Origin of the sequence: Streptomyces sp. NPDC050287 (assembly GCF_044459385.1) — a bacterium.
In the GTDB taxonomy this organism is placed as follows: domain Bacteria; phylum Actinomycetota; class Actinomycetes; order Streptomycetales; family Streptomycetaceae; genus Streptomyces.
Map to the genome: position 1 here is coordinate 1 of NZ_JBITIY010000026.1, position 56735 is coordinate 56735.

Below are 56735 nucleotides of genomic sequence, written 5' to 3' on the forward strand. Positions count from 1 at the left end.
CCCCCCAAAGCCACTCCCCCCAGCCTCTCAGCGAACCAACAACACACCAGGCCAGCCGCCGCCCCGTACACCAACAAGCCCCCCTCCGAGCGTCACATGAGGCTCGGTGGCGCGCATGCCGCAGTGCGGCGCATCTGGACAGTGGAGCTGCGTCCGCGGGCGGGCGGCCCCACCCTCGTCTGCCCCTCCTGCACCGCCCACACCTCCCCCCTTACGGCCTCCTCCGCGCGGTCCGCCGCCCTGGCACATCTGGCCTGCCACGCCCGCGCCGACGCGCTGCCGGCGTATCTGCGCAGCTGCCAGTGCCGGGTGCAGGGCTGTTTGTGGCATCCGCGTCGCCAGGGATGCGGCGGGCCGGTGCTACTGGCCCTCACCCGCGACCGCAGCGGCCGCACCTGGCGCCTGGCCGACACCTGCGCGGCCTGCGCGGCGGCGACCAGCCATACCGCCGTGGTGCCGGACATGCTGGTCAACTCTCCCCGGCCGCTTCCCTCTGCCTGCGCGCCGCCGCAGCCGCTGGTAGGGCTCCGGGCAGAGTCCGACGACCAGCGGCTGCGGGTGCGGGTGCGGGAGATGCTCACCTACCTCGGTGCCGCGCTGCCCCGGTTCACCTCCCCGCCGCCCGGCTGCTGGGCCTGCAATGCGCCCTGCGCACCAACAGCCGCGGGCATGTCCGGCTGCCGACGGGTCTGCTGCGCGGCATGCACCTGGGCGGGCACCGGGAGCTGTGGCAGGAGCTGGCCCACGCCGGCTGGCTGGAGCCGCCGGCCGTCAGGTCGGTGCCCGTGCAGGTGCGGCTGCTCGATGCCGCGGTCCTGGACCAGGTACCCGGTCGCCGTGCCCGCTGCCGCGCCGCCCACTGGGCGCTGCGCCCCGCCCCGTTGGCCCTGCCGGCCGCGCCGCCCGCCCTGCGGCTGACCGCCCTGGTGCTGGCCGCACACACGTCCGTCGATGCCGAACACAGCGCCGACATGGACGTCCTCGCCCGCCTGTGCGGGCACAACCCGCAGCAGACCGGAGAGCTTCTCGACCGGCTGGTGACCACCCGCACACTGGGAGCCTGGCACCACAACCGGGAGACCGACGAGGTGCTTTGGCACCTGCCTGGCTTCGAACGAGTCTGTCGGCCCCACGGGAACGAGTTTTTTGGCCCCAGATGGTGATCTTCGGGGCATGATTTGAACGAATTTTTTGGCCCCACTGGGCCCGTCGGTTCGTGGTGGCTGTCCTGCCGCCCCGGGCCAAGGGACTACCAGTGCGTGGGGCGGGTAAGAGCCGGCGGCAGTTTCGTGGCCATGTCGCCCTTGTCCGCGTTGAACTGGGACTGGGTGAGGAAGATGCTGTCGGTGAGGTCTGCGCCGCTCAGGTCGGCGTCTCGCAGGTCGGCACCGATCAGATCGGCCGCTCTCAGGTCGGCGTCCTTGAGGTCGGCGGCTATGAGGTAGGCCCCGCGGAGGTTGGCGCCCTGCAAATTGGCGGCTTTGAGGTTGGCACCGATGAGATCGGCTCCCCTCCGGTCCTTCTTGCGGCCCGCGACCTTGGCCCGCACGAGTTCGCTCGTGCGCAGCAACCGAGCATTGACGTCGCCCCGGTGTGCTGCAGCACGTCAATGAGCCCGGCACGCGCGGCGGCGAGTGCGCGTTGCAGCCCTGGACGGTCGGTGGTCGCGCCGGAGGCGTCATCAGAAAGCCGCTTGGACAGCCGCCAGTCCGGTTGTGAGTCCACATAGGACTCTAGGCGGTTGTCTTGGGCTTCGATGGAGTAGGGCTGGTGTTCGTCGTCGGTGGACCGCCGGACGTAGATCCCAACCCGTACCGTGTCGAGGTCATCGGCTGAGCGCGCGTCCCCCTGGCCTTATTCGGGTCTGGGGTGACCAGCGGCGCAGCAGGGCTATGGCTTCTGAGCTGCGGTCGACGTGTTCGTCAATGATCGTCGTCTGTCGTGCTTCGCCGGTGTCGTGTTGCACGAATGTGGTACAGGGAGTGGGTGCGCTCGATCGCTGGAAGCGTCCCCGGTTGGACTGGGTGATGAGATCGCGTCTGGGGTTATGCGCTGATGCCGCGGAGGAGTCGTTCCATGGCGGTGGCGGATTCTTCTTTGGCTGTGTCGGGGTCGGGGGCGTTGGCGATGTAGAGGGCCGCCTCGTCGAGTGCTGCGAGCAGGATGTGGGCGAGCGCGTCGAGGGGTTGTGGGGCGATGGTGCCTTCGGTGACGGCGCGTTCGAGGAGGGTGCGGATGGCGCCGAGTCCGTACTTTTCCTCCAGGGTGCGCCATTGTTGCCAGCCGAGGACGGCGGGTCCGTCGATGAGGAGGATCTGCTGCACGTCACGGTGGCTGGCGGCAGCGTCGAGGAATCCGAGCAGCCCGGATCTGAGTTGTTCGGCGGCGCTGCCGATCTGGTCTGCGCCTGAGGCGGCGGTCAAGAGCTCGGTCTCGACGGCTTCGAATACCGCGTGGAAGAGCGCCTTCTTGCCGTTGAAGTGGTGGTAGAGCGCACCCCTCGTCCCGACCCCCGCTTCGGCCACGATCTCCTCGGTCCCGGTGTTGAAGTAGCCCTTGGTCACGAACAGGCGCCTGGCCGCCTCGAGTAGGGCCGCGCGGGTGGCCTCTGACCGCTGCGCGATCGCGGAGGCCCGGGTGGGGGGTTGCTCGTTCGACATGCCCTCAGTATGGTCCACATACAGGTTGTATGTGGACTGATTCGGAGGACATGATGAGCACCAACACAGCGCTGGTGAGCGAGTTCTGCGACCTGATGGTCAAACGTGACGCGGAGGTCCTGCGCCGTTTCTTCACTGCCGACGCCGTGTACCACAACGTCGGTATGCCGCCGACGGTCGGTGTCGACGCCATCGTGGAGAACCTGGCTCAGCAGATGACGGCGTTCCCAGACAGCTATGAGTACCGGACGGTCAACCTGGCTGGGGACGGTGATGTCGTGCTCACCGAGCGGGTCGACATGATCCGTACACCGGACGGTATCAAGCACGGGGTTCCGGTGATGGGCACCTTCGTTATCACTGGCGGCAAGATCAGCCGGTGGACCGACTACTTCGACACTGCGCTCCTCGTCAAGATGAACACCGGCGAGGACTACAGCGCCCTGGTCCCGCAATCGTCCTGATCCAGGGGCCGCGCCGCCCTTCTTTGCGCCCGTCGAGGTTTGGTTGTCATCCCGTCGCCTGATGGCGCCTCGGTCACGCCGTGCTGGGACCGCAACCCATTTCCGATCCGCCGGCCGAATTCGCCAAGCTTGCGGTCCCAGGGCGGCGTGATAGCCATCAGATCGGGCGACGGGATGACAACCAAACCGGCCACCATGCCAGCGTGACCGTTCCGCTTCTGCGCGCGTCATCCTGGAGCCTGCCTGCCCGGCGAGGGCATGTTGTTCTTCTCCTGCAGGTGTACGCCGACACCTGCGGGCTCTCCACGTTGACCCGTCCTCCGGTCGGTGTGATCGGCGCCTGGGAAGGAAGGGCCCGGTGTCGTCAGGAGACGGCAGCGGCCTGCTGGCGGGCTTTGGTGTGGGCGAGTCGGTAGGAGTCGCTGCCGGTCTCGATGATGTTGCCGCCGAAGGTGAGGCGGTCCACGATGGCCGCGCAGAGCCTCGGGTCGGTGAACGTCTTGGTCCAGGAGGAGAACGACTCGTTGGAGGCGATCGCCACGCTGTTCTTTTCCTCGCGCTCGGTCAGAACCTGGAACAGCAGCTCGGCGCTGCGCCGGTCCAGCTCCATGTAGGCCCAGCTCGTCAATACAGAGAAGATCGACTCGTCCGTAGCGGGCGATCGTCTTGGTCAGCAGTTTCTCGTCGGCGGCCTCGACGAGCTCGTTGACGAGCTTGGTGGCCGGGACGTGCTTGACCCGGAAGCCGGCCATCGCGGCCTCGGTGCCCAGCGAGATCAGCAGGTGTGACTTGCCGGTGCCGCTGTCGCCGATCAGACACAGGGGCAGCCCTTTGCGGACCCAGTCGCACGAGGCCAGGGTGTGGATGCAGCTGGGTCGATGGCGTGGTTCGCGTCGAACTCGAAGGTGCGCAGTGCCTTCTCGCGGGGGAAGTCCGCGGCTTTGATCCGGCGCTCGCAACGGCGGCGGTTGCGGTCGTCGCACTCGGCCATCAGCAGCTCGGCCAGGAACTCGCGGTAGGTCATCTGATCGCGGACCGCGGCGTCGGCGAGCTCGGAGAACTGGCCGCGCATCGTGGGCAGCCGCAGGTTGCGGCAGGCGGCGTCGATGGCCGCGTCGGCAGCCTGTTCGGTCAGGCCGCGGTGACGGGTGACGCTCATGGCGGGGCTCCTTAACTGGTGGGACGCCCGGCTGACGGCCGGGTGTGACGCAGGAGTTGGTCGTAGGCGGCCACCGACGGCAGCGGACGTGAGTCGGGCGGCAGTGCGGCCAGGCGGCGTTCGGTCAGCGAGATCACCGGGGAACCGATCCGCCCGAGTGCCGTGTCCGGGCCGGCCTCACCGGGGCCCTCCCGTTCGGCGGCCCGGCGTGCTTCCAGGGCCACTGCATCCGAGGTCAGGGCACCGGCCCGCAGAGCGGCAGCGATCCCGGCGACGACATGGTCGTGGCTCATATGCCGGTGCAACAGCAGGACTTCGATCAACGCGCGGGTGCCGGCCGCGTCGCCGTGCGCACGGCTCGTGGCCTCCCACCAGGCGTCGTGTACCGGGGTGAACTTCCCCGCTGCCCGGGCCTGGTCCAGCGCAGTGGCCCCGGGCAGAGCGCCGGGCTTGCGCAGCAGTCCTTCCAGGTAGTGGTCCAGGTCCAGACGGCTCCCGCCCCGGGTGGCCAGACGCTCGTGCCGGGCGACTCGGCGCGGCCGTCGTAGACCACCACCTCCGAGGCGTGCAGCAGGACGCGGACCTGGCGGCCGATCAGCCGCACCGGTACCGAGTAGCGGTTCATCCGCGCGGTGATCTGCGCGTAGCGGTCCACCCGTGGGGTCAGCAGCCGCCCGGTCTCGAAGTGGTCCTCGGGCAGCGGCTGCAGCAGGGGCTTCTCGATGGCGAAGTACTCGCCGACGGTGCGCGGGCGCTCGCCGATCCGGCGCTGGTCGTCCTGCTGGTCCCATACGTCGATCCGGGCGTTGAGCTCGGCCAGGGTGGTGACGTCGGGGACGGGGACCAGATGGTTGCGGCGGAATCGGCCGACCTCGCCCTCGACGCCGCCCTTCTCGGGCGCCGTCAATGCCCGGCCGGCAGTAGAAGACCTCCAGGCCGGCCCAGGAGCGGAACGCGGTCCAGCGCTCGGTCTCCACGCGGGCCCGGGTGAAACCGAGGACCTGAGCAACCGCGGAGCTTAGGTTGTCGTAGCGGACTTTTCCTCGCGGCAGCCCTCCCAGCACCTGGAAAGCGTGGAGGTGGCCCTCGAAGAAGGCTTCCTGGGCTTGCGAGACGAAAACGCGGTGGACGGCCTTTCCGGAGAAGGAGAGTCGGAAAACGAACAGGTAGCACAGAGTGCGCACGCCGTTCAGGGTGACGTAGACGTCGCCGAAGTCGACCTCGGCCTCTTCACCGGGCCGGTGGGTCTGTGGATTGAACACGCTGGGTGGTCCGCGGCCCTCCTCGACCCAGATCTCGGGCTTGCGGCGCCTGATGTAGTCCCGGACCCGGCCGTAGGAGACGTTGTCCATACCGTGCTCGTCCACCAGCCGGTCGAAGACCCGCTTGGCTGTGTGGGCGTTGCTTGCGCGGAGCGTCCAGGTCGGCGCGCAGGATCGCATCAATCAGGTGCTTGTAGGGGTCGAGCACCGATGCCCGCTGCTGCATCGGCTTGCGCGGGGCGGGCCACGGCGAGGTCAGGGCTTCGCGGATCAGCTGTCGACGGTCATGCAATTCCCCACTTTGCGCCGCTTGGGCGTCACGTAATTCCCCACCCGGGCGATCGCGAAATTCGCCATGGGGACGGCGGCCGGGAGGACTTGCGCTCAGTTCGTGGCGGTAGGCAGTTGTTCGGGCAGCAACTCCACGCCGAAACGTCGGTGTAGGGCCGCCATGTCCTGCCGGTCCTCGTTGTCGAGCGGGTACCCGGTGTGGCATAGCACCTGCCCCTGCGCGGTCAGGCAGCGTACGGGCTGTCCCTCGATGACTCCGCTGCCGCCGAACCATGCGGCGGCATAGACCCACACCTCGCCGTTTTCCATGGTGTAGTTGCCGTTGCCGTCCCGGTCGAAGACGACAGGGTGGACATCCACGGTGCGTCCGTTCTGGTCACGGAGGACGAAACAGGAACTCAGGCGCCCCTCAGCCACGGCGAACCCGCGCGCCTGGAGGACTGCTACGAGGTCACGGGCTTGATCGACCCGGACGATCACGTCGACGTCCTTGTGGGGACGTGTCTGCTCTCCGAGGAGGGCGTCAACGCCCCAGCCTCCGTCTCCGAGCCACACGTCGATGCCCCCGGCCTCAAGAGCCCTGATCACAGCCAATGCATCCGCAGCACTCATCATCACGCCGCCAGTATCGAGCCCGAAGATCGCATGATGCACTGGCATTACCTGCTCAACACCGGGTGTCGACGATCAAGTGGCTCTGTCAACGACAGCGGGCAGCATTTGTTCACCGCTTCGGGCAGCAGACGGCGGTGGGTGCGAATCGAACATTCACCAGTTTCGACAGCACCTGCACCGACCCGCCGGGTACTCAACGGCGCCTGGGACAGGCCGCTGAGCGACGACCACCTGGCTGCCCCCGTCGCGCAAGCGCCACTGGACGCGGGCTCAGAGGCTCTTTCGCATGAGAACGCACATCGTCTCGTGGCGACGGATCGACCCGTCGGGCCCTTCCTCGTCCCAGGCTTCCGGTTTGCGGCCGTGTGCGACGTAGCCCAGGCGCTCGTACAGGGCGCGCGCCCGGGGGTTGTCCTCCTCCACCGCGAGTTCGGCCCTGCGCAGCCCGCGGTGCCTGATCCGCTGTTCGGCAGCGCGGACGAGCAGCGTTCCCAAGCCGCAGGACTGCAGCGCCGGCAGCACGGCGAGCTGCCACAGGGTTCCGGCTTCCTCGGTGACCTCGTAGTCGATGCCGCCGATCGCCACCGGCAGATCCAAGGGAGTGCATACAGCCAGGTAGTCCACCTTGCCCGACGCAGCTCGGGCCAGCTCTCGCTCTACGTGGCGTAGGTGGGTGGCCGAGCCGGACCAGGTGCACGCTGGCAAATCCTGGGGCAGCAGATCGCGCACGGTGACAGGCATGGTGACGGTGGCATCGGTGGAGTCGTCTTCAGTGGTCACGGTCTGAAGCATGCGACCGCGGCGATGGCACGACAACGGATTTCTACCGGCTTGGTGCCGTGCTTCGGCGCCGACCGGACTCGCTAGCGTCGCTGCCGCTTGTGGTGAACATCGAACATGACGTGGCTGGAGTACCTCCCGAAACGCTGAGCAAGTGCTGTCGAAGCTGGTGAACAAAGCCAATCAAGCTTTCCCCATCTTGGGCGGTTTGAGGTTCCGAAATCCTTTATCCAGATTCCTCCTGTTTGGCCATGGGTAGCGCGGAGTCCGGGATCGAGGGACCTGGTCGTCGCGGAGCTGCTCATGTTCCCCATCCCGTGGCTCGGATGGCCGATGGGCAGCCCGGATGGCGAGGAGAACGTTCGTCGTGGTCGACATCACCGAGATCTACGTCCACTGGTACGCAGGCCGCTCCAAGAGCGCGCTGGCCGCGTCGCTGGGGCTGGACCGCAAGACGGTTAGGAAGTACCTGGCCCCGGCGGAGGCATCCGGGATCACCCCGGGTGGCCCGCCGATGAGCGAGACCGACTGGGCCAAGCTGATCAAGGATTGGTTCCCGGAACTGGCCGACAGGCGACTGAGGCAGGTGACCTGGCCAGAGATCGACAAGCACCGCGACTACATCAAGAGCTTGCTGGGGACGGTGACCATCTCCACCATTCATCAGCGGCTGCGTGACGAGCGCAAGCTGATGGTGTCGATCTCATCCTTCCGCCGGTGGGTGCACGCCACCCTGCCGGACGAGGTGTCGAAGTCGCAGGTCACGGTTCTCCGTGAGGAGGTCGAGCCCGGCTCGGAAGCCCAGATCGACTACGGCTTCCTGGGCCAGTGGATCAACCCCCGCACCGGCAAGCGGCACCGCATCTGGGCCTTCGTGATGGTGCTGCCCTGTTCACGCCACATGTTCGTCCGCCCGGTCCTGCACTTGGACCAGCACGCCTGGACAGAAGCGCACGTCGCGGCCTTCCGCTACTTCGGCGGTGTCCCGCGCCGGCTGGTCCCGGACAACCTGAAGACCGGAGTCGACAAGCCGGACCTCTACGACCCGAAGATCAACAAGTCGTATGCCGAACTGGCCACCCACTACGGCTCGTTGGTGGACCCGGCTCGGGCCTCCAAGCCGAAGGACAAGCCGCGGGTCGAGCGGCCGATGCCCTATGTCCGCGACTCTTTCTGGCGGGGCCGGGAGTTCATCTCGATCGAGCACATGCAGGCCGAGGCGGTGACCTGGAGCCAGCAGGTCGCCGGCCGGCGTCAGTGCCGGCCGCTCGGCGGGGCCGCACCGATGACCGTGTTCGAAGCCCTGGAGGCCGCCGAACTGCTGCCCCTGCCGCCGAGGCCGTTCGTCCTGGCCCGCTGGTCGACCGCGACGGTCGGCCCGGACATCCACATCAAGGTCGGCCGCACCCTCTACTCGGTGCCATGGAAGCTGATCGGCCGGAAGGTCGACGTCAGGTCCACCGCCACGATGGTGCAGGTCTTCCACAACGGCCAGCTCGTGAAGACACATGCGGCTCTTGACCAGGGCAAACGCACGGACCGGAACGACTACCCACCGGAGAAGATCGCTTTCCAAATGCGGACCCCGGTCTGGTGCCGCAGCCAGGCATCCGAGATCGGTGACGCTTGCCGCGAGGTCATCGACCAAGTACTGGAGGTCAACGCGCTCTATCGGCTCCGCGCTGCCCAGGGCGTCCTCGGGCTGCGGAAGAAGTACGGCGAGACCAGGCTCGAGGCCGCTTGCGCCAGGGCCATCGCGGTCGGTGACCCGTCCTACCGCACCATCAAGGGCATCCTCATCGCTGGCACCGAGACCGACCCCGAGCCTGAGACCAGCGGCGATGCCGGAGCCGCGGCCTTCCTGCGCGGACCAGACCAGCTCTTCGCCACCACGACGACCACCGACACAGCGGATGCCGTCCGCGACGACCAGGTGCACGACGAAGCCGAGGTTGATGCCTGATGAGCGTGATGGACACCGCCCTGCGGGACTCACTGAAAGCCCTGCGACTGTCCGGCATGCTGGAGACCCTGGACGCCCGCCTGGCCCAGGCCCACGGCGGCGAGCTCGGCCACCTGGACTTCCTCCAGGTCCTCTGCCAGGACGAGATCACCCGCCGCGAGACCGTCGCCTTCCAACGGCGCCTGCAGCGAGCGAAGTTCGAGCAGCAGGTCACCCTGGAAGAGTTCGACTTCACCGCCTCCTCGAAGCTGCCCGCCGCCCAGATCCGTGATCTGGGAGCCCTGCGCTGGTTGCACGCCGGTGAGTCGGTCATCCTGTTCGGCCCGGTCGGAGTCGGCAAGACGCACATCGCGCAGGCCCTCGGACACCTCGCCGTCCGCCAGGGCGCCCACGTCCGCTTCGCGAAGACCAGCCGTGTCCTTGCCGAGCTCGCCGGCGGACACGCCGACCGCACCTGGGACAAGCGGCTCCGGGAACTGGTACGTCCGGACGTGCTCATCCTGGACGACTTCGCGATGCGCCAGATGGACGCGTCCCAGGCCGACGACCTCTACGAGCTGGTCTCCGAGCGGCAGGGCCGGTCCCTGATCATCACCAGCAACAGGGCGCCCAGCGATTGGTATCCCCTCTTCCCCAACCCCGTCGTCGCCGAATCGCTCCTCGACCGACTGATCAACACCAGCCACCAGGTCATCATGAACGGCCCCAGCTACCGTCCGAACAAGCGACCCAAGAACTCCACCAGCAAACCGACCGACCCCACGATCAAGTAGTCGCCGCCACCCCAGGGGCTGGGGAATTACGTGAACTCAGCCCCGGGGAATTACGCGAACGTCCACATCAGCCGCCGGTGACCCCATAGCGGCGGGAGAGTTCATGGATTGACAGCTTCTCCGTACGCGAGTCCCCGGCGGATCGCCGCGAAAAGCTCGACCTTGGATCTCGGGCCGTCCATCCGGGCCCCCTGCCTATCGGAAGCACACCAATGCTCCCACCGCAAGGCCGCCCCTGGGGCCACTTCTGACGAACACTCATTTCCCGATCAAGTCGCAGGGGCCAAAAAACTCGTTCCCGTGGGGCCAGAGAAGTCGTTCACAGCCACAGGGCCAACGCACTCCGCGCGCTGCTCGCCCGGTACGGGGAGGAACTCCCCTGAACCGGTAGCGGGGCGTACCGGCCAATTATCACGCCCAGTTGCTCGAGCACTCAGGCGCAGATGTGTGCCGAGGCTCGGTGGTTGTCACCGACGGCACCGGATAGCCTGCGAAGGAACCAGGCCGAAGCAGTCGGAATGTCACCAGAGAGGCGCTGGAGTTGTCTCACATAGCCGATCACTGGTCTTCCTGTCGGCGGGTCGCAGTGTGACTCGCGACGACCTCATCGCCATGCTCCGCGAACAGACTCCGGCATGCGGGCCTGCACGCGACGCTTTGATCGCCGGGGCTGACTTCGTCGTCTGGGACGGCCTTGTCCCGGCCAACCGGCACGCGGGCGTCTTCCGGGCGCGAATGCACCACTCCTTGAAGCGTGGCCACACGATCGATGGCCTGGCCGACAGTGTCGACATCCTTCTGCGAGCCGGGGAAGAGCCGCTTCGTACCGGATCCATCGACGCGATGGACAGATCATCCTGGTTCACGATCTTCCTGAACTCCACGGCGACAGTAGTGGTGGCCTGCTGCGGCGGACGCCGACCCGCCACCATGGAGCCGGCCGACACACCCGACTCCGGCGCCCGACCTCGAAGGTGACAACAAGCCTGCCTAGGTGACATCTATCGGGCTTTGGCTCAAGATGCCGGAGCGCGCGGAAGGAGCACCGCCCCGGTCAGTAGTCGACGTCGAGGTAGTCGATGTCGGTGAAGTCCACCAGCAGGCCGTGTGCGCGCCGTCCGCGGTCCTTGAAGTAGATCTCCTGAAGTCCTTCGGCCACGATGTCCTGGAGCTGCTGTTCGGCGGCTCCGGCGGCGTGGGCGTCGAAGAGCCGTGCGGCGTAGGCAGGCGGCAGGCCCTGGGTGATGGGCCGCAGTCGCGGGTCGTCGGTGGTGCCCGGGGCTGCGGTGAATCCGAAGCGTGCTCGGGTGTCGATGACGATGCCGCCGGTCGTGGCGGCCTGCTTTTTTGCCCTCTCGCGCACCCGGGGCTGCCACCGTTTGCGGACCTCGTCGGCGAGCCGTTCCGCGAGGTCGCGGCGGGGCTGCTTGAACTGTCCGGTGAGGTAGCGCTCGACGGTGCGCTGGGTGACGCCGAGCAGGTCGGCTGCGGCCTGGGTGCCCTTGGTCTGCTTGACCAGGTACTGCATCTGCTTCTGGGCCGACTTCGGCAGGGGGCGGGTGAAGTGTGCGGCGTCGGCCTTGTCGAGGCTGTCGGCGAGGATGCCCATCGGTGCCTACTCCCCTTCGTCCTGGCCGGAGACGATGCCGGTCTTGATGTGCCGGGCGATGTTTACGTCCGGGCCGTATTTTTCGAGCAGGCCCTCGGCCCACAGCACGCTCTGGGTGCCCTCGTGTTTGACCATCCCGGGTGAGACGCCGAGCCGGAAGCCTCCGGGCAGCGGCTTGCCGTCCTGGTAGGGCAGGAAGTCGAGGGGGCTGGGGCCGTCGGAGGCGTAGACGGCACAGTCGGAGAGGATCGCGACCGGGTACAGGCCGGCGTGGGTGGCGAGCTTGAGCATCTTGCGGTGCATGTTGGTGCGGGCGCCGGCGATGACAGCGGCGCGGATGTCGGGGCGCCAGGTCGGGCGGGCGAGGGCGGGCCACGCCTCGCCCGGTCGCCAGCCGCCGCTGCGGGCCCGCTCGCGCAGTTTGCCGATACCGCCCTTGACGGTGGCCTTGACGGCGCTGAGCACCGCGGCAAGGACGGGATCGGTCTGCTGGTAGCCGGCCATCGCGGCCAGGAACTGTTCCTCGGGCATGCCCGGGGTGACGCCGAGGTCGGCCATGGTGGCGAGGTAGGCGTCGCGTAGCCGGGTGTACCAGGCGTCCAGGTAGGGGCCGTGTTCGTAGCGCAGGTAGGCCTCGATGGGGGTGACGGGGTAGCCGAGCTCGACGGCGTAGGCGACGGTGGGCGTCGCGTACCAGGCCGGGCCCTGGGGCGGCTCGCCGTGGGGGGTGAACGGGCTGGGCAGGCGCTCGTCGAGGCGGATGTGGGAGAGGTCGACCAGCCAGGAGCCGGGCAGTTTCGCGTCGAAGACCGGGCGGTGGACGTGGACGGGGGCGGACAGGCCGACGGTCAGCCGGTTGGCGGCCGCGGCGAAGGCCATGTTGACGTCGATGCCGACGACGTAGGGCTTCATGCATTCCTCGTCCGTCAGCGGCCTCGCCCACTGGTAGGCCTCTTCGTCCAGCCCCTGGTCGGGGGTGCGCTGGTGGAAGCGGGGATACAGGGCGGCGACGGCCGGATGTCCGTCGGGAGCCTCGGGCGGGGCGCACTCCACCGCCTCGCTCAGCGAGCCGGCCACCGGGCCGGAGACCCAGTTCCCGGTGGCGGGGTCCTTGACCGCGCGGGTGGGCGGGCGCAGCGCGGTCATCAGTTCCAGGCCGGTGACGGCGGTAGAGCCGCAGGGGGTGAGCACGCGGGTGGCGTAGGTGAACAGCAGGCGGGCGAGTTCGGCCGGCTCCAGCTGGCCGGCTGTCCCCCAGGAACGGGTGTCGAGGGCGCCCCAGGGCAGGATGGCGAGCTGCACGCACTGGCGGCGCCCGTCCTGGGCCGGCCGGTAGATACGCGGCCAGGGGCCGAACCCACGGCGCGTCAGCTTCCAATCCGCACCGTCGAGTTGACGCACCACTGGATGATCGTCGGGCAGGCGCAGGCTCCGGCGGTCCTCCAGCTGGGCGGGCAGGCCGAAGCGGGCAGTTGCCTGAGCGGTGAGGACGATCAGCGGGTCAAAGTCCTTGCCGTGCCGGTGCAGCCTCTCCGCACCCAGCCCGGACTGACGCAGCACCCAGTCAGCCAGCTGCGGGATCGTGGCCGCGGGGCACTCCAGCAGCACCCCGCCCAGGCAGTAGGCGGTGCCGTCCCCGTCCAGCACCGCCAGCGGCCCGTTGGGAAACCGTGCGTCGGCAGCACGCGTTGGCCCCTCGATCGAGCAGGACGTGCCGTCGGCGCCGGCGTGTTCTGAGTCGAGGACTCAGAAGGCGGTTTCGGTTGAGCCGCGGGCCGGCTGGAGGGCGGGGAGGGGGCGGGATGGCGCTGAGCGAGCCCCTCGAGCAGACGGCGGTATGCCTCGCGGCGCTCCCCCTTCGGCTCGGCCCGGCCGTCCTCCCACGCCTCGATGCTCGGCACGCGCGTACCGAGGGCCTGAGCGATGGCGGCCCGGGTCAGCCCGGCCGCCTCACGCAGTCTTACCCGCTCGGCCGGCAAAGGCAGCACGGTACCGTCATCGACGGCGGCAAGCAGCGAGTCGACAGCGGCGAACAGTTCCTGCGGCTGGTCCGTCATCTGAGCTTCCCCCTTCTTACCTGACGCCCTGGCGGATCTCTTCGAGGCGGGTCATCAGCCGCTGATAGCGCTGGGAGGCAGCCTGCTGCGAGTTCAGCCCCTGATGCTGCGCGATCTGGCGCCAGTCCATGTCACGGCGCCTGGCCTCGATGACCACTTGGGACTCCAACCGGTCCAGCTGATGCCGCATGTCTTCGAACAGGCTGAGCGCCGCACCGAGATCATCCGAGGTCACGTCCGCCGCACGGCCGCCGGTTTGCTGGTGGTTGGCGGCAGCCGTCAGTAGCCGCCCCAGCAGGGCGGCATCACGTTCCAGGCTGCGCGCCGGAGCCCACTGAGCGGTGGGGTCCGGCGCGAGGGCGGACAAACGCCGCCGGGCCTCGTCACGAGCATCACGTGCCATGTGGCCCAGCTTACCTCATCACTCAATGAAACAACGTATTGTTGTTTCATTGAGTATGGGCGGTGTTCAGGGGCATGCACCGAGCTGCGGGACGCAGTGAAGCATCCTCATGCCCTCGATCGTGTCGGTCACTTGGTGGTCGCAGTGCTGCAGCAGATGCCTGAGGTCCTCCGGGAGATCGGCGTGGTGGATCAGGATGAGTGCTACCCGGGTGGTGCGGTGCAGATGGACCAGGTCGGCCCACATGCCCATGTGCATGAGATGGGTGCGCAGCAACGTCACCGTGCGGGCGGCCCGCGTCCGGGCTACGGCGTAGGCAGCCTGGTGCTCACGCTTCCCATGAACCAGTGAGGACCCCTCGGGAAGCGGTGGCCCCTCCCCCAAGGCCTGGCTCAGGTCGTCCCACACCTGTCGCTCGCGGCCTCCGTGGCCAGGCCCTGCCCCCAGTGGGCACGCCCCAGCCGCCAGCCGACCTCAACCGCAGGCAGGAGCTCCGGCATGAAGTCGGGGACCGAAAGACCGGTGAATCCGGCCAGTTCGCCAGTCGAGCGAATCTCCACGGCGAACAGGCCGAATCCCTGGGTGTCCCACTCGCGCTCCAATGCCTCGATGGCACGGCGCGTCTGCTGTTCGTCACGGACACTGCCGTCACCGATCCACCGCATCACCTCGGGATCGGCATTGACCGCAGCCATGGGCACAACGTCATCCGCGCGCCAACGACGCAGGACTAACCGGGGAGTCTCAAGCATGACCATCCGAGCATTCTGGCTCACAGAGGAACCCCGCCCCTCCTATCTGGGACTTCCGATACACGGCCTTAAGCCGCCTCCGCCCCTGGGCAGAGCCGGACCGGCAACTGCGGCACGGCCTACGTTCACCCAGACGAGTGCACGGGGCGGCGCGGTAATCAAAAGGGTGACTCACCCGCAGGAAGGACTGGCGGCAATCACGGCCCTTCGGCCAGCCGCTGGACTGTCCGCCAGCGCGGGGCGTCGTCATCTGGGACGTCCGGGGAAGCGAAGTGGAACGCAACGCCAAGGTGGGCAGCCAGCGCCCGGCCGGGCTCGGCGGCGGCAACGCCAGGAGGAGAACCGCCAGGGCGGTGGCAAACGGTCGCCAGGTGGCCCTCCCCATCGGGAGAGTCCAAGACCGCAACCAGGAGCACGAACCAGTCATGCACGGTATCGCCGTCCCACAATGCCTCCACCGCAGCCACACGGCCTGGGAGAGCCGCGGCACGCGCTGAGAGTGAGGGGATGTCGAGCGGATCGGGCGGCGTGCGCTGCACTCGGTCACCGAGAGCCTCGTATCGCGCGTGAACCACCCGCTCGGCCTCGTTGAGGCCCACCCCCAACGGACGCAGCGCCTCCCAGACGGACCTGACCGCCGACAGCCGACAATCCCTCAGCACGGCCGCGTCGACCTCTCGACAGGTCTGTTCCTCCAGATAGGCCCACCAGCCCCTCACTGAGCCACCAGCCGGAATTTCAGGGCGTGCGTCATAGGTCCGAACGTACGTCAGGGCGCGGCGCGCGCCCCAGCCACCCCTTGGTGGCGCTGTCAGATCTCGTGAACATCGCGCCGCGGCCGCGTGGGCCTGCTGCCTACCCGAATCGGGTCGATGTGCTGTCCGACCTCGTGGACGAAGCCACGGCGTCCATGATCTCCACATCCAGGCCGTGGGCGCGGCGGCGGCCGTCAAGGAGTAGGCCTTGCCGAGGCCTTCGGCGGTGAGGTCGCGGAGCTGCCGCTCGCTCGTGTCGGCCTCCTGGACGTCGAAGAGGCGGGCCGCGTACTGCGAGGGCAGGGCGATGGTCAGGTGCCGGATGCGGGCGTCATCGGTGGGGCCGGGAGTTGGCGGTGAAGCCGAACCGGGCGCGGGTGTCGACGACCAGGCCGGTGCTGGTGCGGCCTGCTTCCTGGCCTGGGCACGAACTCGGGGACTGCCAACTGTTGGCGGCGAGGACGTCGACCAGGCGACGCGCCGCGGCGATCGCGGGATCCGCCGACGGATCGGCGGGCGGCAGGGGCGGGGCGGTCCGGATGTCACGGAGGGCCTGGCGGACCACCGCGCGCACGGTGGGCTTATCGAGGGCCTGGAGGCCGCTGTGGGCGAGCGTGGCGAGTCGGCGGGTGATCAGCTCCGCGACGTCGTCCGTGCGGCCGGAGACGCCGATCAGGGCGCGCTGGGCAAGCCGTAGACGGCTCGATCACTCCCCACTCTCCGTCTGTGAGATCACCCCGAGCCATCCCGCCTGTCTACCGCCCCGGACCCAGCCGGGACAGCAGAACGACCAAACTCGTGATCTGAACTCGGCACACGTCCTACGGCGACCCGCTGATCGTTTCCCCAGAGGGATCGGGCAGGGCTTCGCCGGGTGAGGCTGGTCGGCACGGTCGTCCGGCCAGCCCCGGGTGAACGCGACGGACGTGTGGGTCAGGGGCAGAAGGTCTCACCGTTGGAGTACCTGCGGCCGTCGTGTTCCACCCACCCGGAGATGTAGGCGCAGCGTCCCTCCATGCCGCCGACGTAGATAGCGCCGGCGTACCTGTCGTAGAACCCGTTGTCGTACCAGGAGGTCTGCCAGTCCGTGCGGCGGATGCGGACCTCCATGTTGTGCCGTCCCTCTGCCACGTCGTAGGTCATCGCGCACAGTTGGCCGCTGCCTGCGGAGGTCCAGTAGACGTCGATGTAGGCATGACCGTCTCCCAGGTGGACGGCGTCGTATCGGCTGCCCTGGCAGTAAGAGAACGGACCCGCGTAACCGGGGGGCGCATCGGCGGGGTCGGTCGCCGACGCCACACCCGCCCCGCCCGTGATGATGCCGGCCGTCGCCACGACAACCGTTACCGCAGACATGATCCGTCTCGCCCCGGTGCCGAATCTGCTCATTGTTCCCCCTTGGATCGACCAGATTCTCGGACGGGTCAGGATAGCGTCGGCCGCATCCCCGCGAGATGCTTTCTCCGCAAGTGCTTAGATAAGGACCCTTATTTGGCCATCGCCCCGTTTCAACTGCCCAAGACAGGCCCGGGCGCCTGTCGGAGGCACAGCCACTTGTCTTAGTCAAGAAGCGCGGCTCGCGTGGTGGACGCCCCGTCAGTCACGATGCGGCCCTGTACATGGAGCGCAACACGGCCGAACGCTGCATCAACAAGATCAAGAAATGGCGCGGGCTCGCCACCCGCTACGACAAGACCCCGGCCAGCTACCTTGCCGGACTCCACTTACGCGGCGCCATCATCTGGCTCCGCAGTCTCCAGCCCGCCTGAAGATCCGAACTCGGCACACACCCTAGTGCCGCATCAAGCAACGTTCGCCCTGCCTGTACGGTCAAGGTATGGATGCCAGCGGCCACCCAACTCTCGATGAGATCCAAGGTCGCTTCACTGAGCTTGCCGTGGGTCGGCTGTCCCGGGACGAGGCCGACCGCTGGGCGGTGAGGTGGGTGATGGAGGACGGCATCGTCTGGGACGACCTCTCCTGGTGGGCGCTGAACCGCCTCTACGGAATCGATCTCCCCGCGGGCGAGGGCGGCGGCTACCTGCACAACGACGAACAGGTACGGGCATGGCTCGCTGAGCTGAGGAAACGCCGAGCGATGTGAAACGCCCGCAGCACCGTCCCGAAGTCCCGGTCGCTGCCAGGATGTGCGCATGGCCGAAGGGGTGCGCGCCACCCCACCTCCGACGCGCCGACCGCCTCACGGCAAGGGCATTTCCTGCTCAATCCAGTTCGTGATCGATGGGCGCGAGGGCGCCAGCCAAGGTCGTGAGCCCGGGTGGCACGGACGCGGCTGTTGGCGCCGAGGGCGTACCGGGAGAAGCCCTCCCCCCATGCGGCCGCAGCGGAACCCAGATCTCACGGCTCCACCGGCCCCAGACCCAGCCGACGGGCGATCGCCTCACCGATCTCGGCGAACGAGGCGTCCTCGCCGCCCTCCACGAAGTAGAAGCCCGTGGCCGCGGGGTCGGTGAGCGCTAGGTGATACAGGTCGGCCATGTCATCGAGATGCACCGTCGACCAGCGGTTCAGGCCGCGGCCGACGACGCGGACGGTCTTGCTGGCCTGGGCCTGTGTGACCAGCGGCGGGATCAGCACGGTCTGCGGGCGCAGTCCCGTGCCGTTGCCGTAGATCAGTGAGTTGCACAGCACCACCGAACGCACTCCCGCTGCACTGGCATCGACGAGGGAGCGGTCGATGGCATACCGAGCCCGCCGGATCTCGTGGTCCCCCGGGCTGAAAGGCTTCGCGTCGTCGAAGACCACCTCGGATTCGTACTGGCCCTGGGCGTCATCACCGATGACGCTGGTCCCGCTGGTGTGGATCAACACCTTGCCCGAACCCCGCAGAGCGTCAACAAAGGCGGCCACAGCGCCGCGGTGGTCGCTGTGAGCGGCATTGATGACCGCGTCGGCGCGGCTGGCCTCTCGCTTGAGCAGCGCCGCGTCGTCAAGGTCCCCGACGACCGGTTTGATGCCGGCGGCGGTGAGATCGCATCCGGGTCCCTGCCGAACTGCCACCCGGACGTGAGGCAGGCGGCGGGAGTCCAGCCTTCTGCTGCGAAACCCGCAGTCCTCGTCGGCCACCTGGACGCGCCGGGACGCCGCCGCCTTCCTCACGCTCAGGGTCCTTCAAGCACCTGAGCCGAAGCACGGTAGTTGTCACCATCAGCGCCCACTGGTGACCACCAGCCTCTCCACGACAGCCGACTCCCTGAACGTCGACTCAGCGGGGCTCGCCGAACCAACGGTCGAGCGCCGGTTCCAGGTCATCCGCGCCGGCCCAGCACACGTAGCCATCCGGCCGGATGAGCATCGACTCGGTGTCGGCGCCCTGGCCCACCCGGTCCACGCGGTCCGACCAGGGGCCGGCGACCTTGGCGAACGTGTCGGCCGGGTCCAGCAGGATGCCGTGCCCGGATCGCAGCAGCTCGTGCACCCGGGCCGGACCGAGGTCCAGGTCCGGCGCGGGTCGGCCGACGAGCGGATGGGTTTCGGCGCCCGGCATCGGGTAGCGGACGGCCATCCCGGACGTCAGGTCGGCAAGATAGTCCTGGACGCCCGGCAGTTGGGCCATGGCCGTGAAGATCTCCCGGGCGGCCAGCACGTCCGGATCGCGAGTGCCGGCCCAGTCCATCAGCAGGCTCTGTGCCCGAACGTTGCGCAATACGGCGGCCCCGGCCGGATGCCGTTCCGCGTGATACGTGTCGAGCAGGTTCTTCGGTGCCCAGCCGTGCACGGCGGCGCCGAGCTTCCAGCCGAGGTTGAGCGCGTCCTGCATCCCGGTGTTCATGCCCTGCGCGCCGAGCGGGAGGTGAACATGGGCGGCATCACCCGCCAGGAACACCCGCCCGTGCCGGTACTGCTCGACCTGTCGTGACGCGTTGGTGATGCGGCGGGCGTAGCGCAGTTCGTGCAACTGCGCCCGTGTGCCGAACACGGTGCGCAGGCCGTCGCGGATTTCGTCCTCGGTGACCGGGACCTCCCTCGGCAGTGACCGGCCCGGCCCGCCGAGGACCAGTCGGCGCAGCCGCCTGCCCTGCGGATCGGTGCCGAGCGGGAACAGTGCCGCCCAGTGTCCGTCCTCGTTCCAGGTGTGCGACGCGGACGAATCGACACCGCTCAACCGCACGTCGGCGGCGGTGATCGTCAACGTACCGGGCTGACCGGGGAACCCGGCCCGCAGCAGCGACCGGACGGTGCTGTGGGCTCCGTCGGCGGCGACGAGGTAACCGGAGCGGAGGGTGGCGCCGTTGGCGAAGGCCGCGGTGACCCCCTTCTCGTCCTGGGTGAGGCCGACCAGTTCGTGGTCCCTCCGGGCCTGGAGGCCATGCGCGGCGAGGTGCTGCTCGAAGAACCCCTCGATCACCACCTGCGGCACGGACCGCCACGGCAGACGGTGACGGGCGGAACGGGGCGGGAGCTGGATACCGGCGAAGTGGCCGGTGGTGACGGGATGATCTCCGGTGGCCAGCAAGGGCTCCAGCAGCCCTCGTTGGTCGAGCATCTCCATGGTGCGCGGCTGCACGCCGCCTGCCTTGGACAGGTCGCTGCGCTGCGGCAGCTTGTCGACCAGCACGGTCGACACCCCCGCCATCAGCAGCTCGTTGGCCAAAGTCATTCCGGTCGGGCCGGCGCCGACGATGAGCACATCGGTGTCCATGAACTCTCCTCTGCCTGTTTCGATCAAGACAGAAGCAACGCTCCGTCGGCCGAGCCGCCCGAGCCAGAAACCGGCTCCATTGCGTTGATATCTGACGCTGTCTAACCTCAGCTCGGTGGAATCCGACTACGACGAGCTGGATCGTCGGCTCGTGCACGCCCTGCAGATCGACGGCCGCGCCCCGTTCAGCACCATTGCCGAGGTTCTCGGCGTGTCGGATCGCACCATCGCCCGCCGGTACGCCCGGTTGCGGTCGGCCGGGGCGGTACGGGTGCTGGGCGGGGTCGACCCCACCGCGCCGGGTGCCATCCTGTGGTTCCTGCGGGTGCGATGTGCGCCTGCCGCGTCGCTCCCGGTCGCCGAGGCGCTGGCAAGACGCCCCGACACGTCCTGGGTGAGCCTCAGCTCCGGCGGCACCGAGATCACCTGCGTGGTCCGTACCGAGAGCGAGGCGGACAGCGAGGCACTGCTGCTGGCCAAACTCCCCCGCACCCCGCGCGTGGAGGGCGTGACCGCGCACTCCGTACTGCACGCCTTCTACGGCGGCCCGGACAACCTGGTCGGAAAACTCGGGTCGCTGGACGTGGAGGCGATCGAGCGACTGCGCCCGCCTCAGGTGCCGCATCGACGGGGACCGGTACGGCTCGGCGACGGTGACCGCAAACTCCTCGCCCTGCTCGCCGCCGACGGCCGGGCCGGATTCGAGCAGTTGGCCGCGGCGACCGGCTGGTCGCCGACGACGGTCCGGCGCCGGATGACGGAGCTGCGCGAACACGGCCTGCTCTATCTCGACATCGACGTCGACTGGCGCATGTTCGGCGTGAACGCCCGAACCCTGCTCTGGCTCTCGGTCGCCCCCACACACCTGGAGGAGGCCGGTCAGGCGCTGGCCGGGCATCCGGAGATCGCGTTCGCCGCCGCTACGACCGGCCCGACCAACCTATACGCGAGCGTGGTGTGCACGAACCAACGGGAGCTGTACAGGTACCTGACCACCCGGATCGCCGCACTCCCAGCCATCACACACATCGAAACAGCACCAGTGATCAGGACCGTCAAACAGGCAGCGAACCAGACATAGCAACCGACCAGCCCCCTGCTGTCTCGATCGCACACAGCACACTGCTTGTCACCAGGTCGGCGCGCTACCTGTCACCAGCAGCGCGCGAAGCACGGTGAGTGTCACCGGCTCCGGCGCTGTACCGGCCGCCTGGCTGCACAACGGCCCCCGACAGTCAGCCCGGCGTGCTCCGTCCGACCGCCCTTTGTGACAACACGCTGCCGTGGTGACAAAGCCGGATGACGTGGCGCATGAGACCGACCGAAGCAGCGTGGTTGTCACCGACGAAGCAAGCGGCTTGTCACAACTGCTCATTGAGCAGCCTTTCTGGCACCAGTTCCGCGACCAGCGGCTGGAGGGGTGCGCAGCCGTAGGCGTTCTCCTTGAGGCCCGAACATGATCAGATACTCGACCGGTCCGGTGGATCCGGCGTTTGCGACTCCGTGGGGGATGCGGGTGTCGAACTCGACGACGTCCCCGGCAGTCAGGACGAGGTCCTGGTTGCCGAGTGCGAGCCACAACCGCCCGTACAGGACGCACAGCCACTCGTAGCCCTCGTGGGACACCTGGCGGGGCCGCCCAGGCGGCTCCGCGACGGCAGGCAGGACGTGCTTGTGGGCGTGCAGGCCGCCGACGTACTGGGTCAGCGGCAACACCGCCTTGTCGTCGCCGAAGCTGTGCGGCGCCGCGCTGCGGGGCTCGGCCGCAGGGGCGGGTGTGGTGCCGGCCAGCTCGTCCAGGGAGATTCCGTATTCCTTCGCCAGTTGCAGCACCACCTCCAGGGTGGGCTTGCGCCGGCCGGTCTCGATCCGCGACAGCGTACTGGGCGAGATGCCGGTCGCGCAGCTGACAGCGGCGAGTGTTACGCCACGGCGCTCGCGCACACCCCGCAGCCGCGGCCCCATCGCCGCCAGCGTCTGCGTCACGTCGTCACCTGCCACCGTCCCCGTTCCTTCCACCGTGCCGCATCACCGCCCTGTCCTGCAACCTTGCCACGATGGCAACGCTCATCGCGCCGAGTAACCGCCGCGTCGCATGATCGACGGGTTCCCGCCAGCCGCCAGCGAACTGAGGAGAAGTCCCCCATGCGATCCGAGCCGTCCGCCGCACTCCGCCACCGCACCGTCGAGGCCCCTGCCGGGCGCCTGCACCTGGTCGAGCAGGGCACCGGCCCGTTGATCCTGCTCGTGCACGGCTTCCCCGAGGCCTGGTACTCCTGGCGCCACCAACTCCCTGCCATCGCCGCGGCCGGGTACCGGGCAGTGGCGATCGACGTGCGCGGCTACGGCCGCTCCTCCAAGCCCGCAGCGATCGACGCCTACCGAATGCTCGACCTGGTGGAGGACACCGTCGCCGTCGTGCGCGCCCTCGGCGAGGAGAGCGCGGTGATCGTCGGCCACGACTGGGGCTCCAACATCGCCGCCGCCTCCGCCCTGCTCCACCCCGGAGTCTTCCGCGCGGTCGGCTTGCTGAGCGTCCCCTACGCGCCGCCCGGCGGTCCCCGTCCCACCGATGTCTTCGGCCAGATCGGCGGCCCCGAGCAGGAGTTCTACGTCTCCTACTTCCAGGAGCCCGGCCGTGCCGAGGCGGAGATCGAGCCTGACGTCCGGAGCTGGCTCGCAGGCTTCTACGCGGCCCTGTCCGCCGACACGATGCCTGCCGAGGGCGAGCCCGACCCGCACTTCGTCGGCCTGGGCCGTCAGCTGTGCGACCGTTTCCCTGCCGGCCCGCTCCCGGCCTGGTTGAGCGAGGATGACATCGACGTCTACGCCGGGGAGTTCGAGCGCACCGGCCTGACCGGCGCCCTCAACCGCTACCGCAACATGGACCGCGACTGGGAAGACCTCGCCCCGCACCGCGGAGCTCCGATCAAGCAGCCATCCCTGTTTATCGGCGGCGCCCTGGGCGCCTCCACCACCTGGATGGCCGACGCCATCGACGCCTACCCCACCACCCTCCCCCGCCTGTCGGCCTCCCACCTCCTGGACGGCTGCGGCCACTGGATCCAGCAGGAACGCCCCGACGAGGTCAACAGCCTGCTGACCGACTGGCTCGCCACGCTTCAGAGCTGAACCAGACGGGCTACCTGGGCAGCCTGGCGGTGCATTTCAGGAGGTCCGCGCCGAGGTAGCGCATGGCGTCTGTTCGGTGGTGCCGAACAGTCTCATCGCTACGCCGGTGACAACAACAACCCCGGCTCCCTCGGCACGGAGCCGATGGACCCCGCGCCGCCGGAAGCCACCCCCGAGCACCCCGCCGTCGTAGACAGCGGCTGGCGCGGCGGCTTCCTGAACGAGGAGGCCTACCAGTGGGTGCGCTACGTCGACCTGCTGAGCGATGAGGAGTGCACGCTGCCCTACGCGGTAGGCCTGGACCTCAACACCGCCTTTCTCGCCGCCGCTGCCCGCCTGGTCGTCGGCCTCAGCGCTCCCGACCACTTCCGCGCCCCGGCCTTCAACCCGAAGATCCCCGGCTCCTGGCTGGTCGACCTGTCTCACGTCGAGGTGGACCCGCGCCTGCCGTCGCCGTTCACTCCGGACGGTACGCGGCCGACGGGTGCGGCCTGGTACCAGACGCACACCGTCGCCTACGCCCAGTAGCTCGGCTGCAACGTCCAGCCCCTCGAGGGGTACCTGCGCCGCGAGACCGGCGCCTACCTGGGCCCGTGGCACGACCGGTTGCAGACCGCCTACGTCGACACCCTCGCCGACCTCGGCGTCACCAAGGAACTCACGGACGTGGCGTTTCTGGCGGCGATGGAGCGGCACAATGACGTCGACCCGGCCATGGAGGCGGTGCTGGCCGCGATCAAGGCCACCGTCAAGGGCGGCATCGGCAAGCTCCGCGAACGCCCGCAGGGCAAGCGCTACAAGGAGGGCGAGCGGTGGCCGGCCCTTCAGCGGCCGACCTGGCGCCCCGACATCCGCGCCGCCGTCATCAGCAAGGCCCGCATCAACATGCACCGCCAACTGCGAAATATGGCGGCGATGACGGGCCTGTACCCGCTCGCCGTACTCTCCGACTGCGTCGTCTACCCCTCACCGGGCGACTCGTCGCTGGACTTCCTGCCCTACGCCGCCTCCGGCAAGCACCAGCCCGGCGGCTTCCGCCTCGGACCCACCCCCAGCCTGGCCAAACTCGCAGGCGTCCAGTCCATGCTCTGGGCCGTCGACCTCATGGAACAGGGCTACAACCCCGCCCGCCACATCAAGGGCGGCGACGCCGTCCTCGACGCAGGAGAGTAGGCCAGTGCCCGACATCGTCCCGACGCACAACACCCGGTTCCCGCCGCTGGCCGGCACCGGCGGCCAGGACCCCACCGCCGAGAAGGGCTGAGCCGTGGCAGCAATCGAGGACGCCATCGAGCGGGCCGACCGGGAAGCGTTCACCCGCCAGCCGCCCAAGACCCTCAAGGGCCAGATCGGTTACCTGATCAAGCAGCTCAAGACGACCCGGGCTGTCGCCGAGGAGATCGGGGTCAGCCAGCGGTCGGTGGAGCGCTACCGCACGGGCGAACGCAAGCACCCGCCCCAGGCCATCGCCGAACGGATCGACGCCGCCGTGCGGCAGCGATGGCAGCCCCAGGTCCGCAAACGCCGACAGAAACAGGCGGCCACCGCGACCGGGATCACTGTGGAGACCAGGGCCCGCTTCGGGTACACGGCACCCATCGGCACGACCGACGACGGGCGCGTCCGGCGCCTGACCGTGCATCTCCCCCCGGCGTACGCGCAGCGCCTGTTCGACGCCCGCAACACAGGCGCCAGCGATCAAGAGATGCGCCAGATCATCGCCGAAGGATTCAAAGAGATCTACTTCCAGGACGGCGGAGCCCGCGCCATGGGACTCTCCGACGTCACCCTCAACGACATCGACCTCGACTACTGACCTGACGTCGGCATCCGGGCCCGCACCTGCTCGTTGAGCCGAAGCACGATAGTTGTCACAGAGGCAGGCTTGTTGTTACCAAGATCGCAGGGGCCCCGCGCAGGGCTGCTGACGAAGTGAGACCACTTCGGCTGGCTTAGCTGGCGCTCGGAACGCCAGAGTGGTCGCGAAGGGCCCCCTGTACATTCTCCGGGCCCTGCGGTAATCCGCTTGAACCGCAGTCGGCTGGACAGGCAGGCTTGCGTGGTGATTGTCGAGCTGGCCCCCCGCTTCCTGACCTGGGACGATGTGAATCCCGCCCAGCATTTCTTCGATAGCGCGTCAGCACCGCAGGTAGTGCGGTCGCTTGGGCCCGCCCGGAGGGTGCCCAGCCGCGCCGACGTCCCCTTCGGTGACCCAGCTATGAGTGACTGGAGCTGGAACGAGGGACAGCCCTGGGCTGACGCTATGTCACACGCCCTCGCCGAACACTACGGCCGCTGGACCGTGGGCTGGCGCTGGTCGCACGACGAAGGCGACTTCGACGGAGGACCCGTCGGAAACTGGTGCTGCCCCCGGGACTCGATCACCACACCGCAGGAGACGCTCGCCCGTGTCGTCGCGGCGCTGCGCGAATGGCGCGAGTGGCTGGAGAGTCTCGCCGGGTGGTTCGACGCGTACCCGCTGGACCTGGCCGGCATCGAGGACCAGCGGATCCTCTGGGAGCGTGCCGCCCGGAACCTGATCCTGCAGGTGACCGACCGCACAGGCTGCGGCAGCGGTTGGCACGGACACTGCCGTCAAGTGCTCACCTGGTTCCTCAGCCGCTGGGGCGTCGCTCCCGGCCTCGCGCAAGAGCTGGTCGACGAGGCGATCGGCGGGCGGTTCGCGAGCTGGACCGGCCCCGACATCGTGCTGGTCGAGGACGTCGCGGAGCGGCTCGCGCTGTCGCTGCGGCCGGACGACGGCGCACAATCCGTCGGACCCGCGCCGGACCACCTCGAGCGCTGGCTCGCGGTGCGCGAGACAGTGCCATGGCAGGACGTTCCTGACGGCGCTGGGGACGAACCGGTGGCCCCGTCGCGCGACGGCGCGGCGGACGACATACGCGCCTTCGACGGCGCCTTGGATCCCGCCCGTGCACGGGGCCTGCTCGCCGCACTGGAGCTGCTGCGGACCCATGCGGCGCACGGCGCCTTGCTCGACTTCGAGCTGCTCCAGCGATGGCAGCAGCATGTCCTGGGCACACCGCAGCCGCCGCCGTTCCGCGACCTGCCGGCCTTCGCCAAGGGGGGCAGGGAACGCTACGGCATCGGCCCGGACACACGAGCCCGCCTCGACGCCTGCCTGGCCGAGAGCGCGCGCCACGCCGAGCGGCCCGTTCCCCTCAGCGCCCGGGCCGCACGTGCCTATCTCGACGTGTGCTTCTTCCATCCCTTCGACGACGGCAACGCCCGGTCCGCTTTCCTTGTCCTCGTTTTCGTCCTCGCCCGCGAGGGCGTCGCGCTCGATGGGGTCAGCCTGTTGCGTCGCGTCACCTTCCAGGCCGACGATCCGCAGGACGCGCTGATCCTCACTCGGTACGTCGACATCCACCTCGCGGAGACCCGACGCAACAGCGCCTCTCTCGACTCCTAGCGGTGGGCATAACAGCTCCGATGAGACGTCTGGTTGCTCGGACACACGGAATCGCCGTGCAGGTCAGGTGGCGGCGAATCATTACACGCAGTGACAACTGCCCTGCCTTGCCGCTGCTGGTGACAAGTAGCGTGCCGACCTGGTGATAACTACTGTGCCTTGCCGCGCTGAAGCCACAGGTCAGTGGCCGCCGATGGTGACAACTATCGTGCCTGGCACACGACCGAGAGGAAGATCGAGCCTGGCAAACGCCGACAGTGAGCTGCTGCGCAACTCAGCCAGAGGGAGACATGGCTGTGCGGTGAGCGGGTGTGGTGGTGATGTGGCGGCGGCGGTCGCCGCGGCTGGGGTTCAGCCGGTCCCCAGCTTGCGGTGGCCGTACGGGGTCCCGGACCCGTCGGCTTGCCGTTGTGCTACTGCCTACCGCTTGGATGAGTCCGACGGCGGTAGGCGTTTGAGCCACCACCTGGCGAGCGGATAGGCAGCCGCTGCGGCAAGGACTCCCGTCAGGGCGGTGACTGTGTGCTCGTACTCGGGAAGCATCTGGCTGACGGGCTCGAAGACCAGCATCTGGGCGCCCCAGAAGGCCGCAAAGCCCGCGAACGCGCCTCCGGCCGACTCCTTGGTCCACCGCCTCCTGCCCGCCGGGGCGGGCGTGGCCGGCCGGGTGAGTTGGCCGTCCGGAGGTGGCGCGAAAGGGTCGGTCACGGCCCTGTTCTACCGGTCATCGACCAGCGTGACAAGGGTCGCTCCCGGCCTGTGGAAAGGCCCTCGACCAACCTCCCTCCCCGGCAGCGTTCGCCGGTCAAGGAGCAAGTGACGGCGTCCTGTGTGGTCTCGGCGTCGGTGCGACTTCCGCGTGGATGGCATCGGGTCGATCGAACCGACACCGGCCTGCGCCTGCCGAAGGCGTCTGTGCCCCTTACCCGAACCCGTTGCGGGCACGGCCGTGCCCGACCCGGCCGCCCAGCACCCGGTTATGGAGACCGGCCTGTACTACGCCCGCATCTGGGCAGCCGAGCACGGAAGCCTCGACCTTCCCCGCACCGCTCAGCACGGCGGCTTCCCCCTCGGCCGCTGGCTGGCCCAACAACGCCACCAGGCCAACCTCCACCGCGACCTCTTCGACACCCCCTGGCCGCACGAGGAACACCTCGTCCGCATCGACCCGTACTGGAACCCGCCCTGGGGCATGAAATGGCAACGCCGCTACCAGGCCGCCCGCACACAACTCACCCCCGGCCGCTCCCTGGCCACCACGGCCGACCTCGACGCGCTCCCATCAGCGACAGCGAAATGGCTGTTCACCCAGTGCTCCAGTTACGACAGCCTCCACCCCGAGCAGCAACAGCTGCTCGCCGAGATCGGCCTCACCAGCAAACGTGCCCGCGCTCTGGCACCACCACAGAAACCTCCCCAACCAGCCCGCCCAACCCGCCCGCGGCTGAAGAACCCGCCCTCCGCTTTCGCAGCCGGCCTGCCCTACGCCCAAGCCTGGACCGCCCAGCACGGCAACCTCACCTCAGCCGACTACCGCACCGAACACGACTGCTTCCCCCTGGGATGGTGGCTGTACAAACAACGCCGCGCCGCCCACGCGCACGTGAAACGCACCGGCCGGCCCTGGCCCCCACGACCCGCAACTCGCCGCCCTCGACACGTGGTGGAACCCGGCCCGGCGCGCCACCTGGAACCACAGCTGGCACCAAGCCCACACGTCCTACAGCACCGGCATGCCCTTCCCCAACCAGACCACCAAATGGATCCGCACCCAGCAACGAACCTGGACTCAGCTCCACCCCCACCAACAAATCCTGATGGGCGCCCTCGGCATCTACGGGCCCGCACCCCTATGCCGCTACAACAGCCGCCCAGCGAACCTGACCGACCAGCCAACAGAACTGATCAACACCCACGAGACCAACCCAGAGCAGAAACTCCGCAGTTCACAGGCCGGCCCAGCCGGGGCCCGTAAGCAACGCCAAGCGCCTCGCCGGCACACACCACACCGCCGGACCCAACCGGCCAACTGATCAGTCCAGTTCAACGCCCCGGACGCCGATCAGAACGAACGAACCGCGACACTGAGCAACAGCAAGAGCCGCCGGGCCAAGCTCACCGCCGACAAGCTCGCCGCCCTCGCCGCTCTCGGTCTCGACTGGGCAGGTTGACGTTGACTGCCGGGCTCCACACAGGTCGGTGATCTGCCAGTCTCGCGGGCCCACGTCGTCAGCGGGGCTGGCCAGCCGTATTCGGCCGGTTTTCAGTTCCTGGTGCTGTCGCTGGGTGTCCGACCCAAGCCTGATGGCGGGACGCGACATGCAGTCCCTCGCGCAGGCGACCTCGTAGGACGCCTACGCGTGTTCTGCCCTCCAGCACCTGCAGACCTGTGTCCGACGGGTCCAAGAGCCGTCGGGCTATCAGGATCGGTGGGCGCAGCCACGTCCCGTGCTCTTCCCAGTGCTGCCCTACCTTGTGAGGGCGAAGTTCGACCCAATACACCGGGTTCTTTGCGTAGCTCTCGATACAGCCGGCATCGGACGCTCCGGTCGGCATCTCATTGAAGTCCGCGGCCGGGATCGTCTCAAGCCGCCACCTGACCTCGCGCAGGTCGATGCCGCCGTAGTCATGCACGAAGGCGCCGTTGTCCCCGTGATCGAAGAGAAACTGCTCGAGGACGTCGTCCGGCCAGCGCAGCGATGCCAGCGCAGGGTCTGCTCGGAAACGGTCATAGCTGAAGCCGCTGCCTTCGCGGCGGCGGAACATCAGTGGGCTGAGGTCGCCTAGCTTCACGCCGCCATGTGTACCGGAGATTCCGGGCAGTGTTCCCCCTCCGGCTCAACCCCCACTCGCTCGTGAGCGCGGGCCGCTATGCCGGAAGATGCTCCACCGCACAAGGGAGGGGTCTGGCTGACGAGCGGCTTCGATGCACGGCTGGCCCCGGAGGGCTTCAACCGGCACGCCACCCACTGACACGGGTGGTGTGCGCATTCCGCAGCGGACCGGCGCGCGGGGATGGCGCGCCCGCCCGCCGGGCTGAGCGGCCGACGGGCTGAGCGGCCGACGAACTCGGCCGTCGAGCGGTTGAGGAAGGATTCGATGTCGACGCGGGCGTCCTCTGTGGCGAACAACTTGAGGACGGTCGGCTCCAGCTCTGCCCTCCCTGTGCCGAAGCGGGCGTTGGCCAGGGTGGCTCGCACGCCCGGGGGCGCCTGGCGGCGATCAACTGGGCGATCACGATGGCCTGTTCCACGTGGGTACCGTCCGGCACGACCTCCTGCACGATACCGATGCGCAGTGCCTGAGCGGTGTCGAACTGCTCCGCCGTGAGCATCCACCGCATCGCGTTGTCCCAGCCCGCGGCCTTCGGGAAGCGCAGGGTGGCGGCGCCGGAGGGTACGGTCTTCAACCGCGTCGAGCTGCGCGAAGTCCAGGTCCGCATTGGAGGTGGCGAGCCGTGCTGGATGGGCAGCATCTGGGCCGGCATCCTGCGCTCCCAGGCTGACGCCCTGACAGTCTGCGGACGGGTGTCCGGATGGGTTCACCGGTGGCTTTGAGCGGCCGGCTGAGTGATCAGACGGAGCACTGCCGGAGAGCCCTGGACGGCGGCGGCGAACGTCCGTCAGGGGCGTGGTGCCGGTTCGGGGCGGGCAGCGGCGTCGGTGAGGCAGGAGCGGACGATTTTCAGTACCGCGCCGTCGGTGTCGGCGAGTTCGGTCACGCCGACCGGGCGGGTGAGGAGACCGCCGAGCGCCATGTCGACGAGGCTCGCACCGACATCCTCGGCGGTGTGGGGTCCGGCCGGGTCGAACCAGGTCCAGGCCCACTGGGCGGAGCCCATCAACAGCAGGCTCTGTAGCTGAGGATCGCCCTCGCGGAACTGACCGTTTTCCATTCCCTTGCGCAGGACGCCTCGCACGAGCTCCAGGTACTCCCCGCGCAGCCGTAGGCCCTCGCTCAGCGCAGCGTGGTCCGACAGCCGGGCGATCTCCCTCTGGAAGGCGACCGTGGCGTCCCGGTCGTGCACCTGGTAGAGCATGAAGGCGAACAGAAGCCCGGCGAGCTGCTCCGGCGGCGAGGACAGCCGGTTCATGATCAGGTATGCCTCGGCGAGCCTGCGCCGCATGTACGACTCGTGCAGGGCGGCGAGGAGGCGGTCCTTGGTGCCGTAGTGGTGCACGATGGTGCCTTTGGAAATGCCGAGTTCCGCCGCGATGTCGCTGAAGTTGGTGCCGTCGTAACCGGCCTGGGCGACGCGGCGGGTGAACGATTCCAGGATGTGTCCCGACCTGCCCGGGGCCCCTGCCCCGGCGCGCCTGGCAGCCATTTCGGGTTCCTCCTGTACGCGACGACGAGCGAACACCCAGCCTATCCGTCGGCTGACCGTACGAGCGACCAGTCTGCGAGAGGTGAACACTGGCGCACCGTGTTCAACCGCGTACGGTGAACGCCGGGATCGGCTCGCCCTCGTCCGGGCGCAGGATCGTCAGGGTCAGTGCCGTCCCAGGCGGCGGAGGTGAGGTCGCGCCGAGGATGGCAGCCTGCATCCAGGGACCCTCGCCGAGTTCGACCAGGGCCTGGACCGTGGTGACCCCCGTCTTCCCCGGTGTCGCCACCGAGGCCACGACCTCCGCCGTGCCGTCGGCCTCGACCCACCGCAGGTCCCGTGCCTCGCAGGCCGTGCACCCTGCGGCGTCGGGGCGGCAATGGTGGCCGCACTTGGTGCAGCGGCGGATGAGCAGGACGCCCCTCACGAGGCCGTCGAACCACGGCGCGGACGCCGCGTCGCGTCGGGCGGGCCGGGCGGGGATCTGCGTGGTCACGATGGAACCTCTATCCGATGTCAGGATGTGGGGAGGGCGCCGAGGACCAGGGTCGCGTGGTGGTCGAGTATGCCGCCGTTGCCGCTGACCAGCGCGACCTCGTGCTGGGGGACCTGGCGCGCCTCCCCCGCCCGGCCGCGTACCTGCTGCACGGCTTCGACCAGTGGTGTCATGCCCCAGAGGTAGAAGCCAGACAGCTGGCCGCCGCCGGTGTTGGTGGGCAGTGCGCCGCCCGGGGCGAGGGCACCGGAGGCCGCCAGATGCCCGGCTTCGCCCCTGTCGCAGAACCCGTAGTCCTCCAGCGTGACCAGCACGGTGTAGGTGTAGCAGTCGTAGATCTCCCGGACGTCCACGTCGGAGGGGGTGATGCCGGCCATCTTCATTGCGGCGGCTCCCGAGGCGGCCGCTCCGGTGACGAGACCGAACGTGCTGCCCCGCTCCATCACGTAGCCCGGGTGTGCCTGGCCCCAGCCCCATACGTACACCGGCGGCTTGGGCAGGGTGGCGGCCCGCTCGGGGGTGGTGACAACCACGGCGGCTCCTCCGTTGGACACCAGGCAGCAGTCGAACAGGTGCAACGGCTGCACCACCCAGCGCGATCGGTGGTAGTCCTCGAGCGTCAGCGGTGTGCGGAACTGTGCCGCGGGGTTGTGCGCGGCCCACTTCCGCTGGCTGACGGCGACGGCGCCCAGGTGGTCGCTGGTGACCCCGTAGTGCGCCATGTAGCGGGCGGCGGCCAGGGCATAGCGGTGGTTGACGCTGGTGAACCCGCCGGCGGTCTCCGCGCTGCGGAAGCCGGTGGCGGTCAGCGAACTGGACAGGTACGCCTCTCCGGTACGGGCGTTCTCCCGCAGCGGCGCGTCGGCGAAGACGCAGACGACGGAGATGGCCTGCCCGCAGCGCACGGCCGCGGCGGCCTGGGCGATCATGATGCCCGCCGACGCGCCGAAGGACTGCACCTGGGAGAGCAGGCTGAGGTCGCGCAGGCCCAGACGTTTGGCGAGGCTCAGGTCGATGCCGCGGCTCTGGCCCGCGTTGACCAGCAGTCCATCGATGTCCCGCAGCTTCAGGCCCGCGTCCGCCACAGCGAGCCGGACCGCTTCGTCGGCGAAGTCCGCCGCCGTACGCCCGTACACCTTGCCGACCTCGGTCAGGCCCAGGCCCGCGATCGCCGCGTTGCGGCCGCTCATCGGCTCCCCTCTCTTCCTCGTCCGCTTCGGTGGGCACGCGTTCGGCGGGCTCACGCCACGGAGGCGGACTGCCGCGCTCGCTGGTTGCGTTCACGGGCGAAGTCCAAGGCATCGCTCCAGGTGCCGCGTCGGTTGATCATCGCGCGGTACTTCATGATGTGGGTGGGGTGGTCGACCGCCAGCGCGCCGGTGAGGCTCTGGCCGGTGCGATAGAGCGCCACCCAGCGTCCGTCTCGCGGGTCGCCGCTGACCACCCGTACCTCGTCCGCCTGCGAGATCCCGACGAACTGGATGCGCGTCCCGTACCAGTCCGACCAGAAGTACGGGACGGTGGAGTACGGCCGGGACTCCCCCGGGCGCAGGGCGTTGACCGCGGCGGCCGCGCCCTGCTCGGCGGCGCTGGTCCAGTGCTCCAGCCGCATCGGCTGCCCGAACAGCGGGTTGTGCCAGCGCGCGACGTCACCGGCGGCGTACACCCCCGGCGCCGAGGTGGCCAGCGTCTCGTCGCAGCACACGCCGTCGGCGAGTGCGATGCCGGAGCCGTCCAGCCAGGAGGTGGCCGGGTCTGCACCGATGCCGGCCACGACGAGGCCCGCGTGCAGAGTGCTGCCGTCCGCGAGATCGACGCGGACTCCCTCGCCGCCGCGCCGTATCGCCTCCACGGTCACCCCGAGGCGCAGGTCGGTGCCGGCCCGGTCGTGCAGCGCGGCGCAGGCCAGGCCCATCTCCCCGCCCAGCGCCCGCCGCAGTGGGACGTCGGCGGCCTCGACGACGGTGACCGGCAGGCCCCGTTTACGGGCGGCCGAGGCCACCTCCGAGCCGATGAACCCGGCGCCCACCACGACGAGTCGTGCCTGGTCGTCGAGTGCGCGGCGCACCGCCGCGGCGTCGTCGGCGGTACGCAGGGAATGAACGCCCGTGATGCCCTCCGTCCCCGGCACCGTACGCGCGGCTGCTCCGGTGGCGATGACCAGCGCGTCGTACGGGACCGGGGCGCCGTCCACAAGGACCGCGCGGGCTTCGGTGTCCAGACCGGACGCGGAGGCGCCGAGTCGCAGCTCGACGCCGAGTTCGGTGCGCAGGGTGTGCTCGGTGCGGAAGGTGGTGTCGGGGGGTTCTCCGGGGCCCGCTTCCAGGTACGCCTTCGACAGCGGCGGACGGTCGTAGGGCAGGTGTTCCTCCGCGCCGATGAGCGTGACCGTACCCGCGAAACCGCTCCTGCGGGCCCCTTCGACCGCGCGCAGACCGGCCAGGGAGGCGCCGACGACGACCAGACGCCGGGGTGTCATCGGCTCAGCCCTCGATCAGCCGGAGGGCCTCGGTGGGGCAGCCCGTCACCGCGGCCTGGACCTCGGCCAGCTTCCCGTCGGGCACGACCTCGGCCCTGAGCACGAGAGCGCCGTCGTCGTCCACCTCGAAGACCTCGGGAGAGAAGGACTCGCAGATACCGAGCCCGGTGCATTTCCCGCGGTCGAGCAGGATCTTCATCTGGATCGCCTCCTGGGCAGTACGAGTGACTAGCGGGCCGGGCCGAGGAGGACCGGGAGCCGGCGGATGCCGTTGATGAAGTTGGAGCGGAACCGCTCGGGTTCGCCGGCGAGCCGCATCTGCGGGAACCGGGCGAAAAGCCTGCCGAGCAGTGACCGGGCCTCCATGCGGGCCAGGCTGTTGCCGAGGCAGAAGTGGGTGCCGGTGCCGAAGGCGAGGTGGTTGACCGGGTTGCGCCTGATGTCGAAGCTGTCCGGATCGGGGAAGACGGACTCGTCGCGGTTGGCGGACCCGTAGAACATCACGACCTTCTGGCCTTCCTTGATCCGCTGTCCGCCGAGGACGGTGTCCTGTGTCGCGGTACGACGGAACTGGATCACCGGCGAGTGGAAGCGCAGCACCTCCTCGATCGCGGAGGGCAGCAGCGCGGGGTCGGCGCGCAGGGCGTCCCACTGGTAGGGGTGCCGGCCGAGGGTGAGTACGGCTCCGGTCAGCAGGTTGCGGGTCGTCTCATTGCCCGCGATCACCAGGAGCTGGAAGAAGCGGTTCAGCTCCCCGGCCGACAGCCGCTCGCCGTCGACCTCGGCGTTGACGACGGTGCTCCACACGTCGTCGGCGGGCCGCTCGCGCTTGGCACGGGTCTGCTCGGCGGCGTACGCGAACATCTCGGTGAAGGCGGAGACGAAGGCCGGCAGGCCGCCGTACGACGGGTCGTCGAGCCCGACCATCCGGTTGGTCCAGTCGTACAGCAGACCGCGGTCCGAGGGCGGCACTCCGAGAACGTCGGCGAGGACGCGCAGCGGCATCTCGGACGAGACCTTCTCCACCAGGTCGATTTCGGTGTCCGGCGTGAGGTCCGCCACGATGGCTTCCGCATGGGCGTCGACCGAGTCGAACATGCCCTTCACCATGCGCGGGGTGAACGCCTTGCTGACGATGGACCGAAGCCGGCCGTGGTCCGGGGGGTCGATGTTCAGCATCATCTGCTGGAGCGCTGCCAGGTCTTTCGGCCGCTGGTCCCTCAGGAACGTGGCTCCCGTGTGGGAGGAGAAGACGGCCGGGTTGCGTGAGACGGTGACGACGTCCGCGTAGGTGGTCGCCGCCCAGTAGCCCGGGCCGCCGGCGAAGTCGCCCGAGGACGGTTCCTCCATCCACGCGACGGGCGCCTCGCGGCGCAGTCCGGCGAAGATGTGATGCGGCACACCGTCGCGATAGGCGTCGGGGTGACCGAGGTCGACCCCTGCCGTCGAAAGAGCCATCTGCCGCTCCTCATCCGCTTCTCAGTCCCTACCCTTCGAGGAGACTGACCGTACGTACGGTTTACCTTAGGCATGCAATGTTGCCGGGTCAAGGCGGACCCGAGGCCCGCGAATCTCATCGCTCGAGCCTTGTCAGGAAGTGCAGGGGCGGTAACACTGACCGTACTGACTGACCGTACGAGCGGTTTATTACCGAAGCTATGTCTGAGCGACGCCGCGGCGCCATGCCCGCCGCGTCGTGATCCCCGAACCACACCGAGGGCGGGCTGATGGACAGCACGATGCAGGACACCGAGCTTCTGGTGAGCGAGATCTTCCAGCACGGGGCCCGGGTGCACCCGGACAGCGAGGTGCTCCACTACCGGGGCGGCTCCATCGCTTCGCAGACCTTCGCGGAGCTGGCGCGGGACGCGGAACGGCTGGCCGACGCGCTCACCGGACTCGGCATCCGGGCCGGGGACGTGGTGGCAACCCTCGCCTGGAACACGCCCGCCCATCTGGCGGCGTACTTCGCCGTGCCCGGGATGGGTGCCGTACTCCACACACTGAATCTGCGCCTGCACCCGGACCAGATCCGCTACATCGCCGACCACGCCGGGGACAAGGTGGTCATCGTCGACGACGATCTGGTACCGATCCTCGAACCGCTGATCGACCGGTTGCCCGCGGTCGAGCATGTGGTGGTCGTCGGTGACGCGCCGTTCAGGGCTCCGGAACGGGTACGGGTACACCGCTTCGCCGAGCTGATCGAGAATGGCAAGCCCGGCTTCAGCTGGCCCGCCGTGCCCGAACGCAGCGCGGCCATGCTCTGCTACACCACCGGCACGACCGGCGCCCCCAAGGGCGTGGCCTACAGCCACCGGTCGATACACCTCCATACCCTGGCCATCTCCAGCGGCAGCGCCTACGCGATGAGCGACGCCGACCGGGTGCTGCCCGTCGTGCCCATGTTCCACGCCAACGCCTGGGGCTGGCCGTACGCAGCCTGGCTGGGCGGCTCCGACCTCGTTATGAACGACCGCTTCCTGCAGCCCGAGCACCTCGCGCGGATCGTCACCGAGCTGCGCCCGACAGCCATGGCCGCCGTACCCACCCTCTGGAGTGCGCTGGACACCTACGGACGCGAGGGCCGAGCGGACTACAGCAGCCTCCGGCTCGCCGTGGCCGGCGGATCACCGCTGTCCGCGGCACTGGCGAACAGCATGTTCGAGCACCACGGCGTGCGGCTGACCCAGGGCTGGGGCATGACCGAGACCAGCCCGCTGCTCACCTTCTCCCGCCCGCCGTACGGCTCGAACCCGGAGCACGCCACGCGGTGGACCACCCTCAGCGGCCGCGTCGTCCCCGGCGTGCGGGTGCGTGTGGTGGACGAATCCGGGGCGGAGCTGCCGTGGGACGGCGTAGCAACCGGAGAGATCGAGCTGCGGGGGCCCACCATCACCGGTTCGTACTTCCGCACCGAGCAGCCGGACAAGTTCCATGACGGCTGGCTGCGCAGCGGCGACCTCGGTGTCGTCCACCCGGGCGGCTGGGTCCAGCTCAAGGACCGCCTCAAGGACGGAATCAAGAGCGGTGGCGAGTGGATCTCGACCGTCGAGCTGGAGAACGCGCTCGCCGAACACCCGGCGGTCGCGCAGGTCGCCGTCGTGGGTGTCCCCGATCCCCGCTGGGAGGAACGGCCACTGGTCTGCCTCACCCTGCGCGAGGGTACGACGGCGACGCCCGAGGAGCTGCGGTCCTTCCTGGAGGGCAAGGTGGCCCGCTGGTGGCTGCCGGAACGGTGGACGTTCCTCCCCGACATCCCGAAGACCAGCGTCGGCAAACTCGACAAGAAGCAACTGCGGCAGAACTACCAGGACCGGGACTTCGCCGTGGTCGAAATCGGGGCAGCCCGATCCGGAGCCTCCGCACCTGCGGCAGGCGCACATGACCACCACTGAGGAGATCCCCCTCAGTGGCCTCAGCCGTCGGGGGGAGCGGGCCGCGGTGCTGTGCTCTCCGGCCGTGTACGCAATGCCGGTGACGGACAGTGCCGCCTGCTGGCAGAGGCGTGATGGCAGTCCTCGACGACCTGCGCACACCTCGCCTGGACCGATACCTGGGCCCGGTCGGCGGCCACCGACCCCGAGCGATTCCAGAGGTCGGCCGGTGATGCTCTGCGCGCCAACGCCGACCTGGTCGACAAGGGGGTGGCCGAGGGAGCCGGGCGGGAGCCGGCCGCGCTGCTGGTTCACTGGCGTGAGGAACGGGAGGGGGTGCTCGAGGGCCTGGCAGCCGCACCCGAGAGCGCCCGGCTGCCCTGGTTCGGGCCGCCCATGAAGCCCGCCTCGCCGACCGTGGCCCGGATCATGGAGACCTGGCCTGCGGACAGAACGTGGCCGATTCGTTCGGGGTGCGGCGTGAGCTGCACGTGGCTACGCCATGTCGCCCACGTGGGCGTGCCGACGATGGGATTCGCGTTCACCGCGCACGGGCTGCCCTGGCCCTCGGCCCCGGTGCGGGTGGAACTGACTGGACCGGGTGGCGAGCCGTGGACCTGGGGACCTGCGAATTCTTCGGACCGGGTCAGGGGTCCTGCCCTGGACTGCTGCCTGCTGGTCACCCAGCGGCGGCGCCGGAACGACCCCGCGCTCACAGCCGTCGGCGACACCGAGCTGGGCCGGCTTCCCATCGCCAAGGCATTCGCCGGCCCGCCAGGGCGGGTCAGCGCCGAAGGTAGACCGACTTGAGGTCAACGTAGGAGGCGAGCCCTTCCGGGCCCAGTTCGCGGCCCAGACCGCTGGCCTTGACCCCACCGAAGGGCGCGCCGAGGTCGATGTTGTAGAAGTTCACACCCACGGTGCCGGTGCGCATCCTGCGTGCGATCTCCAGACCCTTGTCCTCGTCGGAGGTCCAGACAGTGCCGGCCAGCCCGTACGGGGAGTCGTTGGCGATCTCCACGGCCTGGCCGATGCCGTCGTAGGGGATCACCACCAGGACCGGGCCGAAGATCTCCTCGCGGGCGATGGCGGCGGAGTTGTCCACACCGGCGAAGACGGTGGGCTCGACGAACCAGCCGCGCTCGAAACCGGAGGGCCGGGCACCGCCGGTGACCACTCTGGCTCCCGCTGCCTGTCCGGCCGCGATGTAGGACTCCACGCGGTCGCGCTGCCGCGCGGACGCCAGGGGTCCGACGCGGGTGGCGGGGTCGGCGGGATCACCGACTCGCATGGACGCGGCGAGGTCCGCGACGGCATCGACGACCTCGGCGTAGCGGTGGCGCGGGGCCAGGATGCGGGAGCTGGTGTAGCAGGTCTGGCCGCTGTTGAGCAGACAGGCCCAGGCGAGTCCGCGCACCGCGCGGGCGAGGTCGGCGTCGTCCAGCACGATGGCCGCGCTCTTGCCGCCGAGTTCGAGGGTGGCGGGCCGCAACAGCCGGCCGCACACCTCGCCGATGGCCCGTCCGGCCTCGGTGGAGCCGGTGAAGGCGACCTTGTCCACGCCGGGGTGTCCGACCAGGTACGCACCGGTCTCGCGACCGCCGGTGACGATGTTGACGACCCCGTCCGGGAGTCCGGCCTCCTGCGCGGCGTCGGCGAGCTGGAAGGCGTCCAGAACGGTCTCGGGCGCTGGTTTGACGACGACGGTGCAGCCGGCGGCGAGTGCGGGCGCGGCCTTGAACATGGTCAGCGACTGGGGGAAGTTCCACGGCACGACGACAGCCACCACACCGACGGGCTCGCGGCGCACCACGGTGGTTCCGGAGCCGTGGGCGGCGGGTCGGCGTTCCTCCTGCGGGGTCGTGCGGGCGAGCTGGGCGAAGTAGCGCAGTGTCTGAGCCGGGCCGGGTCCCTCGACCGCGCCGGACACAGAGATGGGCATGCCCATCTCGGCGGTGACCAGGAGAGCGGTCTGTTCGGCCCGCCGTTCCAGGGCGTCGGCGAAGCGGTCGATGGCCGCCGCTCGGGTTTCGGCGTCCCAGGCCGCCCACGGCGATGCGGTCAGTGCGTGCCGGGCCGCGTCCACAGCGGCGTCCACGTCACACTCGGCGGTATCGGGAGCTTCGCCGACCGGTGTCTCCGTGAAGGGCGAGATCACGCGGATGGCACCCGGTGCGCTGCTTTTCTGCCAGTCACCGCCGATGAAGAGGTGTTCTCGTCGGTACGGCATCTCGTCGCCTCGCGACATGGTGTCAGCTCCCGGGCAGAAGGACGGGCTTGATGGTCACGCCGCCGGCGGCATCGCGCTCGGCGGCGTTGATCTCGCTGAGCGGGTACGTCCGCACGAGGCGGTCGAAAGGGAAACGTCCCTGCCGCCACAGCTGGATCAGTTGCGGCAGGAACCGGCGGGGCACCGCGTCCCCCTCCAGGATTCCCATGACGTTCTTGCCGGCGGCGAGCGCGGTGGGGCCGAGTACGAGGTCCCGTGTCTGTGCCCCGACCAGGCCGATGGTCCCGGTGGTCCGCAAACTCTCGACTCCGCCGCTGATCACCTCGGGGGCTCCTGTGGTGTCCAGGGCGTAGTGCGCGCCGCCGCCGGTGATCTTCCGCAGCTGCCGGGGAATGTGGTCGTCACTGCCCAGCAGGACGTGGGTGGCGCCGAGTTCGCGGGCCAGGCCGAGCCGGTTTTCGTGCAGGTCGACGGCCACGATGGTCGCGGCGCCGGCGACCCTGGCCGCCATCACGGCCGCGAGTCCCACGCCGCCCGCCCCGAACACCACGACGCTCGATCCGGCGCGGACTCCGAGGGCCAGCAGGATCGATCCCGCGCCGGTCTGGATGCCGCAGCCCAGCGGGGCGAGCAGTTCCAGGGGCAGGTCCTGGTCGACGACCACCGTGTTGGTCACGTCCACCACCGCATGGGTGGCGAACGACGACTGGCCGAACCACCGGGAGGCGACCGGCTCTCCGCCGGCGTCGGTCACCGGCTGGCCGGCCGCGAGGCCGGTTCCCGTGAGGTTGCGCTGGAAGAAGGTCCGGCAGTAGGCGGGATGCCCGTCGAGGCAGTTCTCGCAGGCGGCACAGTGGGCGAAGGACAGCAGGACGTGGGCGCCGACTTCCGGCTCCGTCACACCGGGGCCGAGAGACTCGACCACTCCCGCGCCTTCGTGGCCGGCGACGATGGGTGGCTGGGCGAGGAAGCTCTTATCGCGCGGCAGCACGTCCGTGTGGCAGAAACCGACACCGGTGATGCGTACGCGTATCTGGCCCGCCCCGGGCTCGGCGATCTCGACCGGTTCGATGACGAAAGGCCCGTCGCTCGTCCTCAGTACGGCTGCCTCGATACGCATATCCGCTCCGCTCCCTGTCCCTTCCGGGCTGGTCCGCTGCACGGAGACTACTGTTGACCGTACGAGCGGTCAACAGTACTTTGAGCCGCATGACCGGCACGACAAAGGAGCCGAGCGTGGCCGTACCCGCCCACACCGCAGACGAAGAAGAAGCCGCCGTCCTCCACCGCCAAGGCCGGATCGCCGTGATCACCCTCAACCGGCCCCGGGCTCTGAACGCGGTCAACGCGGCGATGTCGGCCGCCGTGGGGAACGCCCTGCGTGAGCTGGCCGAGGACCCCGGGCTGAGCGTCGGTGTGATCACCGGGGCAGGACGTGCCTTCTCCGCCGGCGCCGATCTCAAGGAGCTGGGTGCCGGCCGGCCGGTCAGCGCCCCGGGGCGTCCGGAGTGGGGCTTCGCGGGCCTGGCGCGGCATGTGATGGACAAGCCGCTCATCGCCGCGGTCAACGGCTTCGCGCTCGGCGGCGGTACGGAGATCGTGCTCGCCTGCGATCTCGCGGTGATCAGCGAGGACGCCCGGCTCGGGCTGCCCGAGGTCACGCGCGGGCTGGTCGCCGCCGCGGGCGGCCTGCTGCGGCTGCACCGGCAGATCCCGCCGAAGATCGCCGCTCAGATCGCCCTGACGGGCGAGCCGCTGGACGCCGCTACGGCGCTGCGCTGGGGTCTGGTCAACGAGGTCGTGCCCGCAGGCCGTGTTCTGGACCGCGCCGTGGAGCTTGCCGAGCGGATCGCCGCGAACGCCCCGCTGGCCGTCGCCGCGAGCAAGCGCATCATGCGCCGCAGCGCCGAGTACGGCTCCGACTGGGAACCGCAGATGTGGGCCATGAACGAGGCCGAGTTCGCCGGCGTGCGCAGCAGCGAGGACGCCAGGGAAGGCACACGAGCCTTCGCGGAGAAGCGCCCGCCCATGTGGCAGGGCAAGTGAGGAGACCAGTGGTGAAGTCAGCGGTGATCGTCGATGTCGTACGGACGCCCTCCGGCAAGGGCAAGCCGGGCGGTGCCCTGTCCGGGGTGCACCCCGTGGAGCTCCTGGCCACCGTCCTGCGAGCGCTGCTGCGCCGCAACGACCTCGACCCGGCCCTGGTGGACGACGTGATCGCCGGGTGCGTCGGGCAGAACGGCGAGCAGGCGCTCAACATCGCCCGCAGCGCGGCCCTGGCCGCCGGGCTGGACGAGTCGGTGCCGGCCACGACCGTCGACCGGCAGTGCGGCTCCAGCCAGCAGGCCGCGCACTTCGCGGCGCAGGGCGTGCTGGCGGGCGCGTACGACATCGCCATCGCCTGCGGCGTCGAGTCCATGAGCCGGGTACCGATGTTCTCCGCCGTCCAGGGCAGCGAGCCGTACGCCCCGCTCGCTGTCCGCTATCCCTACGGACTGGTCCAGCAGGGGGTCTCGGCGGAACTCATCGCCGCACGCTGGAAGTTCGGCCGCGACGATCTGGACGCCTTCGCCGCCCGCTCCCACCGGCTCGCCGCGGCGACCGCTGCGGCGGGCGGCTTCGACGCCGAGATCATCGCGGTCGGCGGCCACACGGCGGACGAGACCATACGTCCGTCCACCACCCCGCAGACGCTGGCCGGACTGAAGCCGTCGTTCCGGGACGAGGCCCTGGGCGAACGCTTCCCGGAGATCGACTGGCGCATCACCGCGGGCAACTCCTCGCCCTTCACCGACGGCGCCTCCGCCGCGCTCATCATGAGCGAGGACAGGGCCGCTGACCTGGGGCTCCGCCCCCGGGCCCGGTTCCACTCCTTCGCCGTCACCGGCAGCGACCCGCTGCTCATGCTCACCGGCGTGGTCCCGGCCACGCGACGCGCGCTGGATCGGGCGGGCCTGGGCATCGACGACATCGACGCCTTCGAGGTCAACGAGGCGTTCGCGTCCGTACCGCTGGTCTGGCAGCACGAAACCGGTGCCGACCCGGACCGGCTCAACCCGCGGGGCGGTGCCATCGCCCTCGGCCATGCCCTCGGCGCCTCCGGCACCCGGCTATTGACCACCCTGGTCAATCACCTGGAGGCCACCGGTGGCCGCTATGGACTGCAAACCATGTGCGAGGGCGGCGGCATGGCCAACGCGACCATCATCGAGCGGCTCTGAGTGTCCGTCCGAGCTGTCCCAATTTCCCGCTGTCTCCCGTGAACTTGTCCGTCCGAGCCGTCCAAAGGAGACCCACCCATGAATCTTTCCGGCAGCGCCGCCCTCGTCACCGGCGGAGCCTCGGGGCTCGGTCTGGCCACCGCACGCCGCCTGGCGGCAGCCGGAGCGCGGGTGGTCATCGCCGACATGCCCTCTTCGGCGGGTGAGACGGTCGCCAAGGGGCTGGGCGGACCGGCCGTCTTCGCGCCCGCCGACGTCACCGACCCCGAGCAGGTCGCAGCCGCGCTCGACCTGGCGGCGGACTCCGGCCCGTTGCGGGTGGTCGTCAACTGTGCGGGCATCGGCGACCCGGGCCGCACGGTCGGCAGGGACGGGCCGCTGCCGCTGGAGCGCTTCCGGCGGGTGCTCGAGATCAACCTGATCGGAACGTTCAACGTCATCCGGCTCGCGGCGCAGCGCATCCAGGCCACCGAACCGGCCCAGCCGCGCGGCGAGGAGCGCGGCGTCATCATCAACACCGCCTCCGTGGCGGCCTTCGACGGGCAGATCGGGCAGGCCTCGTACGCCGCGTCCAAGGGCGGCATCGTCGGCATGACCCTGCCGATCGCCCGTGATCTGGCGCACCACCTGATCCGCGTGGTCACCATCGCCCCGGGGCTGTTCGCCACCCCCATCCTTGACGGGCTGACCGAAGAAGCGCGCCGATCGCTGGGGGCCCAGGTGCCCCACCCCAGCCGGCTCGGCGATCCGGACGAGTACGCCGCCCTGGTCGAGCACATCGTCGCCAACCCGATGCTCAACGGCGAGGTCATCCGCCTCGACGGCGCGATCCGGATGGCACCGCGTTAGCGACCCCGTGGCACCGGACCACCCGCTCCCGCCCGTCGGCAGCCTGCTCCCGCCCGCCAACCCCGCACCCCCCGGCCGTTCGATCCGAGAGGCGCCGACACCGTGCCCATCCAGTTCGACATCGATCCCCCTGTCGCCGAATTCGCCGAGCGGACCCGGCGATTCGTTCGCGACACCGTGATCCCCGTAGAGGCCGAAACCGGCGGCAACGTCCATGACGGGCCGGAGAAATTGCGGCGCCAACTGCAGGACGCCGCCCGCGAGGCGGGGCTGCTCGCCCCGCACGTCGGCCGGGCCTGGGACGGGCTCGGCCTCGACACCCGAGGCCAGACCGTGGTCTTCGAGGAGGCGGGTTACTCCCTGCTCGGACCGCTCGCCCTGAACATCGCGGCTCCGGACGAGGGCAACATGCACCTGCTGGAGAAGGTGGCCACCGAGGAGCAGAAGCAGCACTACCTCGGGCCACTGGCCGCCGGAGACATCCGGTCCTGCTTCGCGATGACCGAGCCCGCCCCCGGCGCCGGCTCCGACCCCAGCGCCCTGACCACCCGTGCCACGCGGGTGCCCGGCGGCTGGCGCATCCACGGCCGCAAGTGGTTCATCAGCGGCGCGCGCGGTGCCGGTTTCGCCATCTGCATGGCCCGCACCAGCGGCGAGCCGGGCGACCGCGGTGGGGCGACCATGTTCCTGGTCGACGCCGACCGGCCCGGCATGACCATCGAGCGCGACATCGACACCCTCGACCAGGGCCTGTTCGCCGGCCACAGCGAGGTCGTCTTCGACGGCTGCACCGTTGGGGACGACCAGGTACTCGGCGAGGTCGACCGGGGCTTCGAGTACGCACAGGTGCGGCTGGCGCCGGCCCGGCTGACGCACTGCATGCGCTGGCTCGGCCTGGCCCGGCGGGCCCAGGACATCGCACTGGAACGGGCGAGCACCCGCGAGGCCTTCGGATCTCGCCTCGCCGAACTCGGCATGATCCAGCAGCACCTGGCCGACTCCGAGATCGACATCGCGGCCGGCCGGGCGCTCATCCAGCAGACCGCCTGGATCCTGGACAGCGGCGCCGGCGGAGCCCAGGAGTCGTCCATCGCCAAGACCTTCGTCGCCGAGGCGGTGGGCCGGGTCGTGGACCGCTCGGTGCAGATCTGCGGCGCCCTCGGGATCTCCTCGGACATCCCGCTCTCCCGCTTCCTGCGTGAAGTCAGGGCCTTCCGCATCTACGACGGACCCTCCGAGACCCACCGCTGGGCCATCGCGCGACGGGCCGTCAGCCGCCACGCGCGCCAGGCCCGCCACCGCGAGGAGACCGCGTCATGACCGCACCGGCACCCATCCCGTCCACCGGGTCGCCGGCGGAGTCGCCCGCGGGTCTGCGGCTCGAGGCGCTGCAGCGGTGGTTCGACGACCACGTCCCCGAGTGCTCCGGCCCCCTGCGGGTCCGCCTCATCCAAGGCGGCAAATCCAATCTGACCTACGCCCTCGACGACGGCCCGCACCGCTGGGTACTGCGCCGCCCGCCGCTGGGCACCCTGACCCCCAGCGCCCACGACATGGCCCGCGAGTACCGGGTCGTCGCAGCCGTGTACGGCACCGGCGTCCCCGTGGCACGGCCGGTCGCCCTGTGCGAGGACCCCTCGATCATCGGTGCCCCGTTCGGCGTGGTCGAGTACGTCGACGGAACCGTCGTACGAGGCGCCGAGGACGCGTCTCTGCTCAGCCCGGCCGACCGGCGGCGGTGCGCGCTCGCACTCGTCGACCAGCTGGCAGCCATCCACCAGGTGGACCACCGGGCGGTGGGACTCGCCGAGTTCGGCCGCCCCGACGGCTATCTGGCACGGCAGCTGAAGCGCTGGCGCGGCCAGTGGGACCTGGTCACAACCCGGGAGACGCCCCTGGTGAACCAGCTGTTCACGGCGCTGGGCGACGGGCTGCCCCCGGCCGGAGCCGGCCGCAGCGGCATCGTGCACGGCGACTACCGCCTGGACAACACCATCCTGGACCGCGCCGACCCCGGCGTCGTCCGCGCCGTCGTCGACTGGGAGATGGCCACCCTCGGCGATCCGCTCGCGGACCTGGGCATCCTGCTCGTCTACTGGGACCCCATCAGCGAGCCGGTGCTCGGCGTACGCCACATCCTGCTCGGCAATCCCGGCTTCCCCGGCGCGGCCGAGCTCGCCGGGCACTACGCCGCCCGGACCGGCGCCGACCTGAGCCACCTCCCCTTCTACCGCGCGCTCGGCTACTTCAAGCTCGCCGTGATCACGGAGGGCATACACGCCCGCCACCTCGCCGGCCAGACCGTCGGCGACGGCTTCCACACCGTCGGCGACGCCGTACTGCCCCTGCTGCGAGAAGGGCTCGCCACCCTCACCGGACAGGACGCGCCATGACCCGTACCGCACTCATCACCGGGGCTTCCCGGGGCATCGGCGCGGCCATCGCGTGCCGCCTCGCGGCAGACGGCTGGGACCTGACCCTCAGCGCGCGCTCACCCGATCCGCTGCGGACGCTGGCCGACGAGCTGCGTGCCGAGCACGGCGTCCGGGTGCACACCGCTGCGGGCGACATGGCCGAGGAGACCGACGTCCGCGGCGTGGCCGAGCAGCACCTCGCGGCGTACGACCGGCTGGACGCGCTCGTGCTCAGCGCGGGAATGGGACAAGCCGGCGCGATCGCCGACTTCCCGCTGCACCGGCTCGACAAGCAGTACGCCGTGAATCTGCGCGCCCCCTTCCAGCTCATCCAGGAGTGCCTGCCCGCGCTGCGCGCCACCACCGCCCTCCCCGTGGACCACGGCGGCGTACACACCGGCGCGAGGATCGTCGCCATCGCCTCCATCACCGGCGTCACGGCCGAGCCCTCGCTGGCCGCGTACGCGGCCACCAAGGCGGCTGTGCTGTCCCTCTGCGAGTCGGTCAACGTGGAGGAGTCCGCGGCGGGTGTCTCGGCCTGCGCGGTGGCTCCCGGCTACGTCGACACCGACATGACGGCCTGGATGCACGACCGACTCGCCCCCGAGGACATGATCACCGCGGAGGACGTCGCCGAGATCGTCTCGACGGTCGTCAGGTTGTCCCGTACGGCCGTGGTCCCCAGCGTCGTCCTCACCAGGCCGGGCCCACGGCTCTGGCGCGCGTGATTCCCTCACGCAGATCCATTGACCGTACGCCCGGTCAGTCCTACGGTGGTCGCATCGCAGGTCCGGGAAGAGCCACCCTGGCTGGCGCGTGCGCTCCGGAAGACCGGATGCCCGCCGACATCTGCGCGCTCACATCGATCTCCCTCGCCGCACCGGGCATCCCCTGCGGTCAGGATCGGAGGAACCGACAGTGGCGAACACAGCACCATCCGCACCGGCGGCGACGGACCGCCCCCTCCCCACCAGCGATCTGTACACCATCGTGGACTTCTGGCAGGAGCGCACCCCGGACGCGGAAGCGCTGGCAGAAGACGACCGACGGTGGACATGGAGCGAGGCCACCGACCGGACCGCCCGCCTGGCCGCCGCGCTGGCAGCGGAAGGCCTGCGGCCCGGCCAGCGCTTCGCCTCCCTCAACAACAACAGCGCCGCGACGATCGAAGCCACCCTCACCGCAGCCCGGGACGGCTACGCACACGTCATCGTCAACTGGCGGCTCGCTCCCCCCGAAATCGAGTTCATCCTGGCCGACGCCCAGGCGCGGATCCTGCTCGTGGGAGCGGAGTTCGCCCCGCAGATCGAACAGATCAGGAGCCGGCTGCCCGAGCTGACGAAGGTCATCGTCGTCGGAGGCGACGCGGACGAGTACGAGGACCTGCTGGCCTCGGCCCACCCGGCCCTCCGTACCCACCGGCCGGAACCGGACGACTGCGTGCTCCAGCTCTACACCTCCGGCACCACGGGATTCCCCAAGGGCGCGATGCTGACCCACCGCAGCCTGGGCGCGCACTGCGTCGCGGCGGCGGAGGCATTCCGCTTCACCCACGACACCGTGAACATGGTGGCCATGCCGCTGTTCCACGTCGGCGGCTCCAGCTGGGCCCTGCTCAGTCTCTACGTGGGCGCCCGCACCCTCGTCGTGCGCCAGGTGCTCCCCGCCGCCGTGCTGGAGCAGATCGGCCGGGAGAAGGTCACGCACGCCTTCTTCGTCCCCACGGTCTACGAGTACTTCCTGGCCACGCCAGAGCTCGACAAGGCCGACCTGTCCAGCCTGCGCTGCCTGGGCTACGGCGGGTCGCCGATGCCGCTGCCGCTGATGCGAAGGTGCCTGGACAGATTCGGCCACGACTTCTACCAGGTGTACGGGATGACCGAGGCATCCGGCGTCTTCAGCGTGCTGGGCCCGGACGCCCACCGTGACCCGGACCGCACCCATCTGCTCACCTCGGCGGGCAGGCCCGTGTCGGGCGTGCAGATCCGGGTGAGGCACCCGCTCACGGGCCAGGAAGTGCCGACGGGCGCCACCGGCGAGTTCTGGATCAAGTCCGACCAGGTCATGGCCGGGTACTGGCGTAACCCCGACGCCACCGCCGAGTCCTTCCGGGACGGCTGGTTCCGCACCGGCGATGCCGGTTACCAGGACGAGGCCGGCTTCCTGTTCATTCGCGACCGCGTCAAGGACCTGATCATCTCCGGTGGTGAGAACGTCTACCCGGTCGAGGTCGAGCGGGTGCTCGCCCAGCACCCGTCCCTGGCCGAGGTCTGCGTCATCGGCGTCCCCGACCCCACGTACGGAGAGGCGGTCAAGGCCATCGTCGTCGCCGCGGCCGACGCCGTGATCGACGAGACCGAACTGATCGCCTACTGCCGCGAGCACCTGGCCGGCTACAAGTGCCCCAAATCGGTGGACATCATCCATGAACTTCCCCGCACGGCCAGCGGCAAGGTACTCAAGCGTGAGCTGCGCAAGCAGTACCGGAACGACGGCTGACATCGGCCCGAACACAGACGAGGCTCCGGACCGCGATGCGTTCCGGAGCCTCGTTCGTGGTTGATTGCTAGCCGGCGTCCGGGAACAGGACGGGCTTGACGACCTCGCCGCGACGCGCGGCGTCGAGGGCCTCGTTGACGGCGGCGAACGGGAAGGTCTTGACCAGTCGGTCGAACGGGAATACGCCGCTGCGCCACAACCGTGTCAGGCGCGGGATGAACACGTGCGGATCGGCGTCCCCCTCGATGACGCCCTTCAGCGTCCGGCCAAGGAGAAGGTGCCCCTGGTCCACGGTGATCTCGTTCTCCAGCCCCTGCAGACCCACGGTCGCGCAGGTACCGGGCGAACGCAGCACCCCCAGCGCCTGCCGGATCACACTGCCCAGACCGACGGCGTCGACCGTGTGGTGCAGTCCCCCGTCGGTGAGTTCAAGGATGTCCCATACGACGTCCTTGGTCTCGGCGGGATCGAGGACATGCGTGGCACCCAGCTCGAGCGCCAGGTCCAGGCGCGCCGGGTTGATGTCGACCCCGACGATCGGGTCGCAGCCGGCGACTTTCGCCGCCATCACCGCGGACAGCCCGACCGCACCGAGACCCCACACACCGATTCCCTGGCCTGCCTGGGGCCGCAGCGCGTTGAGCACGGTGCCCGCTCCGGTGAGGACGCCGCAGCCGAGCGGGCCGAGGAGCTCCAGAGGCAGATCCTTGTCCACCTTGACCGCGTTGCGGGCGCTTGCCACCGCATGCGTACCGAAGGACGACTGGCCGAACCAGCTGCCGTGCACGTCCGCATCGCCCTGACGGAGGGTCGTGGTGCCGTCCAAGCGGTTGCCGAAGTAGTTCAGCGCGGCGAACAGCTCGCAGTAGGCGGGGTGGCCCGACCGGCAGGACGCGCACTCGCGGCACGAGTCGAAGCTGAGCACGACGTGGTCACCGATAGCCGGCTCGGTGACCGACTCGCCCACCTGTTCAACCACGCCCGCCCCCTCATGCCCGAGCACCGCCGGCAGCGGCAACGGCACTGCGCCGCTCAGGCCCGCCAGATCGGTGTGGCAGACGCCGACTCCGGCGATCCGTACGAGGATCTCGTCCGGCTGGAGCGTGGCCGGCTCGACGTCCTCGACACTCAGCGCGCCGCCTGGCTCCCGCAGCAGTGCCGACCTCATGAAGGCTCCTCCGCCCGGGGCACGACCAGGTCGTAGACCCGGCGATCGCGGCTGCGGGACAGGTCGATGTGCACGAATTTTTCCTCTGTGTACTCGTCGAGCGCGTGCGGGCCGAGCTCGCGACCGACACCGCTCTGCTTGTAACCACCGAAGGGGTACTGGGCGTTCACCATGTGCCAGTCGTTGATCCACACGGTGCCCGACTCGATGCGGCCGGCCACCTCCAGGGCGGTGTCGATGTCCTCGCCCCACACGCCGGCCGACAGCCCGTACTCGGTGTCGTTGGCGATCGCGACCGCTTCGTCCACCGTGGAGTAACGCAGTACGCACAGGACGGGACCGAACACCTCCTCCCGGGCGATCCGCATGTCGTTGGTCACGCCGGTGAAGATGGTGGGTGCGATCCAGTGCCCCGGCCCGTCGGGCACAGTCCCCTGGAAGGCGAGCTTCGCGCCTTCCGTCTGGCCGAGTTCGATGTATTCGGCGATACGGATCTTCTGCCTGGCGGAGATGATCGGGCCGACGTCGGTGTCGAAGTCAGCCGGGTCACCGACCCGGATCGACTGGGCGCGCGCGATGAGCTTCGCCACGAACTCGTCGTGCAGCGAGTCGGGCAGCAGCAGCCTGGTCCCGGCCTCGCAGGCCTGCCCCTGATAGAGACAGCACGCGAACAAGGCCGCGTCGGCGGCCGTCTCCACGTCCGCGTCCGGCAGCACGATGTTGGGCCCCTTGCCACCGAGTTCCAGCGTCACCCGCTTGACGTTGTCCGCGGCGAGCCTGGCGACCTCCCGGCCGACCGCTGTCGATCCGGTGAAGGCGATCTTGCGGACATCCGGGTGCGCGGCGAGGCGCGCACCGACCTCCGCACCGGCGCCCGTGACGACGTTCAACACGCCGCGGGGCAGGCCGGCCTCCTCGGCCGCCTTTGCGAGTTCGAGGAGGGTGGCCGGGGTCTTCTCGTCGGGTTTGATGACGATACAGTTGCCCGCCGCGAGCGCCGGACCGAGCTTCCAGACGGCGAGCAGGAGGGGAAAGTTCCAGGGCACGATACCCGCTACGACGCCGATCGGTTCCCGGCGGACGACACCGGCTGCCGTGGTCGGGTAGCCGAGCACCGGCCCCGGCGTCTCGAACGCGTAGGTGCGGGCCAGATCGGCGAAGTACTGGAGGTGTGAGATGGCATAGCCGACGTGGAAGGCCATCGCCTGCCGCACGGTCACGCCGTTCTCCGCCACGTGCAGCTCGACCAGTTCGTCCATCCGCTCACTGAGCAGCTCCACGATCCGGGACATGATCGCGGCGCGCTCCTCGGGAGGGGTGTCGCGCCATTCGCCGCGGCGGTGCGCGCGCAGCGCGGCGGCCACGGCTTGGTCGGCGTGGCCGACGGTTCCGCGGGCCGCGGTGGCCACCGACTTTTCGCTGGCCGGGTTGATGATCTCGAACCGGTCTTCGGTATCGATCCAGTCCCCGTCGATGTACATCCGGTAATGCGGCAGCGCTCCGGTCGCATCGCTCACTGGACGGCGTCCTTCTGCGCGACGAGATCCCGGTACAGCGGATAAACCGGCTTGGCGATCGGGAGCAGCTTGAGAATCTTGGAAACGGGCCCCTTCGCCTTGACCTGTCCCTTCGCGAGCCCGACCGCGACGTTGTATTCGCCGCGCCAGAACTTGTTGCCGTTGTCGGCAGACATGGACATCCGGACGTCGGGCATCAGATCCGAATCGCCCTCGATCACCTGAATGACCGGTTGCTTGAGCACCACCGTGATGGTGGCGGTGGGCCCGGAATAGTCGAGCCGCAGGACGAGGTCGGCGTCCCGCAGATTGTCGCCGACTCCTTCGGTGTCGTTGGCGACCCGGAAGACACCGCCGAGGTATTTGTACAGCTCTTCAGCATTGAGGAAGTAGCTCATCGTCGAACTCACTTTCACCTGGGCAATGGGTGATCAACGACACCGCGTCGCTCATGACCGTTCGCACGGTCAAGTACCCCGAGCCCGGCACGCTGGGCGGCGGCACTGGGCGCGTTACACGAGAGTGACAGGTGACCGTACGCACGGTCAATAGACGCCCGGCCCACGGTCGTACTGGGCGAACGCCCCGCCGACGCCGCGACGGTGATCCTGGACTACGTCGGCGGATGAGCCGGCGTCTGGGAGGCCACGGTCCGCCGGTCGGCACTGAACGCCCCCGACGCCTCCAGGAGGAGCCACCCGCGCTCCGCCAGGCGCCGGGCTTGATAGGTCGGCGCCAGAACCGTCACCGGCAACGCCCGCGACCAGGTAGCGGATCGCGTCCAACCACTGCCGGTGGCAGTAGCCCCTCGAGAACCAGCTCCACCATGTCCGCGACACCACATTCACCGAGGACGCCTCAAGGATCCGCAGCGGCGGCCTGCCCCGCACCATGGCCACCCTGCGCAACCTCGCGATCAGCGTGTTCCGCCAGGACGGCCGGACCAACATCGCCGCCGCCTGCCGCCATACCGCCCGCCACCCACAGCGACCCCTCACAGCCCTCGGCATCACCTGATCAACCTGGACAGATCGACTGCACGCAATAGCCCTGCCTGGAAGCCGGGCTGCTGTTCAGCCGTGCCGCTGGAAACAACCGCACACGATGCTGGCCTGTCTGGCCCACAAGGCGCGGATGCGGGTGCGGGACGATCTGGCGACGATGTTCTCCAAGCGGGTTGCCATGAAGATCAAGAAGGCCAAGGAGGAGCTGGAGGCGATCCGGCTCGCGGAGCGGGAGATCGTGGAGGCTCTGATCGGGAACTACCGCACCGTGCTCAAGAACATCGATGTCGACGGTCCGGCCCAGGAGGCGTTGGCGCGGGCGGCGCCGATGACCGCCGAGGCGGTGACAGCTCTGGAGGGGCTGGATGAGGCGGCGCCGGCGGAGGAGGTCGCCGGCGTCTGGGCGGGGAGGTTTCTCCGGCGGTCCTGGCCAGGCCCAGTTGGTGCAGGCCGGGGGCGTATGGGCGGTCACCAAGGCGGTGGAAGGCTTCGGTGGGTTCGCTGGCATGCCGGACAGCCTGCGGGCCGGTACGCGTGGAGCAGCGGACGCCGTCTCAGATCTGGGCGCCCAAGCCGGACAGGGTGCCTTCGACCACGTCGCGGAGCTGTGACCGGGCGGTGATGCCCAGTTTGGGGAAGACCCGGTATAGGTGGGAGCCGACCGTGCGCGGCGAGAGGAAGAGTCTCTCTCCGATCTCACGGTTCGTCAGGCCGCGAGCGGCGAGCTGGACGATCTGCTGCTGCTGGGGACTGAGTTCAGTGAAGGCACTGGGCACCACGCTGTCGGCGGCCTCGATGCCCGCAGCGCGTAGTTCGGCCTTCGCCCGCTCGATCCATGGCTGCGCGCCGAGCCGTTGGAAGGTGTCGAGTGCCGTGGTCAGCAGTGGGCGGGCCTCGGCGATACGACGCTGCCTCCTGAGCCACTCACCGTAGTCGAGCCGTGTCTGAGCCCGCTCGAACGGCCACTGCTCGCCCGTTTCGTCAGCCAGTGCCGCCTGGAAGTACGGTTCCGCGTGCTCCGGTTCGGCGAGCAAGGCGCGCCCTCGGTCGAGCAGTGCGGTGATCCGTGCCGACATGCCTCCACCCAAGCGCAGCGCCGACCGTTCCAGCAGTTCGGCGGCCTCATGCTGTCGCCCCCGGCGGACGGCCGCCGCGGCGAGTTCGGCGAGGACCATGTAGGAGACGTGGTAGTGCACCGGATCGCCGCCGTCGGTGAAAGCGGAGCGGAATCGCGCATACGCGGTGTCGTAGTCGCCCTCGGCCACCGCCGCCAGGCCCAGGGCCCGATGCGCGAAGACCGCGACGGAGCGGCTTTCCAGCGGGTCGACGAGGGCCAGCGCCTGCTCGGCCATCCGACGCGCGTCGGCCGACTCGCCAAGCAGCGCGAGAACCGTCGCGTCGAGAGCGCGCGCACACGCCTCGGCGTGGTCCAGTCCAGCCGTCGACGCCACGCCCGCGATCTCGGCGGCCACCGAGCGGGCCTCGGCCCACCGGCCCTGCTCCAGGTAGGCCCAGCCGACGGCACATCCCAGGCCCTCCGGCAGCGAACCCCGGGCCTGCCACCGGCCGAACGCCGCGTCGAAGGTCCGGGCGGCGAGGGCGGTCCGGTCCAGGAGCCAGGCCACGATGGCGAGCGCGGTCAGACTGCCGGCGTCGTCCTTGGCCTCGGCGATCAGCCCAGGAAGCGCAGGGGCGAGAGAGGCTCCCGCGCCGTTGGGGTCGGAGACGGCCAGCACCCAGGCGCGCAGGGCGCCCCCGGCGCTGGAGTCCGGTATGGCGGGCAGCAGGTCCTCGATCCGCTGTTGCTGGGACTCCTCGCCCGAGTAGTAGCGGACCACCGCAGCCGCGGCGAGCGCGTCCAGCACGCGGGGCGAGTGGGCGGCTGCCGCCTCCTCGGCGATATGGGTCAGCAGGGCGAAGGCCGCCGCATGGTTCGGGCGCAGGGTCATGAGCTGCCCGGTTGCCAGCAAAGCCCTGCCGATCAGGGCCGGGTCGTCACTGCGCCCCCGGACCTCGGCAGCCAGGTGTTCCACCCAGCCGAGCTGACCGGTGAAAACGGCCATGGTCGCGGCTTCGCTCAGCAGTCTCGCCTGGTTCTCACGGCGCGGGCTCAGTTCCGCGGCGCGCTGCAGAGCAGCGGCAGCGGCCGCGTAGCCGCCCCGGCGCCGGGCCCGGTCGGCCGTCGCCTGCAGGGCGGCCGACACGTCTTCGTCGGGACGCATGGTCGCGGCGGCGAGGTGCCAGGCGCGGCGGTCGGGTTCCTCGCTCAGCAGCTCCGCGAGAGCGAGATGTGCTTGCCTGCGTTCCTCGAAGGACGCGGCATGGTAGATGGCCGAGCGGATGAGCGGGTGGCGGAAGGAGATCTGAGGGCCGTCCTGGCGTACGAGACCGGCCCGCTCCGCGGGTGCCCACGCCCTGTCGTCAGTCTCCGGCAGGCCCCGAGAGGCCGTCGGCGCGTCCGTGGCATCAGCGGCCGCGAGAAGCAGCAGAGGGCGGCGGGTTGCCTCCGGCAAGAACTCCGCGTGTGCCGCGAAGATCCGCTCCAATCGGTCGGTGACGGGCAGCGGGCCCTCCACGCTGCTGCCGTCGGACTGCCGGGTGGCGGTGGCGCGGGCGAGTTCGACCAGGGCCAACGGATTTCCGGCTGCCTGCTGAAGGATTCGTACGCGGGTCCGGCCGGTGGGTGGCGTCGGTTGCTGGTCGAGCAGCCGGTTCGCCGCCTCACTACTCAGGGGACCGATCTCCAGGCGCTGGTATCCCTTGTCGAAGCCGGGCAGCGTGGCCGCGGCGCGCACACCCACCAGCAGCGTGACGGGTTCGCTGTCCATGCGCCGGGCCACGAAGGAGAGAACGTCCAGCGATGCGCGGTCGATCCACTGGGCGTCATCGACCACCACAAGCAGCGGCGCCGGTTCGGCCAGGTCCGACAGCAAGGTGAGAACGGCCAGGCCGACGAGCGTGCCATCGGGGGCCTCGGTGCATTCGTCCAGCCCCAGGACGGTCCGGAGCGCGGAGCGCTGCCGCGGCGGCAGGCTGTCCAGCCCGCCGTGCACAGGGCGGAGCATCTGATGAAGGCCGGCGAATCCAAGGTGCGCCTCGGACTCGCTGCCGACCGCTCGCAGCACCCGTCCGCCCTCACTCCGCGCGCGGTCGGCCGCGAAGTCGAGCAGCATGCTCTTGCCGGCACCGGGCTCGCCCGTGAGGATCAGCACCTCGCTGCGGGACCGGCCAGCGGCGACCCGCCGCATGATTTCCGCGGTCTCGGTTTCCCGGCCCGTCATCGGCAGTTCAAGATCGCGTGTTGAGCCCTGGTTCCCTTGAGCTCTGCCACCATTTCCCACGGATGCTCCAGGAATTGAGATTGCCCAGATAGTAGCGTGGAGTACCTCGGTCCCACCTATGGAGGGCAGAGCGCCGTTCCTGAACTGCGGGTTTGGACCCGTATCAAGCGCATACGCAGCCCAGGATATTCCAGCCGTCCGGTGCCTGTTCGCTACCGTGCCCGTCTCGTTCCCGTGCCACATGGCCGGTCGGCGGCCTGGCCGAGGCCGACCGCGGCAGTGAAGGACACCGACTCGGCGGCATCGGGTGGGGACGGGCGGGACAGGTCTCTTCGCGCGACCATCCAAGTGACTGAGCGTCGGATCATTCTGTGATTCCCGTAACACGGTCCGGTCCGCTGGAATACGAGCGCCAGTAGGCGGCCGACTTCGCCGCGACTTCAACGGCGTACCTCTCAGTCGAGTGACTGATACCGGTCGGCGCTTGCGATGCGCACGATGGTGGGTATCCGGCCGCGGCCATCCAGAAGCGGCCTATCACGGTCCTGGCCTTACCTGATCGCAGGCGTTGCAGGACGTGATGATTGATTCCATCGGAGTGCAGAAATGGACAGCGTAAACCCTTCACGTTCCCTGAGTCGGCGCGGCTTTGTCGGAGCCACGGCGGGCATCGGCGCGGCCGGGCTGCTGAGCAGCCCGTTGGCCCCGTCGGCCAACGCCTCCGCCGCGGCCCTCCCCAAGTCAGAGAGCCGGACACGCGTCGAGACGATCCAGCTGGGCAAGGTCACCGTCACACGCGTCGTGGAGTTCAGCGGCCCGGTCGGCCTGACGTCACGACAGTTCTTCCCGGACAGTCCGAAGGAACTGTGGGAGGAGAACAAGGACTGGCTGAGCCCGGACTTCTGGAAGCCGAGCACCGACATGGTCAACTCCGCCCTGCAGACCTGGGTCCTGCGCAGCGAGGGCAGGACGATCCTGATCGATACCGGCGCCGGCAACGACAAGTTCCGTCCGTACGCCAAGCAGTGGCAGTACATGGACACGGACTTCCTGCGCCGTCTGTCCCGCGCGGGAGTCAGGCCACAGGACGTCGACGTCGTCG

At 69.4% G+C, this 56735-nt stretch carries 49 protein-coding genes and 8 pseudogenes (1 of these 57 running past the window's edge); 23 read left to right on the plus strand and 34 right to left on the minus strand.

The window, feature by feature from the left end; all coding sequences use genetic code 11:
* Positions 1–92 precede the first annotated feature (92 nt).
* Entirely contained in the window at positions 93–464 is a 372-nt protein-coding gene (locus ACIBK3_RS45025) for a hypothetical protein (protein WP_399374347.1), read from the minus strand.
* 237 nt (positions 465–701) lie between these two features.
* On the opposite strand from ACIBK3_RS45025, the gene ACIBK3_RS45030 reads away from it, so the two are divergent.
* A complete protein-coding gene (locus ACIBK3_RS45030; protein ID WP_399374348.1) occupies positions 702–1163 on the plus strand; it encodes a hypothetical protein in 462 nt (153 codons plus the stop codon).
* Between the two features lie 86 nt (positions 1164–1249).
* Here the strand turns inward: ACIBK3_RS45030 and ACIBK3_RS45035 are convergent.
* From ACIBK3_RS45035 to ACIBK3_RS45045, 3 genes and pseudogenes are all read right to left on the minus strand, one after another.
* Positions 1250–1600 (minus strand): annotated as a pseudogene (locus ACIBK3_RS45035) (pentapeptide repeat-containing protein); the annotation flags it as partial.
* A gap of 59 nt (positions 1601–1659) precedes the next feature.
* A pseudogene (locus tag ACIBK3_RS45040) lies at positions 1660–1803 on the minus strand (recombinase family protein); the annotation flags it as partial.
* Between the two features lie 242 nt (positions 1804–2045).
* The gene (locus ACIBK3_RS45045) at positions 2046–2660 is read right to left on the minus strand and encodes a TetR/AcrR family transcriptional regulator (RefSeq protein ID WP_266531530.1); all 615 of its coding nucleotides are present in this window, start codon (positions 2658–2660) and stop codon (positions 2046–2048) included.
* A 53-nt stretch (positions 2661–2713) separates the two neighbouring features.
* Here ACIBK3_RS45045 and ACIBK3_RS45050 point away from each other — a divergent pair, with 53 nt between their 5' ends.
* A complete protein-coding gene (locus tag ACIBK3_RS45050; protein ID WP_399374349.1) occupies positions 2714–3124 on the plus strand; it encodes a limonene-1,2-epoxide hydrolase family protein in 411 nt (136 codons plus the stop codon).
* Between the two features lie 364 nt (positions 3125–3488).
* On the opposite strand, the pseudogene istB (ACIBK3_RS45055) reads toward ACIBK3_RS45050, so the two are convergent.
* From istB (ACIBK3_RS45055) to ACIBK3_RS45075, 5 genes and pseudogenes are all read right to left on the minus strand, one after another.
* Positions 3489–4283, minus strand: a pseudogene (gene istB / locus ACIBK3_RS45055) (IS21-like element helper ATPase IstB).
* A gap of 11 nt (positions 4284–4294) precedes the next feature.
* Entirely contained in the window at positions 4295–4576 is a 282-nt protein-coding gene (locus tag ACIBK3_RS45060) for a hypothetical protein (RefSeq protein ID WP_399374350.1), read from the minus strand.
* A gap of 26 nt (positions 4577–4602) precedes the next feature.
* The gene (locus tag ACIBK3_RS45065) at positions 4603–5190 is read right to left on the minus strand and encodes a Mu transposase domain-containing protein (RefSeq protein WP_399374352.1); all 588 of its coding nucleotides are present in this window, start codon (positions 5188–5190) and stop codon (positions 4603–4605) included.
* 739 nt (positions 5191–5929) lie between these two features.
* On the minus strand, positions 5930–6490 hold the full coding sequence (locus ACIBK3_RS45070; RefSeq protein ID WP_399374353.1) for a nucleotidyltransferase domain-containing protein: 561 nt from the start codon (positions 6488–6490) through the stop codon (positions 5930–5932).
* 231 nt (positions 6491–6721) lie between these two features.
* Positions 6722–7243, minus strand: coding sequence for a GNAT family N-acetyltransferase (locus ACIBK3_RS45075; protein ID WP_399374354.1), 522 nt, complete (start codon positions 7241–7243; stop codon positions 6722–6724).
* 355 nt (positions 7244–7598) lie between these two features.
* Here ACIBK3_RS45075 and istA point away from each other — a divergent pair, with 355 nt between their 5' ends.
* From istA to ACIBK3_RS45090, 3 genes are all read left to right on the plus strand, one after another.
* On the plus strand, positions 7599–9194 hold the full coding sequence (gene istA, locus ACIBK3_RS45080; RefSeq protein ID WP_399374356.1) for an IS21 family transposase: 1596 nt from the start codon (positions 7599–7601) through the stop codon (positions 9192–9194).
* Positions 9194–9967, plus strand: a complete 774-nt coding sequence (gene istB / locus ACIBK3_RS45085; RefSeq protein WP_399374358.1) for an IS21-like element helper ATPase IstB — start codon at positions 9194–9196, stop codon at positions 9965–9967. The genes istA and istB (ACIBK3_RS45085) overlap by 1 nt, the downstream gene beginning before the upstream one ends.
* Before the next feature lie 588 nt (positions 9968–10555).
* Positions 10556–10945 (plus strand): hypothetical protein, encoded by a 390-nt coding sequence (locus ACIBK3_RS45090; RefSeq protein ID WP_399374359.1) that lies wholly within the window; start codon positions 10556–10558, stop codon positions 10943–10945.
* A gap of 76 nt (positions 10946–11021) precedes the next feature.
* Here the strand turns inward: ACIBK3_RS45090 and tpg (ACIBK3_RS45095) are convergent, their stop codons facing one another.
* From tpg (ACIBK3_RS45095) to ACIBK3_RS45125, 7 genes and pseudogenes are all read right to left on the minus strand, one after another.
* A complete protein-coding gene (tpg, locus tag ACIBK3_RS45095; protein ID WP_399374361.1) occupies positions 11022–11576 on the minus strand; it encodes a telomere-protecting terminal protein Tpg in 555 nt (184 codons plus the stop codon).
* Between the two features lie 6 nt (positions 11577–11582).
* Positions 11583–13633, minus strand: a pseudogene (gene tap, locus ACIBK3_RS45100) (telomere-associated protein Tap).
* A 16-nt stretch (positions 13634–13649) separates the two neighbouring features.
* On the minus strand, positions 13650–14036 hold the full coding sequence (locus ACIBK3_RS45105) for a hypothetical protein (RefSeq protein WP_399374364.1): 387 nt from the start codon (positions 14034–14036) through the stop codon (positions 13650–13652).
* A gap of 66 nt (positions 14037–14102) precedes the next feature.
* A complete protein-coding gene (locus ACIBK3_RS45110) occupies positions 14103–14444 on the minus strand; it encodes a hypothetical protein (RefSeq protein ID WP_399374365.1) in 342 nt (113 codons plus the stop codon).
* A 5-nt stretch (positions 14445–14449) separates the two neighbouring features.
* Positions 14450–14788: pseudogene (locus ACIBK3_RS45115) on the minus strand (GNAT family N-acetyltransferase); the annotation flags it as partial.
* Between the two features lie 1086 nt (positions 14789–15874).
* Positions 15875–16108, minus strand: coding sequence for a hypothetical protein (locus tag ACIBK3_RS45120; protein WP_399374367.1), 234 nt, complete (start codon positions 16106–16108; stop codon positions 15875–15877).
* Between the two features lie 368 nt (positions 16109–16476).
* The gene (locus tag ACIBK3_RS45125) at positions 16477–16899 is read right to left on the minus strand and encodes a hypothetical protein (RefSeq protein WP_399374368.1); all 423 of its coding nucleotides are present in this window, start codon (positions 16897–16899) and stop codon (positions 16477–16479) included.
* 209 nt (positions 16900–17108) lie between these two features.
* Between ACIBK3_RS45125 and ACIBK3_RS45130 the strand changes: the two are divergent.
* A pseudogene (locus ACIBK3_RS45130) lies at positions 17109–17312 on the plus strand (IS5/IS1182 family transposase); the annotation flags it as partial.
* 128 nt (positions 17313–17440) lie between these two features.
* On the plus strand, positions 17441–17647 hold the full coding sequence (locus tag ACIBK3_RS45135; RefSeq protein WP_399374369.1) for a hypothetical protein: 207 nt from the start codon (positions 17441–17443) through the stop codon (positions 17645–17647).
* A 254-nt stretch (positions 17648–17901) separates the two neighbouring features.
* Here ACIBK3_RS45135 and ACIBK3_RS45140 read toward each other — a convergent pair whose 3' ends face one another.
* Together ACIBK3_RS45140 and ACIBK3_RS45145 are read right to left on the minus strand one after the other, a co-directional pair.
* A complete protein-coding gene (locus ACIBK3_RS45140) occupies positions 17902–18630 on the minus strand; it encodes an NAD-dependent epimerase/dehydratase family protein (protein ID WP_399374371.1) in 729 nt (242 codons plus the stop codon).
* Between the two features lie 139 nt (positions 18631–18769).
* Positions 18770–20206, minus strand: a complete 1437-nt coding sequence (locus ACIBK3_RS45145; protein ID WP_399374374.1) for an FAD-dependent monooxygenase — start codon at positions 20204–20206, stop codon at positions 18770–18772.
* Positions 20207–20321: 115 nt separating this feature from the next.
* Here ACIBK3_RS45145 and ACIBK3_RS45150 point away from each other — a divergent pair, with 115 nt between their 5' ends.
* Positions 20322–21287: an Lrp/AsnC family transcriptional regulator gene (locus ACIBK3_RS45150; RefSeq protein ID WP_399374376.1), complete on the plus strand. Its 966-nt coding sequence runs from the start codon at positions 20322–20324 to the stop codon at positions 21285–21287.
* Between the two features lie 290 nt (positions 21288–21577).
* On the opposite strand, the gene ACIBK3_RS45155 is transcribed toward ACIBK3_RS45150, so the two are convergent.
* Positions 21578–22207 (minus strand): helix-turn-helix domain-containing protein, encoded by a 630-nt coding sequence (locus ACIBK3_RS45155; protein ID WP_399374378.1) that lies wholly within the window; start codon positions 22205–22207, stop codon positions 21578–21580.
* 144 nt (positions 22208–22351) lie between these two features.
* Between ACIBK3_RS45155 and ACIBK3_RS45160 the strand changes: the two genes are divergently transcribed.
* The 4 genes and pseudogenes from ACIBK3_RS45160 to ACIBK3_RS45175 all read left to right on the plus strand — a co-directional run bounded on the left by ACIBK3_RS45160 (position 22352) and on the right by ACIBK3_RS45175 (position 26771).
* Positions 22352–23338, plus strand: a complete 987-nt coding sequence (locus ACIBK3_RS45160) for an alpha/beta fold hydrolase (RefSeq protein ID WP_399374382.1) — start codon at positions 22352–22354, stop codon at positions 23336–23338.
* A gap of 117 nt (positions 23339–23455) precedes the next feature.
* Positions 23456–24511, plus strand: a pseudogene (locus ACIBK3_RS45165) (transcriptional regulator); the annotation flags it as partial.
* A 94-nt stretch (positions 24512–24605) separates the two neighbouring features.
* Complete coding sequence (gene tpg / locus ACIBK3_RS45170) at positions 24606–25154, plus strand: telomere-protecting terminal protein Tpg (protein WP_399374385.1); 549 nt, start codon at positions 24606–24608, stop codon at positions 25152–25154.
* A 288-nt stretch (positions 25155–25442) separates the two neighbouring features.
* Complete coding sequence (locus tag ACIBK3_RS45175) at positions 25443–26771, plus strand: Fic family protein (protein ID WP_399374426.1); 1329 nt, start codon at positions 25443–25445, stop codon at positions 26769–26771.
* 420 nt (positions 26772–27191) lie between these two features.
* Here the strand turns inward: ACIBK3_RS45175 and ACIBK3_RS45180 are convergent, their stop codons facing one another.
* Positions 27192–27479, minus strand: a complete 288-nt coding sequence (locus ACIBK3_RS45180) for a hypothetical protein (RefSeq protein ID WP_399374386.1) — start codon at positions 27477–27479, stop codon at positions 27192–27194.
* A gap of 271 nt (positions 27480–27750) precedes the next feature.
* On the opposite strand from ACIBK3_RS45180, the gene ACIBK3_RS45185 reads away from it, so the two are divergent.
* The gene (locus tag ACIBK3_RS45185; protein ID WP_399374389.1) at positions 27751–28746 is read left to right on the plus strand and encodes a Helicase associated domain protein; all 996 of its coding nucleotides are present in this window, start codon (positions 27751–27753) and stop codon (positions 28744–28746) included.
* A 254-nt stretch (positions 28747–29000) separates the two neighbouring features.
* Here ACIBK3_RS45185 and ACIBK3_RS45190 read toward each other — a convergent pair whose 3' ends face one another.
* From ACIBK3_RS45190 to ACIBK3_RS45225, 8 genes are all read right to left on the minus strand, one after another.
* The gene (locus ACIBK3_RS45190) at positions 29001–29564 is read right to left on the minus strand and encodes a hypothetical protein (RefSeq protein ID WP_399374390.1); all 564 of its coding nucleotides are present in this window, start codon (positions 29562–29564) and stop codon (positions 29001–29003) included.
* 157 nt (positions 29565–29721) lie between these two features.
* A complete protein-coding gene (locus ACIBK3_RS45195) occupies positions 29722–30258 on the minus strand; it encodes an enoyl-CoA hydratase-related protein (RefSeq protein WP_399374393.1) in 537 nt (178 codons plus the stop codon).
* 135 nt (positions 30259–30393) lie between these two features.
* The gene (locus ACIBK3_RS45200; protein WP_399374394.1) at positions 30394–31098 is read right to left on the minus strand and encodes a TetR/AcrR family transcriptional regulator; all 705 of its coding nucleotides are present in this window, start codon (positions 31096–31098) and stop codon (positions 30394–30396) included.
* A gap of 103 nt (positions 31099–31201) precedes the next feature.
* Positions 31202–31594, minus strand: coding sequence for a Zn-ribbon domain-containing OB-fold protein (locus tag ACIBK3_RS45205; protein ID WP_399374396.1), 393 nt, complete (start codon positions 31592–31594; stop codon positions 31202–31204).
* Positions 31595–31614: 20 nt separating this feature from the next.
* On the minus strand, positions 31615–32784 hold the full coding sequence (locus ACIBK3_RS45210) for a thiolase family protein (protein ID WP_399374399.1): 1170 nt from the start codon (positions 32782–32784) through the stop codon (positions 31615–31617).
* 50 nt (positions 32785–32834) lie between these two features.
* On the minus strand, positions 32835–34073 hold the full coding sequence (locus tag ACIBK3_RS45215; RefSeq protein WP_399374402.1) for an NAD(P)/FAD-dependent oxidoreductase: 1239 nt from the start codon (positions 34071–34073) through the stop codon (positions 32835–32837).
* A 4-nt stretch (positions 34074–34077) separates the two neighbouring features.
* Positions 34078–34272, minus strand: a complete 195-nt coding sequence (locus tag ACIBK3_RS45220) for a ferredoxin (protein WP_399374403.1) — start codon at positions 34270–34272, stop codon at positions 34078–34080.
* A gap of 29 nt (positions 34273–34301) precedes the next feature.
* A complete protein-coding gene (locus ACIBK3_RS45225; protein WP_399374405.1) occupies positions 34302–35531 on the minus strand; it encodes a cytochrome P450 in 1230 nt (409 codons plus the stop codon).
* A 269-nt stretch (positions 35532–35800) separates the two neighbouring features.
* Here ACIBK3_RS45225 and ACIBK3_RS45230 point away from each other — a divergent pair, with 269 nt between their 5' ends.
* Positions 35801–37471: a long-chain-fatty-acid--CoA ligase gene (locus ACIBK3_RS45230; protein ID WP_399374406.1), complete on the plus strand. Its 1671-nt coding sequence runs from the start codon at positions 35801–35803 to the stop codon at positions 37469–37471.
* A 135-nt stretch (positions 37472–37606) separates the two neighbouring features.
* Positions 37607–38260 (plus strand): annotated as a pseudogene (locus ACIBK3_RS45235) (maleylpyruvate isomerase family mycothiol-dependent enzyme); the annotation flags it as partial.
* On the opposite strand, the gene ACIBK3_RS45240 reads toward ACIBK3_RS45235, so the two are convergent.
* Positions 38235–39698: an aldehyde dehydrogenase gene (locus ACIBK3_RS45240; RefSeq protein WP_399374407.1), complete on the minus strand. Its 1464-nt coding sequence runs from the start codon at positions 39696–39698 to the stop codon at positions 38235–38237. The pseudogene ACIBK3_RS45235 and the gene ACIBK3_RS45240 overlap by 26 nt on opposite strands.
* A 4-nt stretch (positions 39699–39702) precedes the next feature.
* Positions 39703–40800, minus strand: a complete 1098-nt coding sequence (locus ACIBK3_RS45245; protein WP_399374408.1) for an NAD(P)-dependent alcohol dehydrogenase — start codon at positions 40798–40800, stop codon at positions 39703–39705.
* Between the two features lie 89 nt (positions 40801–40889).
* Between ACIBK3_RS45245 and ACIBK3_RS45250 the strand changes: the two genes are divergently transcribed.
* From ACIBK3_RS45250 to ACIBK3_RS45280, 7 genes are all read left to right on the plus strand, one after another.
* Positions 40890–41726: a crotonase/enoyl-CoA hydratase family protein gene (locus tag ACIBK3_RS45250; protein ID WP_399374409.1), complete on the plus strand. Its 837-nt coding sequence runs from the start codon at positions 40890–40892 to the stop codon at positions 41724–41726.
* 11 nt (positions 41727–41737) lie between these two features.
* Positions 41738–42901: a thiolase family protein gene (locus tag ACIBK3_RS45255; protein WP_399374410.1), complete on the plus strand. Its 1164-nt coding sequence runs from the start codon at positions 41738–41740 to the stop codon at positions 42899–42901.
* Between the two features lie 78 nt (positions 42902–42979).
* The gene (locus ACIBK3_RS45260) at positions 42980–43750 is read left to right on the plus strand and encodes an SDR family NAD(P)-dependent oxidoreductase (RefSeq protein WP_399374411.1); all 771 of its coding nucleotides are present in this window, start codon (positions 42980–42982) and stop codon (positions 43748–43750) included.
* 102 nt (positions 43751–43852) lie between these two features.
* Positions 43853–45070, plus strand: a complete 1218-nt coding sequence (locus tag ACIBK3_RS45265; protein WP_399374412.1) for an acyl-CoA dehydrogenase family protein — start codon at positions 43853–43855, stop codon at positions 45068–45070.
* A complete protein-coding gene (locus tag ACIBK3_RS45270) occupies positions 45067–46143 on the plus strand; it encodes a phosphotransferase family protein (RefSeq protein ID WP_399374414.1) in 1077 nt (358 codons plus the stop codon). Before ACIBK3_RS45265 ends, ACIBK3_RS45270 begins: the two co-directional genes overlap by 4 nt.
* The gene (locus ACIBK3_RS45275; protein WP_399374415.1) at positions 46140–46892 is read left to right on the plus strand and encodes an SDR family NAD(P)-dependent oxidoreductase; all 753 of its coding nucleotides are present in this window, start codon (positions 46140–46142) and stop codon (positions 46890–46892) included. Before ACIBK3_RS45270 ends, ACIBK3_RS45275 begins: the two co-directional genes overlap by 4 nt.
* Positions 46893–47082: 190 nt before the next feature.
* Complete coding sequence (locus tag ACIBK3_RS45280) at positions 47083–48663, plus strand: long-chain-fatty-acid--CoA ligase (RefSeq protein WP_399374416.1); 1581 nt, start codon at positions 47083–47085, stop codon at positions 48661–48663.
* A 67-nt stretch (positions 48664–48730) separates the two neighbouring features.
* Here the strand turns inward: ACIBK3_RS45280 and ACIBK3_RS45285 are convergent, their stop codons facing one another.
* From ACIBK3_RS45285 to ACIBK3_RS45300, 4 genes are all read right to left on the minus strand, one after another.
* Positions 48731–49831 (minus strand): NAD(P)-dependent alcohol dehydrogenase, encoded by a 1101-nt coding sequence (locus ACIBK3_RS45285; RefSeq protein ID WP_399374418.1) that lies wholly within the window; start codon positions 49829–49831, stop codon positions 48731–48733.
* Positions 49828–51348: an aldehyde dehydrogenase family protein gene (locus tag ACIBK3_RS45290; protein ID WP_399374420.1), complete on the minus strand. Its 1521-nt coding sequence runs from the start codon at positions 51346–51348 to the stop codon at positions 49828–49830. Before ACIBK3_RS45290 ends, ACIBK3_RS45285 begins: the two co-directional genes overlap by 4 nt.
* Complete coding sequence (locus ACIBK3_RS45295; RefSeq protein ID WP_399374421.1) at positions 51345–51746, minus strand: SCP2 sterol-binding domain-containing protein; 402 nt, start codon at positions 51744–51746, stop codon at positions 51345–51347. The genes ACIBK3_RS45290 and ACIBK3_RS45295 overlap by 4 nt, the downstream gene beginning before the upstream one ends.
* 1160 nt (positions 51747–52906) lie before the next feature.
* Positions 52907–55633, minus strand: coding sequence for an AAA family ATPase (locus ACIBK3_RS45300; protein ID WP_399374422.1), 2727 nt, complete (start codon positions 55631–55633; stop codon positions 52907–52909).
* A 606-nt stretch (positions 55634–56239) separates the two neighbouring features.
* On the opposite strand from ACIBK3_RS45300, the gene ACIBK3_RS45305 reads away from it, so the two are divergent.
* Positions 56240–56735, plus strand: the beginning of a protein-coding gene (locus ACIBK3_RS45305; RefSeq protein WP_399374424.1) for an MBL fold metallo-hydrolase. The gene runs 560 nt beyond the window's last position; 496 of the gene's 1056 nt are visible here — the first part of the coding sequence; the start codon lies at positions 56240–56242; its stop codon lies beyond the right edge, outside the window.

Coding starts and splice junctions, on each gene's coding strand:
- ACIBK3_RS45245 (WP_399374408.1), bottom strand. CDS start 40,800: ATGCGTATCGAGGCAGCCGTACTGAGGACGAGCGACGGGCCTTTCGTC.
- ACIBK3_RS45050 (WP_399374349.1), top strand. CDS start 2,714: ATGAGCACCAACACAGCGCTGGTGAGCGAGTTCTGCGACCTGATGGTC.
- ACIBK3_RS45105 (WP_399374364.1), bottom strand. CDS start 14,036: ATGGCACGTGATGCTCGTGACGAGGCCCGGCGGCGTTTGTCCGCCCTC.
- tpg (WP_399374361.1), bottom strand. CDS start 11,576: ATGGGCATCCTCGCCGACAGCCTCGACAAGGCCGACGCCGCACACTTC.
- ACIBK3_RS45210 (WP_399374399.1), bottom strand. CDS start 32,784: ATGAGCGGCCGCAACGCGGCGATCGCGGGCCTGGGCCTGACCGAGGTC.
- ACIBK3_RS45250 (WP_399374409.1), top strand. CDS start 40,890: ATGACCGGCACGACAAAGGAGCCGAGCGTGGCCGTACCCGCCCACACC.
- ACIBK3_RS45285 (WP_399374418.1), bottom strand. CDS start 49,831: ATGAGGTCGGCACTGCTGCGGGAGCCAGGCGGCGCGCTGAGTGTCGAG.
- ACIBK3_RS45260 (WP_399374411.1), top strand. CDS start 42,980: ATGAATCTTTCCGGCAGCGCCGCCCTCGTCACCGGCGGAGCCTCGGGG.
- ACIBK3_RS45270 (WP_399374414.1), top strand. CDS start 45,067: ATGACCGCACCGGCACCCATCCCGTCCACCGGGTCGCCGGCGGAGTCG.
- ACIBK3_RS45025 (WP_399374347.1), bottom strand. CDS start 464: ATGTCCGGCACCACGGCGGTATGGCTGGTCGCCGCCGCGCAGGCCGCG.
- ACIBK3_RS45075 (WP_399374354.1), bottom strand. CDS start 7,243: ATGCTTCAGACCGTGACCACTGAAGACGACTCCACCGATGCCACCGTC.
- ACIBK3_RS45200 (WP_399374394.1), bottom strand. CDS start 31,098: ATGGCTGCCAGGCGCGCCGGGGCAGGGGCCCCGGGCAGGTCGGGACAC.
- ACIBK3_RS45195 (WP_399374393.1), bottom strand. CDS start 30,258: ATGCCGGCCCAGATGCTGCCCATCCAGCACGGCTCGCCACCTCCAATG.
- ACIBK3_RS45300 (WP_399374422.1), bottom strand. CDS start 55,633: ATGACGGGCCGGGAAACCGAGACCGCGGAAATCATGCGGCGGGTCGCC.
- ACIBK3_RS45225 (WP_399374405.1), bottom strand. CDS start 35,531: ATGGCTCTTTCGACGGCAGGGGTCGACCTCGGTCACCCCGACGCCTAT.
- istB (WP_399374358.1), top strand. CDS start 9,194: ATGAGCGTGATGGACACCGCCCTGCGGGACTCACTGAAAGCCCTGCGA.
- ACIBK3_RS45220 (WP_399374403.1), bottom strand. CDS start 34,272: ATGAAGATCCTGCTCGACCGCGGGAAATGCACCGGGCTCGGTATCTGC.
- ACIBK3_RS45240 (WP_399374407.1), bottom strand. CDS start 39,698: ATGTCGCGAGGCGACGAGATGCCGTACCGACGAGAACACCTCTTCATC.
- ACIBK3_RS45160 (WP_399374382.1), top strand. CDS start 22,352: ATGCGATCCGAGCCGTCCGCCGCACTCCGCCACCGCACCGTCGAGGCC.
- ACIBK3_RS45295 (WP_399374421.1), bottom strand. CDS start 51,746: ATGAGCTACTTCCTCAATGCTGAAGAGCTGTACAAATACCTCGGCGGT.
- ACIBK3_RS45030 (WP_399374348.1), top strand. CDS start 702: ATGCACCTGGGCGGGCACCGGGAGCTGTGGCAGGAGCTGGCCCACGCC.
- ACIBK3_RS45230 (WP_399374406.1), top strand. CDS start 35,801: ATGGACAGCACGATGCAGGACACCGAGCTTCTGGTGAGCGAGATCTTC.
- ACIBK3_RS45275 (WP_399374415.1), top strand. CDS start 46,140: ATGACCCGTACCGCACTCATCACCGGGGCTTCCCGGGGCATCGGCGCG.
- ACIBK3_RS45060 (WP_399374350.1), bottom strand. CDS start 4,576: ATGAGCCACGACCATGTCGTCGCCGGGATCGCTGCCGCTCTGCGGGCC.
- ACIBK3_RS45125 (WP_399374368.1), bottom strand. CDS start 16,899: ATGTCTGCGGTAACGGTTGTCGTGGCGACGGCCGGCATCATCACGGGC.
- ACIBK3_RS45185 (WP_399374389.1), top strand. CDS start 27,751: ATGGAGACCGGCCTGTACTACGCCCGCATCTGGGCAGCCGAGCACGGA.
- ACIBK3_RS45215 (WP_399374402.1), bottom strand. CDS start 34,073: ATGACACCCCGGCGTCTGGTCGTCGTCGGCGCCTCCCTGGCCGGTCTG.
- ACIBK3_RS45145 (WP_399374374.1), bottom strand. CDS start 20,206: ATGGACACCGATGTGCTCATCGTCGGCGCCGGCCCGACCGGAATGACT.
- ACIBK3_RS45045 (WP_266531530.1), bottom strand. CDS start 2,660: ATGTCGAACGAGCAACCCCCCACCCGGGCCTCCGCGATCGCGCAGCGG.